Origin of the sequence: Mesorhizobium xinjiangense (genome assembly GCF_009749525.1) — a bacterium.
Classification (GTDB): domain Bacteria; phylum Pseudomonadota; class Alphaproteobacteria; order Rhizobiales; family Rhizobiaceae; genus Mangrovimarina; species Mangrovimarina xinjiangensis.
Genome location: NZ_WOAC01000032.1, coordinates 1 through 44,053 on the forward strand (window position 1 = coordinate 1; position 44,053 = coordinate 44,053).

A 44,053-nucleotide genomic window follows, 5' to 3' on the forward strand; every position below is an offset into this window, starting at 1 on the left:
CATCGCAAGGATCACGTAAAGACACGCCAGAAAACGCCCATCAAAGAAATGCCGGCAAAATTGGCGGCTTCTTCAGCAACCTGCTAAAGCAGGGAGTATGACGCTCAATCTGGTAAAGCTCTGTGTCGGCGCCGATAGCATCGAGGATCTCGAGGCCTGGATCGATTTCCGCCGCGCGGAGATGCGCCGCGCCGGCGTGACGCCGGAGCATTTCCACACGACGCGCATGATCCCCAAGCGGCGCGATGCACTGCTTGACGGCGGCTCGCTCTACTGGGTGATCAAAGGAAACGTCCAGTGCCGGCAGCGGCTCATCGACATTCGCCCGTTCACCGACGAGGAGGGGATTTCGCGCTGCCGCCTGGTCTTCGAGCCCGAAGTGGTTCCCACGCAATGGCAGCCGCGCCGCGCCTTCCAGGGCTGGCGCTATCTCAAGGCCAGCGAAGCGCCGGCCGATATTGCGTCCGCAGATGCCGGCCTGCAGGCCCTTCCGCCGGAGTTGCGTCAGGAACTGGCCGACCTGGGGCTTCTTTGAGCCCCGCCGGGACTTGCGCATCTGCGAATTGCGCCACATCTTTTCCAGGATGAAACAGAGCAAGACACCGGCCACACGGACCGACGCCAAGCCGGCCCAAAAACCGCGTTCGAGCACCGGCGACGTCGAGGCGTTTCTGGAGAAGGCCAGATCGATCGGAACCGTGGCCGGTGGCGGACACGGCCGTCTCGTGCTTGCCCTCGATGCCACGATGAGCCGCCAGCCGACCTGGGACCTTGCCTGCCGGCTGCAGTCGGAAATGTTCGATGCAGTCGGCCGGGCAGGGGGGCTGCAGGTGCAGCTCGTCTATTTTCGCGGCTTCGGTGAATGCAGGGCTTCGAAATTCGTCACCGATACCGGCGCGCTGACTCGGCTCATGACCGGCATCGAATGCCGTGGCGGACGCACGCAGATCGGCAAGGTTCTCTCCCATGCGATCAAGGAGAACGCGGGTGAGAAGATCAGCGCGCTGGTCTACATCGGCGATGCGATGGAGGAAGAGATCGACGATCTGGCCGACAAGGCCGGCACGCTCGGCCTGCATGGCGTTCCGGTGTTCCTCTTCCAGGAAGGCCATGACGGTGTTGCCGAGCAGGCCTATCGCGAGATCGCGCGGCTTTCGCGCGGAGCCTGGTTCCGCTTCGACCGGCAATCCGCTGCCACGCTGGCACGGCTCCTGTCTTCCATCGCGGTCTATGCGACCGGCGGCTTCAAGGCGCTGGAAACACGCAACCGGCCCGAGGACCGGCTGATGCTGGAGCACATGCGCGGCGGAAAGCAGGATCGCGGTAGATGACATTCGCCTTTTATGCCGTCGCGGTCCTGCTCATTCTGTTCTTTGCCACACTGGCATTCGTGCGCAGCAGTCCCGCCCGGATCGTCGACGTCGTGCAGACCGCCGGGCCGATCGCCCTCATTGTGGTTGCGGCCGTCATGCTTCTCATTGGTCGGGTCGGGCTGGCCGGCGTTGCGTTTTCGGCCGGCCTGGGCTGGTGGATGTCGACACGGGCGCGCCGTGCCGCCCGCCCGACGCCCGGCAAGGTCTCAACGGTGCGTACCGCGGCCCTGGAAATGGAACTCGACCACGAGAGTGGGCGGTTGGAGGGCATCGTCCTGGCCGGCCGCTTCGAGGGGCGCACGCTCGACGATCTCAGTGTCGCGGAGCTGAGTGAACTGCGCGAGGCGCTCGAAGGCGACCTGGAGAGCCTGCAGCTATTGGAGACTTATCTTGACGGCCGCGCGCCCGGTTGGCGAGACGACGCGAAGGCTGACACGGGCGAGCGGCATAGAAGCGCGCCAAGCTCGGGCGCCATGACCGAGCAGGAGGCCTACCAGATCCTTGGTCTTGAAGCGGGAGCCAGCCCGGCCGAAATCCGCAATGCGCATCGCCGCCTGATGCAGCGACTGCACCCCGACCTCGGGGGAACCTCCTTTTTGGCTGCCCGCATCAACGAGGCCAAGGACGTCCTGCTGTCTGGTCATGGTTGAGGTCTCCGTCGACACGATACTGATCCCGGGAGGCTAGAACATGTCCCGCTCAAACGGAATCGTTTGAGCGAAAGGTACATGTTCCAACATATTGATCTGGCGCGCATATCTTTGCTTCAAATGTTTCCGTTTGAAGCGAACGCGCGCTAGCCTTCGCCGCTATTGCTCGACCGCGTAGCATGCGATCTTCTTCTTCTTCAGGGCCGAACAGGCATCCCATGCCGCCGTCTTCGTTTCGAAGCCACTGTAGCGGGCGCGATGAAAGGTCGTTCCGTCCTTTTCGAACACCACCGTAAAAGGCGAAGCGTTGGCCAGAATGGGCCCGGCGGTCTCGCTGGTCCGCTCAAGCACGGACAGCGCATCCTGCTTTGTGGGTGTCGAGGCGACCTGCACGACCCAGCCCTTCATGTCGGTCGATGCCGTTTGAACCGGGTCGACGGAGCCTTGCGCGTCCTCGGTCCCCGCGGCGATGGCCTGGAGCGCCGGCCGGGCATCGGGCTGCGGGGCGTAGGCGGTCTGTATGCTCGCTGCCGCGTCGTCCGCGATCTGTGGCCGCGTGGCCGGTGTCGGGATGTCGCGGCGCGGCAGATTGGCCGCGGCAACAGCAACCGCATTGCTCGGCGAGATGACGCGTTTGGCCACCAGCGGACCGCTGTCACGTCTCGACGCCTTGGGCAGGGTGCGCTGAATGAGGTCGGCCATGTGCGCGTCTCGGCTGCGGCCGGTCTTGCCGCCCATGACCACAGCCACGATGCTGCGCCCGTCGCGCTTGACGGAGGCGACGAGATTGAAGCCGGCGGCACGGATATAACCTGTCTTGATGCCGTCGACGCCCTTTACGCGCCCCAGCAGCTTGTTGTGGTTGCCCATGCGTCGCTTGCCGAAGGTGTAGGAGCGGGTGGAGAAATAGGAGTAATACTGCGGAAAGTGCTCACGCAGCGCCAGGCCGAGCGTCGCCATGTCGCGCGCGGTGGTCTTCTGCGCGGAGTTGGGAAGGCCCGAGGCGTTGCGGAAGGTCGTGTGCTTCATGCCGAGGCTGTGGGCCTTGCGCGTCATCATGCGGGCAAAGCCGCTTTCGGTCCCACCCAGATGCTCGGCCACGGCGGCCGCGGCGTCGTTGGCCGATTTGGTCACCAGCGAATAGATCGCCGTTTCGACCGTGATCGATCCGCCGGCGCGCACGCCCAGCTTCGTCGGCGGCTGCGCTGCGGCATGAGGCGAAAAGGTGATGCGCGTATCTTTCTTGATGCGGCCGGCCTGCAGCGCCTCGAAGATCATGTAGAGCGTCATCATCTTGGTCAGCGAGGCCGGATAGCGGTACTCGTCGGCCTGATCGGAGTAGAGCGTCTCGCCGGTATTGGCATCGATCACGAAGCCTGCATATTTCGCGGCCTGGGCGGGTACGGCGGCCAGCATCGCGACCGCGCATAGGAAAGCGATGAAAGACCTGGCGACCGCCTGCCGAACCTTGAAGCTCAAAATGTTCGCCTTACGCACTGTCACACCTGCTCAAAATTGGATCCGCTGCGGACCGGCTCTCTCATTCCAGCCCATACAAGGCCGGAACGTTAGATGCAGCAGCGTTACCAATCCGTTTATGGTTGTCGGTCTGTTCAGCATTTCTGCCGGGTTTGATGCAAGTTTTATCCGACCGGCCGATTCGACGCTGTTGCAATTTTGTGCACTGCACACTAGTGTTATGCATCGCACAACGCGTTGCTTTCCCCTCAACCAGATGCAAGGTCGCACATCATGATGCAGTCATTCGAAGAAGCCTCGAAAGCCGGCAAGGAATTCGTCGACACGAGCCTCAAGAGCGCCGCCGCCCTGTCCAAGGGTGCGCAGGCCATCGCCGTCGAGACGACGGAGTATACCAAGAACAGCTTCGAGGCCGGAACCAGCGCGCTTGAGAAGATGTTCGCCTCCAAGTCGCTCGAGAAAGCCCTTGAGGTTCAGACCGATTACGCCAAGCAATCCTACGAAGGCTTTGTCGCGGAGGCCACCAAGATAGGTGAACTCTACGCGGACATGGCGAAGGACGCTTGCAAGCCGTTTGAATCGGTGATGGCAAAGTCCGAATAGACGACCATATAAACGAAATGTGACCGGGCGGGGACCGGTTACAGCGTTTCGTTAGCGGGCAGGCGCCTGCGCACGAACCCGGCTGCGCCCTTTGCATGGCCGGGTTTTTGTTTGCCTGCGTCGAAGTGATGAAATTTGACGCGGATGTCGTCCAACGGAACGACGTGCAAGTGGAGCTTTGGAATTTGACATTCGATCGCGGAGACGACATCGGGTGAGGTGTCGAATGTCAAATTCGTTCCACTAGCCATATTGTCAGGAAGCCAGAAGGCCTTAAAATCTCCATGTAAGTGCCTACATTCGGCACTCTGGTTTCGGGAAGCAAGGACGGTGGATTTGTACACGGGTGGGGTTGCCATGCAGGACTACGCAAGGCGCATGCAGGGCGATTTCGAAGGCGGCAAGGAGAACGGTCGCGGTACGGCCGTCATCACGCGCACCAAGCCCAAGACGAAGAAACCGAGCTTGTATCGTGTCCTGATCCTCAATGACGACTACACGCCGATGGAATTCGTGGTGCATGTTCTGGAGCGCTTTTTCCAGAAGGACCACGAGGCGGCGACCCGCATCATGCTGCATGTTCACAATCACGGCGTCGGCGAATGCGGGGTCTATACATTCGAGGTGGCCGAGACCAAAGTGTCGCAAGTGATGGACTTTGCCCGTCAGCATCAGCACCCCTTGCAGTGCGTGATGGAAAAGAAGTGAGGTACTGAATGCCGGCTTTCTCCCAAGGCCTAGAGCGGGCGCTGCACCAGGCGCTGACATTTGCCAATGAGCGTCACCATGAATATGCGACGCTCGAGCATCTCTTGCTCGCCCTGATCGAGGATCAGGATGCGGCCGCGGTCATGCGCGCCTGCAATGTCGACCTCGATGAGTTGAAGCAGACGGTGCTGACCTATATCGACACCGAGCTCGACAATCTGGTCACCGGATACGACGAGGACTCCAAGCCGACGGCCGGCTTCCAAAGGGTTATCCAGCGCGCCGTGATTCATGTTCAATCCTCGGGTCGCGAGGAGGTCTCGGGGGCCAACGTGCTTGTCGCGATCTTCGCCGAGCGCGAGAGCCATGCCGCCTATTTCCTGCAGGAACAGCAGATGACGCGCTACGACGCGGTCAACTACATCAGCCACGGCATTGCCAAGCGTCCCGGCGCGACGGAAGCGCGGCAGCCGCGCGGTGCCGAAGAGGAACCCGGCCAGGCGGGCGGCGGCGATGCCGAGGAGAGCGGCAAGCGCAAGCAGCAGCAGGATGCCCTGACGGCCTATTGCATCAATCTCAACACCAAGGCCAAGGCCGGCAAGATCGATCCGTTGATCGGCCGCGAGAGCGAGATCAGCCGCACCATCCAGGTGCTGTGCCGGCGCTCCAAGAACAATCCGCTTTATGTCGGCGACCCCGGCGTCGGCAAGACGGCGATCGCCGAGGGGCTGGCCAAGCGCATCGTGGAAGGCGAAGTGCCGGAGGTCCTGGCCGAATCGACCATTTTCGCGCTCGACATGGGCACGCTTCTCGCGGGCACGCGCTATCGCGGCGATTTCGAGGAACGGTTGAAGCAGGTGGTCAAGGAACTCGAAGACTATCCGGGCGCCATTCTGTTCATCGACGAGATCCACACCGTCATCGGCGCAGGGGCCACCTCAGGCGGTGCGATGGATGCCTCGAACCTGTTGAAGCCGGCGCTTTCGTCGGGGGCCATCCGCTGCATCGGGTCGACGACCTACAAGGAGTTCCGCCAGTTCTTCGAGAAGGACAGGGCGCTTGTCCGCCGCTTCCAGAAGATCGACGTCAACGAGCCTTCGGTCGACGACGCGATCGATATCATGCGCGGCCTGAAGCCCTATTACGAAAAGTTCCACAAGGTGAAATACACCAACGACGCCATCAAGGCGGCGGTGGAACTGTCGGCGCGCTACATCAACGACCGCAAGCTGCCCGACAAGGCGATCGACGTGATCGACGAGACGGGCGCCTCGCAGCTTCTCCTGCCGCAGGCGCGGCGCAAGAAGACGATCAGCGTCAAGGAGATCGAAGCGACGATCGCCACCATGGCGCGCATCCCGCCGAAGACGGTATCGGCCGACGACGAGAAGGTGCTGGCCAATCTGGAGGCCGAACTGAAGAGCGTCGTCTACGGCCAGGACAAGGCGATCGAGGCGCTGGCCTCTTCGATCAAGCTGGCGCGTGCCGGCTTGCGCGAGCCCGAAAAGCCGATCGGCTGCTACCTCTTCTCCGGCCCGACCGGCGTCGGCAAGACGGAAGTGGCGCGCCAGCTTGCCTCTTCGCTCGGCGTGGAACTCCTGCGCTTCGACATGTCGGAATATATGGAGCGCCACACGGTGAGCCGCCTGATCGGCGCGCCGCCCGGTTATGTCGGATTTGACCAGGGCGGTCTTCTGACCGACGGCGTCGATCAGCATCCGCATTGCGTGCTCCTGCTCGATGAGGTCGAGAAGGCGCATCCGGACCTGTTCAACATCCTGTTGCAGGTGATGGACCACGGCAAGCTCACGGACCACAACGGCAAGCAGATCGATTTCCGCAACGTCGTTCTCATCATGACGACCAATGCGGGTGCGTCCGACATGCAGAAGGCCGCCATCGGCTTCGGCTCGTCGAAACGCGAGGGCGACGACGTGGAGGCGATCAACCGCATATTCACGCCCGAGTTCCGCAACCGTCTCGATTCGGTCATCCCGTTCGGTTCGCTGCCGGTGCCGGTGATCCACAAGGTGGTCCACAAGTTCGTCATGCAGCTCGAGGCCCAGCTTTCCGAGCGCGGCGTTACCTTCGACCTGTCGGAGGAGGCCGTCGCCTGGCTGGCCGACAGGGGCTATGACGAGCGCATGGGCGCCCGTCCGCTCGGCCGAGTCATTCAGGAGCACATCAAGAAGCCGCTGGCCGAAGAGGTGCTGTTCGGCAAGCTGAAGAAGGGCGGCACCGTCAAGGTTACCGTCGAGACGAAGGACGACGGCACGACCGGCCTGAAGCTTGAGGTCCTGGCCGACGAAGTTCCGGTGAAGCCGAAGAAGGAAACGCCGGCCCGCAAGGCCGCCAGGAAACCCGCTGCCGGAAAGTCCAAGGCGACGAAGACCGGCGCGGCCAAGGCGAAACCGGCACCGAAGGGCACGAGCGGACCCAAGCGCAGCCTTGTTCCGCAATTGCCACGCAAGGGCTGATGGGCCGCGCCTTGCCGTCCCTGATCCGGGAGGGCAAGGCGCCCCCTCATTTCATTCCTTGGTGCAACGATTGGTCGAACAATGGCCGTCGCCAAGCGGCGTCCGGCATGTTACGGCCAACGCATGTCTGACCCGCTGAGTCCAAAGGCGTCCGGCACGCGCTCAGGCGCCTGGCGTTGGTTCGGGCGCGGCGCCGGTGCGGCGTTCTCCATTCCCGGTTTGATCCTTGCCAGTGCTTTTGTCGGCTTTGCCGGCCTGGCCAAGGAGGCCGGTCTGACCGTCGTGCAGACCGTCTTTATGGTCGGCGTGGTGTGGGCGCTGCCGGCAAAGGTCGTTCTGGTCGGCGCGATCCTGTCGCACGCCTCGCTGCCCGCCGCCGCCTTCGCGGTATCGCTTTCTTCCGTCCGCCTGATGCCGATGGTCGTCGCGATCGTGCCCGAGATGCGGACGCCGAAGACCCGCAAATGGGTGCTTTACGCGCTCTCCCATTTCGTGGCGGTGACATCATGGGTGCTTGCGCTCGACCGCTTCAGGCATGTGCCGCGCGACATGCGCACCGCATTCTATGCCGGACTGGGCGGCACGCTGGTGCTGGCCAACATGGCGGTGGTGACGATCGTCTACATCGCTGCCGGGCGACTGCCGCCGGCGGCTTCGGCCGCGTTGTTGCTTCTCACGCCGATGTATTTCCTGACCTCGCTGTGGGGCTCGGCGCGCGAGCGCGCGTCTCATGTCGCGATGGTCCTCGGATTGGCCCTCGGCCCCGTGTTTCATCTTCTCGTGCCGGAAATCGACCTGCTGGCTGCCGGGGTGGTCGGAGGCGTCGCCGCCTATGCGTGGCACGTCATCGCCGCGCGGAGGCGGCGGACATGAGCTTCGATGCATTCGACGCCTGGTGGTGGCCCTATCTGTTCATTCTCGCCGCAGGATGGCTGGCGACCGATCTGTGGCGCTTTCTCGGCGTCATGCTGGGCGGACGCATTTCGGAAGAATCCGACGCCCTGGTGCTGATCCGCTCGATCGCCACCGCACTTGTCGCGGCGGTCATCGCCAAACTGATCGTCTTTCCGGGCGGAGCGCTGGCCGCCACGCCGCTGGCCCTGCGCCTTGCCGCGGCCGGGATCGGATTCGTCGCCTATCTCCTGGCCAGAAAGCGCGTCATCGTCGGTATCCTGGTGGCTGAAGCCGTGTTGCTTGTCGGAATGCTGCAGTTCTATTAGCACTATCTTAGAAATATGGCTGTTAAACCTTTACCGGGGTGGGAGGTCAGCCATGCAACTTCATCCGGGCGAGCGTATTGCCGCGATCATCATCGTACTGCTGCTGGTTCTTGATCTGACCATGATCCTGCATGCCGGTCAGGCGGTCGACTGGATCGGATATGCCAGCGCAGGCGCAATGGGACTCGCAGTCTTCGGCATTGGCCAGGTCTATCGCTTCGTTGGGCGTGACGAACGCATCGCCATGACCGCGACGGCGGCGGGGCTGTTCATCCTCTTCACTCTCGTTGCTTCGTTGTTCAACTACCTGCTTCTGCCCGTCGGCGGAGAGCGCATTGATACGCTACTCATCGCAATCGACACCCGTCTCGGCTATTCGTGGCCGGATCTCGTCGCCGCGGTAACGCAGGTCCCGCCTCTGGGATCCGTTCTGCGGTTCGTCTATCTGAGTTCGCTGCCGCAACTCGTCGTCGTCATCCTGGTACTCGGCTTTGCCGGCAGACGAGACCAACTGCACCGATTCTTGCTGACAGGACTCCTTGGGGCGATCCTGACGATCGGCATCTGGACGATCGCTCCGAGTTCAGGACCGTCGGCCTATTACGACCTGCCGGAACACGTCGAAAGCGCACTTGGTATCGTGGTTGGCTCGGACTACGGCGCGGAGCTAAACAGGTTGATGGCAAACGGCTCGAGCCGAATCTCACCGAAAGACGCACTTGGTCTCATTGCCTTTCCATCCTTCCATACGGTGATGGCGCTGATGTCAGTTTGGTTCATGGCGTCCGTAAGACCGCTGTTCCCCTTGTTCCTGTCGGTGAACCTCTTGATGGTTCCGGCGATACTCGTCCATGGCGGGCATCACCTCGTCGATCTTGCCGGTGGCGCCGTGGTCTTCGTGCTCGGCCTCTACGCATCGCGCAAGATTCTGGCGGTGCCGTATTTCGCTACGGGCTCGCGCGCCATGGGAATTCAGGACGCCTGAACCAGACCGCGACGGCGGTCTAATCCAGCGCCGCCCGGATCGCCTCGGCATTGGCGGCGAGCACTTCCGGCTTTTCCATCGGACCGCCCGGCGGATCGAGCTTTACGCCCTCGAAGCGCGGCAGGACGTGGACATGCAGGTGGAAGACGATCTGCCCGCCGGCCGGCTCGTTGAATTGCTGGATCGTCACGCCGTCGGCATCGAATGCTTTCATCACTGCCCGGGCCAGCTTCTGCGTCGTGCGCATGACTGCGGCAAGGCTGTTGTCCTCGACGTCGAGCAAATTGCGGGCAGGGCGCTTCGGGACGACCAGGCAATGGCCCTTGCCGCGCGGCATGATGTCCATGAAGACGAAGGTATCGTCATCCTCATAGACCTTGTGCGCCGGCATCTCGCCGCGCAGGATCTTGGCAAAGACGTTTTCGGGATCGTAGGCCGTGGTCATGGCATCCTCTCTGTCGAGCAAATAGCGAGTAGTGAACAGCGGGCAGGGTCGTCAAGACTGCATCGCTGCAGTCTTCATTTCATACCCTACTCGCTACTTACTCGCCTTTCCTGAACGGTCCGCGCTCCTGCAGGATTTCCGAAACCTGCTCCACCTCGTCGCGCTCGTGCTCGAGATAATCGGCGATGGCGTGGCGCAGGCCGGGATGGGCGACATAGTGGGCCGAGTGGGTCGTCACCGGCATGTAGCCGCGCGCCAGCTTGTGCTGGCCCTGTGCTCCCGCCTCGACCGTCTTCAGTCGGCGTTCGATCGCGAAGTCGATCGCCTGATGATAGCAGATCTCGAAGTGCAGGTAGGGATGGTCTTCGATGCAGCCCCAGTGCCGCCCGTAGAGGGTCTCGGAACCGATGAAGTTGATGGCGCCGGCGATGTAGCGACCATTGTGCCGCGCCATGACCAGCAGGATGTCGTCGGCCATGCGCTCCCCGATCAGCGAATAAAAGCGCCGGTTGAGATAGGGCCGGCCCCATTTGCGGCTGCCCGTGTCCATGTAGAAACGGTAGAAATCGTCCCAGACGGCCTCGGTGAGGTCGCTGCCCGTCAGCCACTCGATCGTCACACCTGAGGCCATGGCCTCGCGGCGCTCCTTCTTCAGCGCCTTGCGCTTGCGCGATGCGAGAGTGGTGAGAAAATCATCATACGAGCGGTAGCCCTCGTTGAAGAAATGGAACTGCTGGTCGGTACGGCGCAGAAAGCCTGCTTCCTGCAGGCTTTCTGCCTCGGCCTGCGGCGCAAAGGTGACATGCGCGGAGGAAACGCCGAGCCGTTCGGTGAGCGTTTTGAGCCCGCCGGCGAGCGCCGCGCGGACGGTTGCGGCATCTGCGCCGCGCGCGACGAGCATCCGCGGTCCCGTCGCCGGGGTGAAGGGAACCGAGGCCTGCAGCTTCGGATAATAGCGCCCGCCGGCGCGCTCGAAGGCGTCGGCCCAGCCATGGTCGAAGACATATTCGCCCTGGCTGTGCGACTTCACATAGCAGGGAACGGCGCCCAGGAGCGACCCGTCAGGGGCTTCCAGACGCAGATGCTGTCCCAGCCAGCCGGTCTGGCGCACGGCGCAGCCCGACTCTTCGAGAGATTTCAGGAAATCGTATGAAATGAATGGGTTGTATGGAGAATCGGATTCAGCAAGCGAAGTCCCTGAATCAAATTCTGAGCGCGTTGCACAGTGGCGCGAGGCACCCGACAGGCCGGCCCATTCCCTGGCCGTAAACGCCTCCAGTGAAGGCGCGACCCGCATCAGGAACCCGTCGCCTTCGCTTTGTCCGCGGCCGCCGCCTTCACTCACATTCATGCCCCGAAAGATAAGCCATGCTGCAATGCAAACAAGTCTTCTTCTGACATCACCTTGTCAGGCCGTGGCAGGCGCCGGCTCGAAGCCTTCAAATGTCATCTGATCAACATGGGCGAATGTCCGCTCCACGTCGCCCTGTTCGCGGACGGTCCACGAGATCACGGGCATGGAGAGTTTTTCGCGCACGAACCGGACGAAGGGATTGGGGAGATCGAAGACGCCATAGGAAACGAAGTCGATGTCGTGGGCGAGCATCGAGAAATGGGCCTCGATCTCCTCGGTATTGCTGCCGCAGGCGGTCAGACCCGCCGGAATGCCGGGCGCCTGTGCGGCAAACTGCCGGATCAGCCAGTGATCGAACGACATGATTGCGGCCTTGCCGTCATAGTCAGACAGGTGGCGGGCCACGATCGCGACCAGTCCCTCGTCGAAGCCCCGGCACCCCTTCAGTTCGACGACCAGCGGAACGCGGCCGGCCACGAGGTCCAGCATTTGCTGCAGGGTGGGCACGTGGTCGACCGTGCTGCCGATGGTCAGCGCACAAAGGTCCTCGCACGCCATGTCGCGGACAAGCCCGTCGCGTCCAGTCAGGCGCTTGAGATCGGGATCGTGGAAGACGACCGGGACGCCGTCCTTCGTCAGCCGCACGTCGCATTCGATCGCATAGCCGCGCTGCGCCGCCGCCTCGAATGCCGGCAACGTGTTCTCCCATCGTGCCTTGTTCATGTCGTGAAGGCCGCGATGGGCGATCGGGCGGGCGGTCAGCCAGGAAAGATCGCTCACCATGGCCTCACGCGATCTCGAAAACGGCTTCGATCTCGACCGGCGCATTGAGCGGCAACGACGCCGTCCCGACGGCCGAGCGGGCGTGCTTGCCGGCTTCGCCGAGCGCCGCCGCAAACAGGTCCGATGCGCCATTGGCGACGAGATGCTGCTCGGTGAATTCGGGCACGGAGGCGACGAAGACGCTGATCTTGACCAGTTTCCCGATCCGCTCGAGATCGCCCAGCGCCGCCTTTGCCTGGGCCAGCACGTTGATGGCGCAACGGCGCGCCGCCTTCTGCGCCGTCTGGGTGTCGAGATCCCGCCCGACAAGGCCCGTGGCGACAAGCTTTCCGCTCTCCAGCGGCAACTGGCCGGCGGTGAACAGCAGCTTGCCCGATACCTGGTAGGGAAGATAGTTGGCGGCGGGTGCGGCCGCGGCGGGCAGGGTGATGTCCATGGCGCTCAAACGCGCCTCGACTGTGTCGCTCATGACGGCTCCTTTCTGCTTCGCGCGGCAATCTGCTATTTTCGCCTCGCTTCCGCCACGACTTTTTTAATAGTGTGGCGCAGAATCGAAGCCGGCGCACGGACGTCCGCCAGAGTGAACGAATGGGAGAACTATATGCGCGCTGCGCGCCTATTTTGCATCGCCTCCGCGGCAACCCCGCTGCTCGCCGCCATTCCCGCCTTGGCCCAGCCGCTGCTCGTGCCGCACAGGGCGGTCTACGACATCGTGCTCGCCGACGCGACGGAGCGCTCCGGCATTACGGGCATCAACGGCCGCATGGTCTATGAGTTCAATGGTTCGCCCTGCGAAGGCTACACCGTGAGCTTCCGCTTCGTCACCCGGATCGAGACCGCCGAGGTCTCGCGCGTCACCGACCAGCAGACCACGACATATGAGGACGCCGAGGGCAAGACGTTCAATTTCGTCACAAAATCCTATGTCGACCAGACGCTCGACCGCGAAATACGGGGCAAGGCGACGCGTCAGAAGAACAAGACGATGGTGGAACTCGACGAACCCGAGGAAACCGATGTCCAGCTTGCTGCGACACAGTTTCCCACGCAGCACCTGTACGAGCTCATTTCCAAGGCCGAGGCCGGCGAGACATTCTATGAGACGACGCTGTATGACGGGTCCGACGAGGCCGATGAGGTGATGACGACGAGCGTGGTCATCGGCAAGGAACGTGAACCCATGCCCGGGGACGCGGAATTTCCCACTGCAAGAACGATCAAGCCGGAAACCTTCTGGCCCGTTTCCATCGCCTATTTCGATCAGGTTGAAGAATCAGGCGAGGTTGTTCCCGACTACCGGATCAATTTCAAGCTGCACGAGAACGGCATCACGCGCGATCTCACCATGGATTACGGCGACTTTTCGATGAAGGGAAAGCTGGTTGACCTTGCGATCTTCCAGGATGCCGAAGCCTGCAAGAAGTAGGCCGCGCATTGGCGGTCTATGTCGATAATGCGATCTGGCGCTTCGCCGGCCGGCGCTGGTGCCACCTGATGGCCGATGATACCGCCGAGTTGCACCGCTTTGCCGCCAAGCTCGGCATCACGCGGCTGTCCTATCAGGGGCCGCCAAAGACATCGGCGCCGCATTACGATCTCACCGGTTTCGAGCGCAGCCGCGCCATCGCGCGCGGCGCGATACCCTGCGGGCGCGAGGAGATCGTGGCCATCTTCCGCCGCGTCAAGGTGCCCAACGGCAAACGTGTTGCCGGTGAGCGCAAGGGCCAGCAGGCCGGGAAGGGAAGGGACCTCGGCGCAGCCGGCTGAAGCCGCGAGATGCCGACGATGCGGGCGCGCTGCCGACCTTGCGCTTGCATTGCCGTGCGAAATCCACTATGTGCGCGCTCATTCCACACACGGGCTTTGGTGGCCGACCGGGAGAAATCCGGCGGAAACCTCCGGTGGCGGGATCGGATGGTCCGATTGCGCCGTGGCCCGTGGAGGCTTGAACCGGAAAGGAAATGACGATGGCTCTGCCCGATTTCAGCATGCGCCAGCTTCTCGAGGCTGGTGTTCACTTCGGCCACCAGACGCACCGCTGGAACCCGAAGATGGCGCCCTATATCTTCGGCGTCCGCAATCACGTTCACATCATTGATCTGTCGCAGACCGTGCCGCTGCTGCACCAGGCGCTGAAGGTCGTGTCCGACACCGTGGCTGGCGGCGGCCGTGTGCTGTTTGTCGGCACCAAGCGCCAGGCGTCCGATCTCATTGCAGATTCGGCGCAGCGCAGCGCGCAGTACTACGTCAATTCGCGTTGGCTGGGCGGAATGCTCACCAACTGGAAGACGATCTCGCACTCGATCCAGCGCCTGCGCAAACTCGACGAGCTTCTCGCCGCCGATGCTCAGGGCTTCACGAAGAAGGAGGGTCTCAATCTCGAGCGCGAGCGCGACAAGCTCGAAAAGGCGCTTGGCGGTATCCGGGACATGGGCTCCACGCCCGACCTGATGTTCGTCATCGACACCAACAAGGAAGCGATCGCCATCCAGGAGGCCAAGCGTCTCGGCATTCCGGTCGTTGCGATCGTCGATTCCAATTGCGATCCCGACAAGGTCGACTATCCGATCCCCGGCAATGACGACGCGGCGCGGGCCATTTCGTTCTACTGCGACCTGATCGCCAAGGCGGCGATCGACGGCATCGCCCGTCAGCAGGGCGCCCTCGGCGTCGACGTCGGAGCTTCCGAGCAGGCTCCGGTCGAGGCGGCCATCGAGGAGCCGGCGGTCGCCGAAGCGCCCGCACCTGAGGCGCCCGCACCTGAAGCGCCCGCACCTGAGGCGCCTGCATCTGAGACGCCTGCATCAGAGGCGCCTGCGTCCGATACGCAGGCCTGAAACGCGTCTTAATATCGGCGTCGCACGAATCTGCGACGCCCGCGACGTGTAGGAAAGACAACGGAATCGGACGGCCGGCGGCGCTCGGGGCGCAAGGTCCGGCCGCTTCCGCAAGAAAGATGAGGCAAGCATGAGCATATCTGCAGCACAGGTCAAAGAACTCCGCGACATGACCGGCGCGGGCATGATGGACTGCAAGGCGGCGCTCAAGGAGACCGATGGCGATCTCGAGGCGGCGGTCGACTGGCTGCGCAAGAAGGGCATCGCCAAGGCCGACAAGAAGGCGGGTCGCACGGCGGCCGAGGGCCTGATCGGCACGGCGTCGCAGGGCGCAAGCGCAGTCGTGGTCGAGGTCAATTCCGAGACCGACTTCGTCGCCCGCAACGAGGCCTTCCAGGAGATCGTGCGCAACATTGCGGCCGTGGCACTGACGACGGACGGCTCAACCGAGGCCGTGGCAGCCGCCACCTATCCGGGCTCCGAAAAGAACGTCGCCGACACCATCAAGGACGCCATCGGCACCATCGGCGAGAACATGAGCTTTCGCCGCTCGGCCAAGCTGACTGTCGCCTCCGGAGCGGTCGCAACCTATGTGCACAACGCGGTTTCCGACAATCTCGGCAAGCTCGGGGTGCTGGTCGGCATCGAGACCACCGGCGACGCCGAGGCCGCGCGCGCCTTTGCCCGCCAGGTCGCCATGCATGTCGCCGCGACCAATCCGCTGGCGTTGACGCCGGAAGAGGTCGATCCGGTCGCCGTCGAGCGCGAGAAGGCGATCTTCTCCGATCAGGCGCGCGCCTCGGGCAAGCCCGAAAACATCATCGAGAAGATGGTCGAGGGACGCCTGCGCAAGTTTTATGAGGAAGTGGTGCTGCTCAAGCAGTCCTTCGTCATCAATCCCGACCTGACGGTCGAGCAGGCGCTCAAGGAGGCCGAGAAGGAGATCGGCGCCCCGGCCAAGCTGACCGGTTTCGTGCGCATGGCACTCGGCGAGGGCATCGAGAAGGAAGATACCGATTTCGCTGCCGAAGTCGCTGCAGCAGTCAAGTCCTGATTGTGTCGGGCGCGCATATCTTTGCTTCAAACGGTTCCGCTTGAAGCGAATGCGCGCTAGTGGAACGAATTTGACATTCGATACCCACTCGACGTCGACCCCGAGATCGAATGTCAAATTCAAAAGTTCCACTAGAATCATAAAGTTGCTAGTGGTTCTTTTGTTTCCAACATTTGCCCTCGGGGCCGATACAAAAGGGATGCAAATGTTGGAAACGAACCACTAGCCTGAACGGGGCGCCGCGTGACATCGCGGTGCCCTTCGTGTATCGCAAATCTGCTTTCATTTCTCAGACCCTGTGAGGTTCACCATGTGCGCCAAGCCGCTCTTTCGCCGTGTCGTGCTGAAGGCCTCCGGCGAGGCGTTGATGGGCGAGCAGGGGTTTGGAATCGACGTTTCTGTGGCCGACCGCATCGCTTCCGACATTGCCGAAGCCCGCGAAATGGGGGTCGAGGTCGGTGTCGTGATCGGCGGCGGTAACATCTTTCGCGGTGTCGCCGTCGCCTCGAAGGGCGGCGATCGTGTCACAGGCGACCACATGGGCATGCTCGCCACCGTCATCAATTCGCTCGCGCTCAGGACCTCGCTCGTCAAGATCGGCGTCGATGCCGTGGTGCTGTCGGCGATTGCCATGCCCGAGCTGTGCGAAAGCTTCTCCCAGCGCCAGGCCATGGCCTACATGAATGCCGGCAAGGTCGTCATATTCGCCGGCGGTACCGGAAATCCCTTCTTCACCACGGATTCGGCGGCAGCGCTGCGGGCGGCCGAAATCGGCGCCGATGCACTTTTCAAGGGCACCCAGGTCGATGGCGTCTATTCCGCCGATCCCAAGAAGGATCCCGATGCCCGCCGCTACGACCGCATCAGCCACAATGACGTGCTGCAAGACGGGCTGGCGATCATGGACGCCGCCGCAATTGCCCTTGCGCGGGAAAACAACATACCGATAATCGTCTATTCCATTCACGAGAAGGGCGGTTTCGGAGCAATTCTCAAGGGAGAAGGCCACTGCACGATTGTCGCCGACGGTTAGGCGCTGTTATGTGGCCCGAGAAGGAGTAGCAGAGATGAGTGGTGTATTCGACATCAAGGACCTTCAGCGGCGAATGGATGGCGCGATCAACGCCTTCAAGCACGATCTGGCGTCACTGCGCACGGGGCGCGCCTCGGCCAATCTGCTCGACCCGATCCATGTCGATGCCTATGGCTCGAGCGTTCCCGTCAACCAGGTGGGCACGGTGAGCGTACCGGAGCCGCGCATGATCCAGGTTTCGGTCTGGGACAAGCAGTTGGTCGGTGCGGTCGACCGCGCGATTCGCGAATCCAATCTCGGTTTCAACCCGATCGTCGACGGAACGACGCTGCGCATCCCGCTGCCCGAGCTCAACGAGCAGCGGCGCAAGGAACTCGTCAAGATTGCGCATCAATATGCCGAAAGCGCCCGCGTCGCCGCCCGTCACGTTCGCCGTGACGGCATGGAAAGTCTCAAGAAGTCCGAAAAGGACGGCGAGTTCAGCCAGGACGACGCGCGCGCCAAATCCGACCGGGTGCAAAAGCTCACCGATGATACGATCGCTTCCATCGACAGCATTCTGGCGGAGAAGGAAGCGGAGATCATGCACGTCTGACCGAACGGCGACGGTTCCTGAAAGGGTTCAATGACCAAGCCTTCGCATATCGCGATCATCATGGACGGCAATGGTCGATGGGCCAAGGCGCGCGGCCTGCCGCGTGCGGCCGGGCATCGGGCCGGAGTGGAGGCGTTGCGTCGCACGGTGCGGGCCGTAGGAGAGCAGGGCGTCGCCTGGCTGACCTGTTACGCCTTTTCCTCGGAAAACTGGTCGCGGCCGCAATCCGAAGTCAGCGACCTGTTGGGGTTGCTCAAGATCTTCATTCGCCGTGACCTGGCCGAATTGCACCAGAACGGCGTGCGGGTGCGCGTCATCGGCGACCGCAAGGGACTGAAATCCGATATCCGTACGCTTCTGGAAGAGGCGGAGGCGCTGACGGCCGACAATGACGCGATGATCCTCATCATCGCCTTCAATTACGGCTCGCGCGACGAGATCGCGCGAGCCGCGGCCAAGATCGCCCGCATGGCGGCCAACCAGGAAATCTCGGCCAGCCAGATAACGCCGGAGACGTTTGCCGCCTTTCTCGACACCGCCGGCGTGCCCGATCCCGATCTCATCATCCGCACCGGCGGCGATCAGAGGCTGTCCAACTTTCTCCTTTGGCAGGCTGCCTATGCCGAACTGGTCTTCGCCCCCTGCTTCTGGCCGGATTTCACCGAATCGGATCTGGTGGCGGCGATCGAGGAGTTTGGGGGCAGGGATCGCCGCTTCGGCAAGGTCGCCGCGGACGCCGTGTCGTGACAGCCGTGCACGAGTGTGTCGCGCAGGCGAGGGCGCGGCATGAGTAACCTGCAACTGCGAATCGTTTCGGCGCTTATCCTCATTGCCGTCGTGCTGGCACTGACAATCGTCGGCGGCGTGGCATTTCGGGCGTTTGTCGGCGCAATGGCGCTGGCAATCTTTTACGAATGGGCGACGATGACCGGGCTTGCGCGTGAACGTGCGGCGCTCGCCATCAACGTTGTGCTGCTTTTGATTCCGTTGGCGCTACTCCTGGGCGGACTCGGTGCCATGACCGTGTTTGGCGCGGCGCTGTTTGCCATAGTCGCGTCCCTGGTCCTCGCGCTCCTCTTGCGCCAGGTGCGCACCGGCCCGCTCGGGATCGCCTATGCGGCGTTGCCGGCGATTGCGCTGGCATTCATTCGCGGCAACGACACGCCTGGCCTCGTGGCGACCCTATTCCTGTTCGCCGTCGTCTGGGCGACCGATATCTTTGCCTATTTCGTCGGCCGCGCGGTTGGTGGACCGAAGCTCGCGCCTGCGATTTCGCCGGGCAAGACTTGGAGCGGCGCCGTCGGCGGGATGCTGTGTGCCCTGGCGGCCGGATGGGCCGTGGCGGCCCTGGCCGGGGCGCCGACGGGCTTGGTGCTGATTGCCACTGTTGCTCTCCTGTCGATTGTTTCGCAGGTGGGGGATCTGTTCGAATCGGCGGTCAAGCGGCGCTGCGGCGTGAAGGACTCCTCCAACCTCATTCCCGGACATGGCGGAGTGATGGATCGCGTCGACGGGCTTGTCGCCGCCGCTTTAGGTCTATACGTGATCGGGTGGCTGATGTCCGGCCCGGATGCTCCGTCTTCCGGCTTGTTCGGCATGTGACATCGGCGGTGGCATGCGGCGCTTTGCGCCATGCCCCTGCGGGCAATCGTGCTGCACAGTTCGGCAGCGGCGGGCAATGACGGTCTCAGAGGACGAGTCTTGGGCGATATTCTGACTTCCATCTTCAGCACCGAAGGGATTCTGATCGGCACGATCGTTCCGTTCGTTTTCGTGCTGACAATCGTCGTTTTCGTTCACGAGATGGGTCACTATCTCGTTGGCCGCTGGTGCGGCATTGGGGTGCAAGCCTTCTCGATCGGCTTCGGGCCGGAACTCCTTGCCTTCAACGACCGGCGCGGGACGCGCTGGAAAGTCTGCGCGATTCCGCTCGGCGGCTACGTCAAGTTCCTCGGCGACATGAACGTCACCAGCACGCCGGATGCCGACAGCGTGGAAAAGTTGAGCGAGGCCGAGCGCAAGCACGCTTTCCATCTGCAGCCTGTCTGGAAGCGGGCGGCGACCGTGGCCGCTGGTCCGATCTTCAATTTCCTTCTGACGATTGCCGTCTTTGCGGTCATGTTTTCTCTGCACGGCCGCTATGTCATGGAACCGATGGTGGCCGAGGTACGCGCCGACAGCCCGGCCGAGGCGGCCGGTTTCCTGCCTGGAGACCGATTCGTCTCCGTGGACGGAGCGCGGGTCGATACGTTCGGCGACGTACAGCGTTATGTCTCCGGGCGCGCCGGCGACCGGATCGAATTCGTCATGTCGCGCGACGGCAAGGAAGTCGCGTTGACGGCGACGCCGGAACTGATCGAGCAGAAGGACGCGCTCGGCAACGACATCAAGATCGGCGTCATCGGCGTGGTCAACAACCAGGATATGGGCCAGCCGCGGCTGATCGAATACGGACCCGTGCAGGCGCTGGGCGAGGCTACCGCCGAGACGGGCCACATCATCGTTCGCACCGGACAATTTTTGCGCCGCTTTGTCGTTGGACGTGAGGATCGCTGTCAGCTCGGCGGGCCGGTGAAGATCGCCGACATGGCCGGAAAGGCGGCCAGCAAAGGGTTTGACTGGCTCGTGCAACTGATCGCCTTGTTGTCGGTCGGGATCGGCGTGCTCAACCTGTTGCCGATTCCGCCGCTCGATGGTGGTCATTTGGCGTTTTATGGGGTTGAAGCCCTCACGGGAAAACCTGTATCAGAGCGCGTGATGGATCTGATTTACAGGGCCGGTCTGCTCATGGTCTTGGCATTCATGGGCTTTGTGTTCTGGAATGATATTTTCGGATGCTGACAGAGGGGTGGGGGATTCGGCAGGTCGTTGAATTGACGTCTTATTTACCATGCGCCGGGAATTGCGTGGCCATATGGTCACGCGCCAAGGATTAGTAAACGCAAATTAACCAGAAGCCTTGCGTGTATGGAATTTCCGGGTAATAGGGTATCGGTCATGTACGACACATCCGGTTTCTCGCCGTGGGGACTACGAGAACAAGGTAATTTAGCCCGATGAAGGCACGCAGTAATTTTCTGAGCGCGGTGTCCGCCGCCGCCCTGATGGCAGCCATGGCGACGACCGGATCGGTTGCCGTTCAATTGGCCGCCACGGCAGTGGCGCAGGCCGCGGTCGTCAACAGCATCGATGTGCGCGGCAATCGCCGGGTCGAAAGCGAAACCATCCGCAACTACGTCAACATCAAGCCGGGGCAGAGTTTCTCTCCCGCTGATGTCGACGAGGCGGTCAAGAGCCTGTTCGGAACCGGGTTGTTCTCCGACGTGCGGATCAACCAGGCCGGCTCGACGCTTGTCGTGCAGGTCGAGGAATATTCGATCGTCAATCAGGTGATCTTTCAGGGCAACAAGAAGATCAAGGATGCCACCCTCGCACAGGGCGTTCAGCTGAAACCGCGCGGGACCTTCTCCAACACCACGCTCGATACCGACGTCGCCGCCATCCGCGAATCCTACAGCCGCATCGGGCGCGACGATGCCGTGGTCAACGCGCAGGTCGTCGACCTGGGCGAGAATCGGGTGAATGTCGTCTTCGAGATTCAGGAAGGCGGGCGCACGAAAATCTCGTCGATCAATTTCGTTGGCAACAATGCCTTTGGCGATCGCCGCCTGACCGATGTGATTTCGACCAAGCGTTCGACGATATTTTCCTTCCTGTTCCGCGACGACGTCTACGACGAGGACAGGCTGCGCGCCGACGAGGAGGCGCTGCGGCGCTTCTATTACAATCGTGGCTTTGCCGATTTTCGCATCGTCTCGTCCTCGGCCGAGCTCGATGAGGCGAACAATTCCTACGCCATCACCGTCACGCTCGACGAGGGTGAGCGCTATACCTTTGGCGATGTGTCGGTCGAGAGCACGATCGAGGGCGTCGATGCGCAATCGCTCAATTCGCTGCTCGAGACGCGCACCGGCAAGGTTTACAGCGCCGAAGACGTCGAGGATTCGATCGTCGCGCTGACCGAGCAGGTGGTCGGCCTGGGCTATGCCTTTGCCGAGGTGACGCCGCGCGGCGACCGCAATTTCGAGAACCGTACGATCTCTGTCGTCTACCAGATCGATCAGGGCGCGCGGACCTATATCGAGCGGATCGAGATTCGCGGCAACAGCCGCACCCGCGACTTCGTCATTCGCCGCGAATTCGACATCAGCGAGGGCGACGCCTTCAATCAGGTGCTGGTCCAGCGGGCCAAGCGCCGCCTGGAAAGGCTTGATTACTTCACCACGGTCAATGTTTCGACCGTACCGGGCTCGCAGCCCGACCAGGTCTATCTTGTGATCGACGTGGTGGAGAAGGCGACCGGCGAGTTGTCGATCGGCGCCGGTTACTCGACGGGCGAGACGGCCAGCAGTTCCGGCGGCGTGTCGGTCGAGGGCTCGATCGGCGAACGCAATTTCCTGGGCCGCGGCCAGTACATCAAGGTGTCGGTCGGTGGCGGCGAGGATTCGCGCGACTACTCCTTCTCCTTCACCGAGCCCTACTTCCTTGGGCGCAGGATCTCGGCCGGCTTCGACATCTACCGCCGCACGCGCGAATATGACTACTATGAAGCGGCGTCGACCGGTGCCACCGTGCGCTTCGGCTTGCCCATCACCGAGGCTCTGACGACGCAGTTGGCCTACAACTACGTCCAGGAAGAGTATGAATACGACGACAGCATCGACGGTGATGAATGTCCCGGCATTCCAGGGTCGATCTCGAGCGGTTTCTGCCCCGTCTCGTCAGCCATCCAAAACGCGATCGAGGAAAGCCCGTGGGTCAAGTCCTCGGTCAGCGGCAGCCTGATCTACAACACGCTCGACGACTTCAAGATGCCGCGCGAGGGCATCTACGCCAACTTCACCACAGAGGTGGCAGGCATTGGCGGCGATGCGCAATGGGTGAAGCTCACCGGCCGCGCGAACTACTATCATCTCCTTTCGGAGCAGTATGATATCGTCGGCCTGCTGTCGGGCGGTGCGGGGCATGTCATCGACACCGGCTCGGGCCTGCGCGTCTTCGACCAGTTCATGAACAACGATCGCATGATTCGCGGCTTCGAGGTCGGTGGCATCGGACCAACCTCCAGCCAGATCGCCACCGACCATCTCGGCGGCGAAACCTATTTCAACGCCACGGCCGAGGCGCAGTTCCCGATCCCGGTCGTGCCGCCGTCGCTCGGCCTGCGCGGCGCGGTGTTCGCCGACGCGGCGACACTCTACGGCAATGAAGTGGAGGGTGTTGATCCCAACACGACCGATATGGAATGGCGCGCATCCGTGGGTGTGAGCCTGTTGTGGGCGTCGCCCTTCGGGCCGCTGCGCATCGACTATGCCGTGCCTGTGAAGAAGGAACCCACGGACGAGGTGGAAAACTTCAACTTTGGCATTTCGACCCGCTTCTGATCGGGTTGGCCCCGATGGCCCGGGTCTGTGACCCGGGTGCATCCTGGAAAGCATGATGTCTGCTTACAGCCGGACGCCGCGTCCATGACCGAGCCGCAATTCTTCGTGCCAGCAAGACGGCTCACGGTCGGTGAGATCGCTGCGCTGACGGGTGCCGAATTGCTGCGCCCCGAGCAGGCGGCGATGGTCGTCGACGGCGTGGCCGCTGCAACCGATGGCGGAGCGGGCAAGCTCGTCTTCGTCGATGGGCCGAAACACGCCGCGCCGCTTGCCGAACTCGACGCCGCCGCGATCCTGTGTCCTGCGGGGCTGGCCGATCGCGTGCCCGAGCGCGTTGCCGTCATCGTGACAGGGACGCCGGCGCAGGCTTTTTCGGAAGTGGCCAGGCTTCTCTATCCCTCGGCGGTCAGGCCGGCTGCGCTGACCGGTGAAACGAGCGTTTCGGCTGCCGCCCATATCGCACCGGATGCGCATATCGAGGACGGGGCCATTGTCGAAGCGGGAGCCGTCGTCGGTCCGCGTGCCTCGGTCGGTGCGGGGGCGGTGATCGCGCCCAATGCGGTGATCGGATCGGACTGTCAGGTCGGCCGCGACAGCTATGTCGGGCCCGGAGCTTCGATCCAGGCAGGATTTCTGGGCAGCCGCGTCATCATTCATGCCGGCGTGCGGATCGGCCAGGACGGGTTCGGATTTCTGCCCGGTCCGAGCGGTTTGGCGAAGGTGCCGCAGATCGGCCGCGTGATCGTCCAGGACGACGTGGAGATCGGGGCCAATACGACGATCGATCGCGGAGCGCTCGGCGATACGGTGATTGGCGAGGGAACGAAGATCGATAATCTGGTCCAGATCGCCCACAATGTACGCATCGGCCGCCATTGCGCCATTGCCGGCCATGTCGGCATTTCGGGCTCGGTGACGCTTGGCGACGGCGTTCTGCTCGGCGGCCGGGTGGGGATTGCGGATCATCTCACAATCGGTGACGGGGCGCAGCTTGCGGCGTCGAGCGGTGTCATGCATGACGTGCCCGCAGGGGCGCGGTGGGCAGGGGCCCCGGCCCGGCCGATGAAGGATTTTTTTCGGGAAGTCGCGGCAATCCGGCGGATGGTCGGTGCCAGGAAGTCGGCAGGAGAGGAATGATGTCGGAGACCGGGACGGCGCAGCTTGGCGCTGTCGATATTCAAGGCATGATGGCGCTGCTGCCGCATCGCTATCCGTTTTTGCTCGTCGACAAGATCATCGAGATCGACGGCGACAGTTCTGCCATCGGCATCAAGAACGTGACTATGAACGAGCCGCATTTCATGGGCCATTTTCCCGGTCAGCCTGTGATGCCCGGCGTGCTCATCATCGAGGCGATGGCGCAGACGGCTGGCGCCATCTGCATCCGCAACACCGGGATGGACAAGCCCAATCTCGTCTACTTCATGACAATCGACGGCGCGAAGTTCCGCCGTCCGGTGGTGCCGGGCGACCAGCTTCAAATTCATGTCAGGAAAGTCAAGCAAAGGGGCAATATCTGGCGCTTTGCCTGTGAGGCGACGGTGGAGGGTGCGAAGGCCGCCGAAGCCGAGATATCGGCCATGATGTCGCCCAAGCCGGATGTCTGATGTGCCTCCAATGACTGGGAATGAAACCACGATCCACCCGTCCGCCGTTGTCGAGCCCGGCGCGCAATTGGGTACGGGTGTGCGGATCGGGCCGTTCTGCCATGTTGGTCCAGACGTCGTCGTGGGTGACAATTGCGAGCTTGTCGGCCATGTCTCGGTGACGGGCAAGACGACGATCGGCAAGGGTGCGGTCATCCATCCGCAGGCCGCTCTCGGCCGACCGGCTCAGGATGCCAAGCACAAGGGCGCAAAGACCGCGCTGGAGATCGGTGAGAACTGCATCATCCGCGAATGCGTGACCATGCATTGCGGATCCGATGCCAGCACCGGCCGCACCGTGATCGGCGACGACGGCTTTTTCCTCGCCTATTCCCACGTGGCGCATGATTGCGTGGTCGGGCGCAACGCCGTGTTTGCCAACGGGGCCACATTGGGCGGGCACTGCCAGATCGGCGATTTCGTCTATATTGGCGGTCTGACCGCCGTGCACCAGAACGTGCGCGTCGGCGACCGCGCCTTTCTCGGCGGATGCTCCGCCGTCGTTGGCGATGTGATTCCGTACGGCATGGCTGCCGGCAACAGGGCCAAGCTGCGCGGCTTCAACGTCGTCGGCATGCGCCGCCAGGGCATGGCGCGAGCCGACATTATGCGCATGCGGGAGGCCTACCGCGTCATTTTCGATCCCCAACGTCCGCTCAAGGAGAACCTGGAAATTGCCGCGCGCGACTTTGCCGACACGCCGCTGGTCGGCGAGATCGTTGGCTTCATGAAGCAGGGCGGCAAGCGCTACTTTATCGTTCCGCCGTTGAAGGGCGATGCCGATGAAGGCGACGAAGCCGTCTAGTGACGAGATCACGCGCATTGCGGCGCCCGGCAGCCGCATAGCGATCATTGCCGGAAGCGGTTTTCTTCCGGTCGAGGTCGCGTCGAGCCTGGTCGCCGCCGGACAACGGCCCGCCGTCGTCGTCGTCGAAGGCGAGGGGGTTGATCCAGACGATTTCCCGGGCTGCGACATGGGCTCGATCAGGATCGAGCAATTTGCCGATCTGGTGAAGGTGCTGCGCGGATTTGGCGCCACCCATGTGGTGCTGGCCGGCGGTATTGCGCGACGTCCGTCGCTCGGCGCCGTGCCCTGGAGCCTGGGGCTCCTGCGTCTCCTGCCACGGGTCGTTGCGGGCCTGCGCAAGGGTGATGACGGCCTTTTGCGCGCACTGGTCGGACTGATCGAGGAAAGAGGCATCAAAGTGGTCGGCGCACACGAAATCGCGCCCGACCTTTTGGCGACCGAAGGTGCTATGGGCAAGGTCCGTCCGACAGCGGCGGACGAACGCAACATCGAAGCCGGCATCAAGGCCGCGCGCGCCATCGGTGCTCTCGATATCGGCCAGGCGGCGGTCGCGATCGGCGGCAGGGTGGTGGCGCTCGAGGGGGTGGAAGGCACCGACGGCTTGCTTGAACGGGTACGCGAACTGCGCTCCAATGGGCGCATCAAGGCGCATCGCCGCGGCGTCCTGGTCAAATGCGCCAAGCCCGGCCAGGAATTGCGGGCCGACCTCCCGGCGATCGGTCCGCAAAGCGCCGACGCGGTGCATGCCGCCGGGCTGGCGGGGATCGCTGTCGAGGCAGGGCGCTCGCTCGTTCTGCAGCACAAGGCGCTGATCGAGCGGGCGGATGCGCTGGGCCTGTTCGTGGTCGGTTTCTCTCAGGAGCGCATGTGATGGCCGGCGGCACTCCATTGCGCGTCGCCATCGTGGCCGGGGAGGAATCGGGCGACCTGCTCGGCGCCGACCTCGTCGATGGCCTCATCGAGGCGACCGGCCGACCGGTGGAACTGATCGGTGTCGGCGGTGCACATCTGGCGGCTCATGGCCTTGACAGCCTGTTCGATCCCGGCGAGATCGCGCTGATGGGCGTGACACAGATCGTCGCGCGGCTGCCGCAGCTCATGCGCCGCATATCGTCCACCGCCGCCGCGATTGCGCGCGCCAGGCCCGATTGCCTGATCACCATCGACAGCCCCGATTTCAGCCTGCGTGTGGCGCGCAAGGTGAAGGCGGCCTGTCCGGACTTGCCGGTGATCCATTATGTCTGTCCCAGCGTCTGGGCCTGGCGGCCGGAACGCGCGCGCAAGATGGCGGCCTATGTCGACCGGGTGCTGTGCATCCTGCCTTTCGAGGCCGAGGCGTTGAAACGGCTCGATGGGCCGCCGGGAACCTATGTCGGCCACAGGTTGGCCGGCCGGGCGGAACTGACCGCGGCATCACAACGCCAGCGCAACAGGCTGCCGCGCACAGCGGGTGATCCTTTGACGCTTCTCCTCCTGCCGGGATCGCGGCGCAGCGAGGTGCGCGCGCTGATCGATCCGTTCCGCCAGAGCGTGGCGGCGCTCGAACGGCGCGGGTATACGGTGCGGCTTGTCCTGCCGACGGTCGAGCATGTGCGTGGACTGGTCGAAGAGGCGACGGCCGATTGGAGCATCCGGCCCGAAATCGTCACGGGCGTGGCGGAGAAATATGCCGCCTTCGGCGCGGCCGATGTCGCCCTGGCGGCCTCGGGTACGGTCTCGCTCGAATTGGCCCTGGCGCGGGTGCCGACGGTGCTGTGCTACAAGGCCGATTTCCTCGGGCGGCTGCTCTACCGGATGATCACCGTCTGGTCGGCCGCATTGCCGAATCTTATCGCCGACCGCCCGGTTGTGCCGGAATTCTTCGACCAGTTCGTGCGGCCGGAGATGATCGCCCGTCATATCGAGCAGCTTGCCCGGGACAGCCACATGCGTGCGGCGCAACTGGAAGGTTTCGATGTCGTGCGTTCGACGATGGAGACCGACCGTCCATCCGGCGTGATTGCCGCTGAAGCCGTCCTGTCGCATCTCGACGCTTGAGCCACGCGCGCCCTGCTGTCGGATAGGCCATATCCGAGACGTCCGGACAAAAAGAAAGCGGCGCCCCGAAAGACGCCGCGAAATGCTTGCCGGATGCCGGTTCAGCGCTTGGCGATCGGCACATAGTCGCGCGTGGTCGCGCCGGTGTAGAGCTGACGCGGACGGCCGATCTTCTGATGCGGGTCTTCGACCATCTCCTTCCACTGGGCGATCCAGCCGACCGTGCGGGCGAGTGCGAACAGGACGGTGAACATCGTGGTCGGGAAACCGAGCGCCTTCAGCGTGATTCCCGAATAGAAGTCGATATTGGGGTAGAGTTTCTTCTCGATGAAATATTCGTCGGTAAGAGCGATCTTCTCGAGTTCCATTGCCACGTCGAGCAGCGGATCGTCCTTGATGCCGAGCTCGCCCAGCACCTCATGCGTCGTCTTCTGCATGATCTTGGCGCGCGGATCGTAGTTCTTGTAGACCCGGTGACCGAAGCCCATGAGACGGAATGGATCATTCTTGTCCTTGGCGCGGTCGATGAATTCGGGGATCCGGTCGACTGAGCCGATTTCGGCCAGCATGTTGAGGGCTGCTTCGTTGGCGCCGCCATGGGCAGGGCCCCACAGGCAGGCGATGCCGGCGGCGATGCATGCAAAGGGGTTGGCGCCCGACGAGCCGGCAAGCCGCACGGTCGAAGTGGATGCGTTCTGCTCGTGATCGGCGTGCAGGATGAAGATGCGTTCCATGGCGCGCGCCAGCACCGGATTGACGTTGTATTCCTCGCACGGAACCGAAAAACACATGTTCAGGAAGTCGGCCGCATAGCCCAGATCGTTGCGCGGATAAACGAAGGGCTGTCCGATATGGTACTTGTAGGCCATGGCCGCGATCGTCGGCATCTTGGCGATCATGCGGATCGAGGCGACCATGCGCTGGTGCGGATCGGAAATGTCGGTTGAATCGTGATAGAAGGCCGACAGTGCACCGACGACGCCGCACATCACCGCCATGGGATGGGCGTCGCGGCGGAAGCCGGTGAAGAAGCGCGACATCTGCTCGTGCAGCATCGTGTGATGCGTCACGCGATGGTCGAAATCGTCCTTCTGCGTCTTGGTCGGAAGGTCACCGTACAGCAGCAGATAGCAAACCTCGAGGAAATCGCCATGCTCGGCGAGCTGCTCGATCGGATAGCCGCGATGCAGAAGAACACCCTTGTCGCCGTCGATATAGGTGATCTTGGATTCGCAGCTCGCCGTGGAGGTGAAGCCCGGATCATAGGTGAAGGCGCCGGTCTTGCCATAAAGCGACGCGATATCGATCACCTGCGGGCCCACCGAGCCTTCGCGCACGCTCAATTCCAGCTCCTGCCCGCCATACACCAGCTTTGCAGTTGAATCGGTCATCGGTATCTCCTTCTTCGATCTCTCCGGACGGGCAGGGGGGCAAGTCCGGAGGCGGCGCCTGCGGACAAGAGAAATGTGCGCCTTAGCTAGCCGATTTCGTACCCCGTGCCAAGTTGGTCCAATGGTTATGTTGCATCGCAAAACCCTGATCCCGCCATCGACGTCTATGTGCCTGAACCCGGCAGACCGCCCACTGGACTGCTGAAACGATTGAATGGCAGCGAGGAGGCAACGCCACTGGCCGAGGCCTGCCGTTTATCGTGCCTGGTCGCGGATCCGGCCCAATGATTCGTCGCGTCCGAGAACGCCCAGCACGTCGAAGACGCCGGGCGAGGTCGCGCGCCCGGTCAATGCCGCGCGCAAGGGTTGCGCAACCGCGCCGAGCTTGAGGTCCGTTTCGCCGACATAGGCACGAACGGCCGCTTCGGTGCTCTCTGCGGTCCACGGTTCACTGATCGCTTCGAGGGCGCCCAACGCCCCGCCGAGAACGGTACGTGCGTCGTCGCTGAGAATCTTCTGCGCCTTTTCATCGAGCGCAAGCGGACGTTCGGCAAACAGATAACCCGCACTGCCAATCAGTTCGACGAGAGTCTTCGCGCGTTCCTTCAAGCCAGGCATGGCCGCGAGAAGCATCGCCTTCTTGTCCTCGTCCAGGCGTTCGGCCAGTTCCGCTCCGCCTTCCAGGTAGGGAAGCGACGCGAGAAGGATGTCGACCAGGTCCTTGTCGGCCGTCTGGCGCATGTGAACGCCGTTGACCGCCTCCAGCTTCTGGAAGTCGAAGCGGGCCGCACCCTTGTTGATGTCTTCGATCTCGAACCAGCCGATCATGTCGGCGGTCGACATGATCTCGTCGTCGCCATGGCTCCAGCCGAGCCTGGCCAGATAGTTGCGCAGCGCTTCGGGCAGGTAGCCCATGGCGCGGTAGGCCTCCACGCCCAGCGCGCCGTGCCGCTTGGACAGCTTGGCGCCGTCCGGGCCGTGAATGAGCGGGATATGGGCCATGACCGGCACCTCCCAGCCCATCGCCTGATAGATGATTGTCTGGCGCGCGGCATTGGTCAGATGATCGTCGCCGCGGATGATGTGGGTGACGCCCATGTCGTGGTCGTCGACGACGACGGCATGCATGTAGGTCGGGCCGCCGTCGGAACGCAGGATGATGAAATCGTCGAGATCCTTGTTGGGAAAGCGCACCTCGCCCTGGACCTTGTCATGCACCACCGTCTCGCCCTCGCGCGGCGCCTTGACGCGCACGACCGGCTTGATGCCGGCAGGGGCTTCCGAGGGGGCACGGTCGCGCCAGCGTCCGTCATAGCGCGGGGGACGGCCTTCGGCGCGCGCCTTTTCGCGCATCTCCTCCAGTTCCGCCTGCGAAGCGTAGCAATAGTAGGCCTGGCCCTTGGCCACGAGCTCCTCCGCCACGGCACGGTGGCGCTCGGCGCGCGCAAATTGCGACACGGGCTCGCCGTCCCAGTCGAGGCCCAGCCAGGACAGGCCGTCGAGGATGGCTGCCGTCGCGGCCTCGGTGGAGCGCTCGCGGTCCGTGTCCTCGATCCTGAGCAGCATCTTGCCGCCCGTATGGCGGGCATAGAGCCAGTTGAACAGCGCCGTGCGCGCGCCGCCGATATGCAGATAGCCGGTCGGTGAGGGCGCAAAACGGGTTACGACGGGTTTGCTCATGGTCAATCCAGGAATTTTGGCGGCGCCCGGACGTGGGCCGGCGTTCGCCGAGGTGCATTTGTGTTGCGCTCATGTATCATAGGATCGTTGCGGCGCAAGCATTTCGGGGACGACGATCGGGGCGGGGACACATTGCCCATGGACAATGCCGGGCGCGAAAACCCCGATGAGCGGGGGATGATGCGCTTCAGCGAGCGCAACGGCGGCGAGGCCGACGTTGACTTCGAGACAACGCCGGGCGCGCGATCTCCGTCGGGGTTGCAGGCCTCGATTGCGGTGTCGGCGTCACCGTCGTGGCTGGCGCGTATTCGACCGGTTCTCGCGGCCGCCATGCGCGAGGAGGGCGAGCGCGGTACCCTCTTTCTCTTTATTCCCGTCCTGTTGGCGCTGGGGGCGGGCATCTACCTGGCGCTGCCGATCGAGCCGGCATGGATTGTCCTGTTGCCGGTCGCCTTCGCATCGGCCCTGGTCCTTCTCGCCGGCCGTCGCCGGACCGTCCCGCGGCTATTGAGCGCCGGCTGTCTCGTCGTCTTTCTCGGCGCAACGGCCGCCAAGCTCGAGGCCTGGCGGGCCGACACGCCCATGCTCGGGGCAACGGTCTCGAGCGTCGTCACGGGTCGGATCATCGCAACCGAACGACGTCCAGACGGGCGCATCCGGCTCACACTCGACATTCTGGCCACCGAGCGACCCCATCTGCGCTACGCGCCGGACCGCATCAGGGTGACGACGCGCACCGTGCCCGAGGCGGCAGCGCCGGGCGCGGTGGTCAGTGCCGTGGTTCGGCTGTTTCCGCCTTCGGGACCGGCACGGCCCGACGGTTATGACTTCTCATTTGAAAGCTACATGGACGGGCGCGGGGCGACCGGCTTCGTCATGGGGGATGTGCGTCTTGTCGACATGGAGGATGCAACGACAGGACGCATGGAACGCCTGGCGGCGCGGATCGCGACCATGCGACAGACGTTGGCCGACCGCGTCAGCGGGCGGATCGGAGGGGCGGAAGGCGAGATCGCCGCGGCACTGGTCGCCGGTACGCGCGGCGGCATTCCCGAAGAGGTCAATGAAGCGCTGCGCAAGACGGGGCTTGCCCATGTCTTGTCGATCTCCGGTCTTCATATGGCGCTCGTCGCCGGCACGGTGATCTTCGGCCTGCGTGCCGCGTTCGCATTTGCGCCGGGATTCGCCTCGCGCCATCCCGTGCGCAAATATGCCGCGATCGCCGGTCTCGCGGCCGCTGCGTGTTATCTTCTCATTTCGGGCGCGGCGGTGGCGGCGCAGCGCAGCTTCATCATGATCGCGGTCATGCTGGTCGCGCTCCTCTTCGACCGTGCCGCGCTGACCATGCGCAATCTGGCAATCGCCGCCATCATCGTCATCGCCATTGCGCCCCATGAGGTGGTCGGGCCGAGCTTCCAGATGTCGTTTGCCGCGACCGCGGCTCTGATCGCCTTTTATGGCTGGTGGTCGGAGCGTTCGGCGCGGCGCTGGGCTCAAGGCGCCCCCACCGAACGATCGCTGCCCTCGCGGCTGGCGCGCGGCATCGTCTTCTATGGCGCCGGCATTGCGGCGACGTCGCTCGTCGCCGGTGCCGCCACCGCACTTTATGGCGTGTGGCATTTTCACCGTCTGGCCCCGCTCGGCCTGTTGGCCAATCTCGCCGCGATGCCGATCGTGTCGGCCGTCGTCATGCCGTCAGCCGTGGTGGCGGGCCTCCTGATTCCGTTCGGGCTGGAGGGGCCGGCGCTCGATGTCATGGGACGGGGGATCGCGATCGTCATCGGCATCGCCCAATGGCTGGCGGCGCGCTCGCCGCTCGATGCCGTCGGCGCCATTTCCGGAGCGTCGGTTCTCACGCTCACCGCGGCGCTGGTGCTGCTCACCTTGCCCGCGACACGGCTGCGCCTGTCGGCGCTGCCGGTCGCCGCGGCCGGCATGGTGCTGCTTTTGACCGGCGAGCGGCCCGCCGTCCTGATTTCGGAGGATGCCCGCCTGGTGGCTGTCCGGCTCGAAGACGGACGGCTCGCCGTCAACCGGACACGGCCGAACGGGTTCGTCACCGGCATCTGGATGGACGCCGCGATGGCAACCAGCCTGAAGAAGCCGGAACATGCCGACATGGTCGCCCCGGCCGGCCTCGGCGGACCGCAAGGCTTTGTCTGCGACGACACGCTCTGCCTGTTGCGCCACGAGAGCGGCGCGGTGGTCGCCTGGGCCGAAGACGGCGCGGCAGGGCGGCGTGCCTGCGCCATGGCGAGCGTGCTCGTCATCGACGATGCGACGGTTGCGAATCCGTGCGGAGGCGGGGTCCTCATCCTGACCAAGCGCGACCTGGCGCGCCGCGGCAGCGCCGAAATCCGGTTGGGAGAAGGGGACAAACCGCGGGTCCGCTTCTCCATTGCCGAGCCCTATCGCCCCTGGCATGGGCATCGGCAATATTCACGCGAGGCGCGGGGGTTGGCGCCCTGGCGGCGTGATAAGCAATGATTGTCGTGACACGGGCCAAGCGGATTGCATCGCCTCGGAGCCTTTTGCGGCGCCCGGCATTTTGAAATCCACGCGCCGCGAAAATCGATTCCTGTTCTCGGACCGATGCAGTAGGAGTTGCCGAATGATTGAGTTTCGTCCTTCCACCGCCCAAGATGTCGTCCGCGTCATGGAAATTTGGCGCAAGGCCGTCGATGCAACCCACCATTTTCTCGCCCCGGGAGATCGCGTGGCGATCGAAAAGGAGCTTTCCGTTTTCATTCCGAAGATCGAAATGATGCTGGCAGTCGATCCGTCAGATCGGCCTGTCGGATTCATGTACTTGCATGGCGGGCATTTGGAGGCCTTGTTTGTCGACCCCAATCAGCACGGACAGGGCGTCGGCAAAGCCCTTGTCCATTCCGCGCTTTCCTTGCATCCGAGATTGACGACTGACGTGAACGAACAGAACACGCAGGCTCTCGGATTCTATGAACGCATCGGTTTTGAGCGCACCGGACGATCTGCTGTTGACGACCAGGGGCGACCGTATCCGCTCATCCACCTGCGATTCCGAAACGTGAGCTAGCTAAACCGCAGGCAGACGGCCGCTACCGTCTTGCAAGAGAGTCCGCCGGACGCCGCGGAACAGCCGTCAATACCGCCGGATCAACCCGACGAGCCGGCCCTGCACCTTTACCCGGTCAGGCCCGAATATGCGCGTCTCGTAGGCCGGATTAGCCGCTTCCAGCGCAATAGAGGCGCCCTTGCGGCGGAAGCGCTTCAACGTCGCTTCCTCCTCGTCGACCAGCGCCACGACGATGTCGCCTGGATTGGCCGTCTGGGCGTCTCGTATGATGACCGTGTCGCCATCGAAGATGCCGGCCTCGATCATCGAATCGCCTTTGACCTCGAGCGCATAGTGCTCACCACCCGAGATCATGTCGGGCGGCACCGAGACGGAGTGCGTCTGATGCTGGATGGCGTCGATCGGCACACCGGCGGCGATGCGGCCCATCACTGGAATGGACAGGGCAGCAGCCGCTTCGTCATTGCTGGCGGTCCGGCCAGGCGGCGAAGCCGGTTTGCGTCCGAGACTGCCTTCAATGACGCTGGGCTCGAACTTGCGTGGCCCGCCCAGTCCAGGCCCGCCCAGTCCAGGCCTGCCCAGTCTAGGCGCGCCCAGTCCAGGCGCGATCGAGTCGGGAAGACGCAGAACCTCCAGCGCCCGTGCCCGGTTGGGCAATCGTCGAATGAAGCCGCGTTCCTCCAACGCCGTGATCAAACGGTGGATGCCGGATTTCGATGCGAGGTCCAGTGCCTCCTTCATCTCGTCGAACGAAGGTGGAATGCCGGTTTCCTTCATCCGTTCGTGGATGAAGAGAAGCAGATCATGTTGCTTGCGTGTCAGCATCGCCATCCCTCAAGAATCATCAGCAAACAAAACCAGAACAAACACTATATGTTCCATTCTTGTTCCGCAACCGATAAATTCCGGTAAAGCGCTATGGGGCCGAAAATTATTTGGCACTGGGCAGGAGTGCGATCCATAATTGTTCCCCGTTCCCCCGTCGGTTGAACGTCACTGTTTTTATTGATGTTTCCGATCTGTGGCAGGGTTCCCAATTTGCCGTGGCTTGTTCCTAATTCGTGCCCAACGACAATTAATTATAGGTCGTTGAAATTACGCCGGATAATAGGGAACCGGGAACCAAAGCGCTCCAAACCGTGCCGGAATAGGGAACAGAATTAGGAATAGGTCTAAGGGTTATCCGACTCAGCCAAGAACACGTCTAACGCATGCGCGACTGAGGGGAGACCGCCCCTTTCGATGAGTGTGCGGATCATCTCCGCCATCGTAAAGCTATCCTGGGAGACAAAGCCAATCTTGCGGATGGCATCAGTGATTTCGCCCTCACAGTGCAGAAATGCTTGCGACCATTTCAGGTATCGATCCCGATTCTCGACTGGATCGCAGCGCCCCTTGTTTGCATCGTAGAGGCTCAAGAACACTGCCAAAATAGCCTGTCGCTCTCGACTGGTATGGGCATATCGGAATTCGTTGCTAAACGATGCCTCCGGTCCGAGTTCGTCGGCCAGCCGTAGTTCTACGGATAGCGGGACGTTTCCCCTTCTGCGCCATGTCGAAATTGTCTGCTTTGCGACCCCAATTCTCTCGGCGAGCTGCACGTCACTGTTGACGCCTGTCAGCTGTTTCAGCGTGTCTAGATATTCGTTGACGTGCATATCGGCGGTTTGGCCAGTTGACGTTGTCTTCAAAGTGCGTACTCGTATGCAGAATGAATACTATTGACCTCAGCCTATCACAATTCGACGCCGGACCAAGCCTGCTAATTGCGGTGCGCGCTGGCTTCGTGGCCTCCGGCAGTTCGCTCAACCGTTGGTGCATGGAGCACGAAGTCTGCCGGATGTCGGCTGTCTTCGCGCTGACAGGCAAACGTAATGGACCGAAGGCTATTGCCCTTCGGGCGCAGCTGATCCGCGAAAGCGGAATTGCCACATGAAGGCATGGTTGACTACAACCGAGTTTGCTTCTCTGGCGGGCATGTCAAAGCGCAGGGCGCGGAAGATATGCCAGCAGATCGGGGACGGGCATCGGTTCCATTGGGACGGCGCAGCTCTAGAAGTCGGTGTAATTCACGGCCGGCCGGGACGAAGTGGCAAGAATTACATCGTCAAGGCATGCAGCCTTCCCGACTATCTCCAGGAGCGTTTGAAGGCCTCTCAAGCGGCGCTTGAAGGCCGCTCATTGACCATTTCCGGCAGCCCCGCAGCGCGTGAGCGGACATGGTGGCTGCATATTCTTGGTCCTGCGCTGGAGCATCCGAAGGGATCGGCTGAGCGTAAGGCTGCGCTCGACGCCATCGCGGCCGTCAGGCATCTGGACTGGCATGGCCGGCGCATCCCGATCAGCCTGCGTACCTTACAGCGCCGGCTTGCACGCATGGAAGGCGAGGGGAGTATCGGCCCACTTGCCCGAGCCGGCCGGGCCGACAAAGGCAAGAAGCGCGTTGTCGTCTCCCGCGCCTGGGACAAGGCAGTCCCCTTCGACGACGCCACCAAAGCCAAACTGGCGGAGAATCTTCGCCAGCACATACGCGGCCTGATCAAGGCCGGCATGAAGGGCAAGAACCTGTGCTTCTTCGCGAGCAAGTATCTCCGCGAAATGACGGAAGCCCACGGTTTCCGACCGAACGATGAAGCCGTGTTGACGCGCGCCTGCAAGGTTCCGACGCATCTTTGCGATGCGGAGGCTATCTACAAGAAGGTTCACCGCCACCGCACCGACCGCAAGGCGAGCGTCGACGCTGGTCCACACATCACGCGCACGACTAAGGGTTTGCGGCCGATGGAATGGGTGGTTGCGGACGTTCACCATTGCAATGTGCTGGTCGAGAAGGAAAGCGGCCGTCTCGGTACCGCAAAGGCGATTTCTTTCCTGGACGTGGCGACCCGCCGCGTGTGGACCGATCTCGTGTTCTTCGATGGCAGGGGCGGCGTCCGCAATATCGACGTCATCGAGACGTTCAAAGGCATGGCGGCCGATCCAGCATTCGGCCTCCCGGAGTTGATCTATTTCGACAACGGCAAGGAGTACAACTTTGCTGATTTCCTTGACGACGCGCTTCAACTCGCCATACCGCTTGCCGGCGGCGACGGCCGCCAGTCCCGTATCGTCCGCGCACAGCCATACAACGCCAAGGCCAAGCCGATCGAGGCATGGTTCGGCCATTTCGAGCAGCAATACTTGTCTCTGTGCCAGGGCTATCGCGGCGACGATATCGTCAACCCGAAGCGGCCGGCTCTCGGCAAGCTTCCCGCGCCCTATCTTGGTGGTTTCGATGCCTTCCGTACCCGGTTCTTTGGGCTTCTGAAGGGATATGAGCACATTCCGCAGAGGGGTGATCTCGCCGGCCGAAGCCCTGCGGAAGCATTTGCCGAGCATGTGAACACCGGTTGGTCGGCGGCGGTCGCCGAGCCTGCACACCTCAATTCGGTGTTCGCCCGGCCTGTCACGCGCAGGCTGGTCGGCGGCCGTTTCGAACTGGATGGGCGCAAGGGCGGCTGGAACTGCCCTGCGTTGGACCGCTACCTCGGCGATACGATCGTCGTCCGCGTGCCGATCTACCACGCCTACAACGAGGTGAACGTTTATACGCCGGAAGGTGCCTTCATCGGGATTGCGAGCCCGGAGGAAGTTTATTCCTTTGGCGATCCACGCGGCGCTCGGCATTCAGCCCGCCGCAAAAAGGAGCACGCCGCCGCCCTTCGCCGGCTTGAGAAATCGGCCCCTACCATCGACGCAGCCGCGCTGATCGTGGCCCACGGCGAAGAACAGATGCCGATGCTTCCTAATGCGCCCCGCGCGGTCGTTTCCGTGACGACGGGCGAACGCACCGCCAACGTCATCGTGCCGGAAGGCAAGCCACAGTCACCGGAACAGGCACTGCGTGAGGAACGCCGGGAAATCCAGAAGCTTCGGGAACAGGTTGCAGCCAACCTCAAGAGGGCGGCATCATGAACACCAATTTCGTTGAAATCTCCGCCGTCAGGATCATCCACACTGCGATCGACCGCGCGATGGCATGGCAATATCCTTCGCGCGTGATCAGTTGTCCCGGCATGGGAAAGACTACGGCGTTAAGGCATTTCGAGCGCGAGTTGGGTGCTGTCTATTGCCTGGTCAAAGCCCAGCACAAGGACACGGCCGGCATGTATCTCATGCTGCTAGAAGCCTACGGGCTACGCCGCCATGGGAAGACCGCCCGCGACGACGCCAATCAGGTTTATCGCGAACTCGCCCGCACGGAATTCGTCCAGGACACATTTCAGCTTGTCCAGCATGAGCGGCCGCTTCTGGTGGACGAGTACCAGACCCTTGAAGCGACCGCATTGCGCGAACTGCTCAACATCGTTGAGGAATGCCGCATTCCACTTGTCCTGTGTGGTAACGGAGAACGGCTCGCAAAAGAGCGAAAGGCTGATCGTGCGGCGCTGGAGCAAGTGTGGAACCGCGTTCGACCCACTTATCGCGTCGATCCTCCCGACGCCGATGACTGCCGCTCCATTGCCATTGAATTCGACGTCGAATTTGACCGCGCCACCTATGCGGCCCTCGCAGCCTACGGCAGTCGGTCCAGCTTGCGCGATCTCGTTTGCCTGCTGGGCGAGGCGAGGGCCGTCGCCGGCGCGGGTGTCCTCAAGCTTCACCATATCGAGACAGCCGTGCTGACTATTCATGACAGCCGAGACGCACTCAAGCGCCTTGCCCCGGCTCATGCCTGAATTTGCTTACCGAGACCCCAATCTGCGCATTTGTATCGTGTTGCGCTGGCTCAACCCTTGAGACTAGGAGACCGAAACATGCCAGACACCAACGCCGTAGAATTCAACGTTGTCGAGACGTTCGACGCCTTGGGGAACACAGCCGACATGCTTCGGGCGTTGGGCGTCATGATGACGTATACGGTGCGTTCTGGCGACGATGTGAGCGAAATCAGCGACGGCATGATGCGGCTGATCGACCAGCAATGCGATGACCTGAAGAACATCGACCGGGCATTGCGCCGGCAATACCGCGACATAAAGGAGAACAAGCTCGCAATCAGGGATTTGCGACTGGTTGCAGAATGGAGCGGGACGTCTCCGAAACTCGCGGCAAAGGTCATCAACATCGCGACGGGCATCGATCTTGATCCCGCCTCAGCAATGGCAGAAATGCTCAAGTCTGCCCGGCGGGAAGAAGCGGAGGGGCGCGAGTTCAACGAGACGTTCGGCTTCGATATCGCGCACCCAAGCGCAACCGCCAACGGATAGGGCCATGACGAGACAATCTCGCCGGAGCGGGCACCTGCCCGCCAAGAGGATTGCCGTTATCCATGTCGCAAGAAAGCAACTGGGGCTGGACGATGAGTCCTATCGAGACATTTTGCATCAGTACGGCGGCGCTCGCAGCGCTGCCGAGCTCGATATTCTAGGCTTTGAGAATGTGATGAGCCGGTTCGAGCGGCTTGGATTTCGTTCAACCTGGACCAAGCGGACATTCGGCAATCGAGCGGGCATGGCCAGCCCGGCACAGATTGAATACATGCGCCACCTCTGGTGTCGTTATGACCCCGACGATGTAAACGATGCGCATCTGAATGCTTGGTTGTTCAAATACCATCACGTTTCGGCGCTGCGCTTCATCAGTGCCGAGAAGGCGGAAAAGGTCATTCCCGCGTTAAAGGCAATGGCGGGCCGCAAACAGGATCAAATTTGAGGGGGTTTCAAAGCCCGCTGACGCGCGTTTCGCCCGCTCCGCGTATGGCTGACTATACGTCGCCATCGCGCGCCCTGTGGCGCTTCTGGACGTTGATCTAGGACGCTGCCTGAACTAGATATTAGCGGCGGGTGAATCATAGCCTCCGGGCTCCGCTCGGCCACCTTGTGCTGGCGAGGGATGTAGCGGCCCTCCACCCGTAGCTTCAAATCTCTCGTGAAACGTGCAATACCGCGCTTGGGTGCGAGCCATTTCCGTTTCCCCGGGACGGTTTCACCGGCCGGATCCGCGAGGGAGTGACGACCCTCCGCACCCGCTTATCTCCTCCATCCCGTTACCCTGACCACGTCAGGATCATGACATCGTCACTACATGCCTAATCTCGCCCGAGACCAAAACGGCTCTCCGGTGATGATGAATAGCAGCTCCGACTTCAGCAGGGACATACTTGGCGAGATCGAAGAAGTGGCGGGCCTCAACGCCGCGCTGAAACTGGCGCGCCTGCACGGCGGGACTTCGGTCAGCATTCCGCACAAATGCCCCGACGATCATTGGCTGGTGGATGCGGTCGGCCGCGAAGCTGCCGACGCCATCTGCGACCATTTTGCCGTCGGCAACACCGGCGCTCGCATCATCATGCCGATGGGCGTGGAATTCTCCAGGCACGCCAAGCGCATGGAGATCATCAAGCTGATCCAGCAGGGCCATTCCGCAGACCAAATCGCGAAGGCCGCAGGAGTCCACGTCAGGACGGTTTATCGCCACAGGGCCAACTTCAAACGACGGCTGAAGAGGCTCGGGATCAAGGCGGCCTGATATGGAAACTTCTCTTCTCATTCGGCATGTCGATCGCGCGCCGGCACATGCCAGTGCCCAAACTGGTCATTGCCGCGAAGGGGGCGACCAGTGAGCACCTCCGAGAAGCCGAACCTGTCTATTCCGATGTGGGGCCATCTTCTCCCTGCGGGGCCGCAGATCGAGGCACGCGATGGACGAAAATGGACCTTTGACGCTGCTGAGATTGTTGCGGCCTTCCGAGCAAACGGAGCGTCATTGCCGGTTGATTACGAGCATGGCCAGGACCTGGCCGCGCCAAAGGGGCTGCTCGCGCCCGCTGCCGGCTGGATCGAGGACGTGGACGTCAGGGACGGAGCGATCTGGGCGCAGATTGAATGGACCGAGCGCGCCGCAAAGCTGATCACAGACCGAGCATATCGCTTCCTGTCGGCCAGCATGCGAACGACCTCTGACAATCGCGTCCTTTCGCTGCGCGGTGCCGCGCTGGTCAACCGTCCAGCGCTCAGGGTGGAGCCGCTTCAGACAGAGCCGGACGAGGCCGAGACGGCCCGCGAAGCCTCACAGTTGATCTGTCTCGCACGTGAGCATCTGGCGGATCAAACCGCCCTGGGCCGCAAGCTCACTTTGACGGACGCAATCCTTAGCGTGCGCGATGGCGCGCATGGCCTTCCCCACCTTCCACAAGACCGAAAGGAAACCCAGTGACCGATGCCAATCGTCCTTTTCCAACCGATGCGACCCTGACGGCGATCGCCATCGGCTACAAGAACCGCAGCCACGAGATGATCCATAAACAGGTGCTCCCCGAAGTACCGGTGCTGTCGGAGCGCTTCAGCTGGTTGAGCTACCCCATTGCCGAGGCCTTCACCGTGCCTGAAATGGAAGTCGGCCGGCGCGGCCGGGTGAACGAAGTGGAGTTCACCGCAGTGGAGCACGAAGGCAAGGTCCGGGACTACGGCCTCGATGACGTGATCCCGATCACGGATATCGATGAAGCGGCGCGCGCTCGCAAAGAAAAGCGCGCCTCCTACGATCCCGAAGCGGCGGCTGTCGAAGGACTGACCAACCTGGTCGAGCTCGGACGGGAAATCCGCGCCGCTCGATTGGTCCAAGATGCCGACAATTACGATGCAGGAAGACGGCTCGTCATCGCAACGGCAACCGACAAGTTCTCGGATTTCGCGAACTCCGATCCATTCGAAGTCCTCAATGCCGGCATTCGCAAGCCGCTCGTCCACCGAGCAAACACCGTCTCCATGGGCGAGGAAGTATGGGAGACGCTGAAGCGCCATCCGAAGCTGATCAAGGCCGTGAAAGGCGGACAGACCGAAGATGGTGCGATCAGCCGCGCCCAGTTTGCCGAACTCATGGAGATTGACCCGGAACGTCTGCTGATCGGCGTTTCTATGGTCAACACGGCGCCGAAGGGCAAGCCGGTCAGCCTGACCAAGGTTTGGGGCAACTCAATCCAGATGCACTACGTCGATGAGGTCAAGCGGTCGCCCGAAGACAACGTGCTGACGTGGGGCTTTACGGCGAAGCTCGGTCAGCGTCTTGCCGGCAAGATCGATGCGCCCGAGGTCGGCCTGAAGGGTGGCAGACGCGTGCGCGTCGGTGAGAGCGTCACCGAGGTCGTTTGCGCCAGCTCGCTCGGCTACATCATCGAAAATCCGATCTAGCGATTTGACGCTGCCAGTCCGAAATCTATCTGGGGCGGAGCTTTCGCGTTGATCTCACTGAGGCGGGCGGGCACGAACGATACAGAGCCGACGTTCAATGTGTTTTCTCCATAGCGGCACTTCGATGAGGGCTTCTCAACTCTTGCCCATGCTGATGATTGCTTAATAATGTAGGCAAACGATGCGTTGGGCCGCGAGTCAAGGAACATTGGAGGACGGGGGAAATGTCTTTACCAGAGGCGTCACAAATTGAAGCAGGCACGGCAATCCTCTTTCTTGGAGCTGGCTTCTCTGCAGAAGCAACGAACATAAACGATGATAAGATAAAGGACGTCCAAGGTCTTGTTAAATTTCTACTGGAGGAAATCGGAGAAACGTCCATTGAATGTTACGATCTTGAGACGGCTGCCGAAGAATATCAACAATTCCATGGCAAGAGCGGAGTTGAGAAGTTAACTGCTGCCCTGCACGCGAATTTCCGCTCAAAAACACCAACAGAAGATCAAAGGGTTATTGTCTGTCAGCCATGGTATAGAATATACACCTCGAATTACGACGATGTAGTCGAGAATATCTGCTTTGAGGAAAAGAAACCGATCACAACTAGAGAGGTTACGGATCCCGTCTTCCCGCCAATGCCTGACACGACCCAGCTCATTCACATCTATGGAAACATCACCCGAGCAGCGGCCGATGAGTTTAGGAAGCACTTTCTGCTAACGGAAAGTCAGAGGGACAATTCCCCGTTTATCAAGTCGCCATGGATGCGACGGTTTCACGACGATGTCCTAACTGCAAGTAGCGTCGTCTTCGTTGGTTTCTCGTTGAATGATATTGATATTCGACGACTCCTTGGCTCACTGCCAAGAGAAGTTCTCAGCAAGGTACATTTCGTTACCAGCCCGTCCACAAGAAAGCCTGTCATCACTCGCATGAGCAAGTACGGTTCTGCGCATCCTATCGGTATGGCAGCATTCGCAACGTGCTTGGGATCGAAGAGAACCGGGGCTCCGGCTCGGGAGTACACTGCATTGCCGATGTCCCTTCAGGAACTGGAGTTTTCTCCGGCGCTTAAGGCATCTGTGGCATCCCGGGACATCGAGAATCTCATGATCTCGGGCGATATCGACCTTGACAAATTGTCCAATGCCGACATTTCAGGCGAGCCTGGCGGATACACGATCACTCGTAGTCTAAACTCATATACTAGGGCGATTCAAAACTCCTCTGGAGAGCGACCGATTCTTGTCCACGGTGATATAGGCAACGGTAAGACTGTCTTCGCATACCAGCTCGCATATCATTTTTCCCAGAAGAATCATCGGATATTCAAGGTTCGGCGTGAGCCAGAGAACACAGGAGATGTTCTGAGTTATCTTCAGGCGCTGGATAGTCCCGCATTGGTGGTATTTGACGACGTAATGCGCTTTCCGAAGCTTCCCTCCGCAATTGTCGCCATGCAGCGCAAAGATATCACTGTACTCGCCACTGTACGGTCAATAGTCGTAGATACTGCGCACGACAGGGTTCGCGCACGTCTGGGAAACGCTACGCCGATCGAGATCGATCTGAACATGCCCCTAAAGGACGAAAACCACAGGATAGTGCGCTATTTGAATGAGAATGGCCTCTGGGGTACCCAGTCCGACTTGACAGAGTCTGAGAAACTAAACCTCGTAGAGAAAAAGTGCGGCGGTCAGCTTCGCGATGTAGTCCTAACTCTTTATCAGACCGGTTCGCTTCACAAGCGAGTGGAAGAACTCCTTCTAAATCTTCAGGGTATAGACAATTCATCGCGAGAAGTAATTGCCTTCAGCGCTCTTCTAAGTTATGCTGATTTCGAACACTTATGTAGATTCTTAGATATTGCAGATCTCGTAAATTACTCTGGTATACTTGAAGAGCTTAGAGAAACATTGGTAGAGAATGAACTTGGAACGTTGGTCCGACTTGAGACAGGGGACCTAGTCGTCCGCTCTCCAGCTCTGGCCCAGTTCATCCTTGTTCGCGTTTTTGGGCTCGAAGCTGTACTACACGTTGTCAAACGGGCACTGGGTACTCTCGATCGATACTATACCGACGAAGCGGATTTCGTGAGGCTCGGAAAGGCCTTGCTGAAATTTTCCCTATATGGCCCCCTAAGGCCTGTTGAGATTCAGGATTCCACCCGCGGCTTGAACATGATTCAAGCTTCGGATGGAACGATTCGTACTGACGGACGCCCA

At 61.9% G+C, this 44,053-nt stretch carries 45 protein-coding genes; 35 read left to right on the forward strand and 10 right to left on the reverse strand.

Features of this window, described 5'->3' with window-relative positions:
- The first annotated feature begins 97 nt into the window (after window positions 1-97).
- Genes GM909_RS23490 through GM909_RS23500 form a run of 3 tightly spaced genes read left to right on the forward strand, consistent with a single transcriptional unit; the run spans window position 98 to window position 2,023 of the window.
- Complete coding sequence (locus GM909_RS23490; RefSeq protein WP_157019736.1) at window positions 98-535, forward strand: DUF1489 family protein; 438 nt, start codon at window positions 98-100, stop codon at window positions 533-535.
- Window positions 536-584: 49 nt separating this feature from the next.
- On the forward strand, window positions 585-1,331 hold the full coding sequence (locus tag GM909_RS23495) for a VWA domain-containing protein (protein WP_157019738.1): 747 nt from the start codon (window positions 585-587) through the stop codon (window positions 1,329-1,331).
- Window positions 1,328-2,023 carry a DnaJ domain-containing protein gene (locus GM909_RS23500; RefSeq protein WP_157019741.1) on the forward strand — a complete coding sequence of 232 codons (696 nt, stop codon included), beginning with the start codon at window positions 1,328-1,330 and terminating at the stop codon, window positions 2,021-2,023. Before GM909_RS23495 ends, GM909_RS23500 begins: the two co-directional genes overlap by 4 nt.
- 159 nt (window positions 2,024-2,182) lie before the next feature.
- Here GM909_RS23500 and GM909_RS23505 read toward each other — a convergent pair whose 3' ends face one another.
- A complete protein-coding gene (locus GM909_RS23505; RefSeq protein WP_235912044.1) occupies window positions 2,183-3,502 on the reverse strand; it encodes a D-alanyl-D-alanine carboxypeptidase in 1,320 nt (439 codons plus the stop codon).
- A 273-nt stretch (window positions 3,503-3,775) separates the two neighbouring features.
- Here GM909_RS23505 and GM909_RS23510 point away from each other — a divergent pair, with 273 nt between their 5' ends.
- Window positions 3,776-4,105, forward strand: a complete 330-nt coding sequence (locus GM909_RS23510; RefSeq protein WP_157019744.1) for a phasin family protein — start codon at window positions 3,776-3,778, stop codon at window positions 4,103-4,105.
- A gap of 38 nt (window positions 4,106-4,143) precedes the next feature.
- On the opposite strand, the gene GM909_RS23515 is transcribed toward GM909_RS23510, so the two are convergent.
- Window positions 4,144-4,338 carry a hypothetical protein gene (locus tag GM909_RS23515; RefSeq protein ID WP_157019747.1) on the reverse strand — a complete coding sequence of 65 codons (195 nt, stop codon included), beginning with the start codon at window positions 4,336-4,338 and terminating at the stop codon, window positions 4,144-4,146.
- Window positions 4,339-4,462: 124 nt separating this feature from the next.
- Here GM909_RS23515 and clpS point away from each other — a divergent pair, with 124 nt between their 5' ends.
- The 5 genes from clpS to GM909_RS23540 all read left to right on the forward strand — a co-directional run bounded on the left by clpS (window position 4,463) and on the right by GM909_RS23540 (window position 9,495).
- Window positions 4,463-4,813 (forward strand): ATP-dependent Clp protease adapter ClpS, encoded by a 351-nt coding sequence (gene clpS, locus GM909_RS23520; protein ID WP_198174381.1) that lies wholly within the window; start codon window positions 4,463-4,465, stop codon window positions 4,811-4,813.
- An 8-nt stretch (window positions 4,814-4,821) separates the two neighbouring features.
- Complete coding sequence (gene clpA / locus GM909_RS23525) at window positions 4,822-7,290, forward strand: ATP-dependent Clp protease ATP-binding subunit ClpA (protein ID WP_157019750.1); 2,469 nt, start codon at window positions 4,822-4,824, stop codon at window positions 7,288-7,290.
- Between the two features lie 123 nt (window positions 7,291-7,413).
- On the forward strand, window positions 7,414-8,163 hold the full coding sequence (locus GM909_RS23530; RefSeq protein ID WP_157019753.1) for an AzlC family ABC transporter permease: 750 nt from the start codon (window positions 7,414-7,416) through the stop codon (window positions 8,161-8,163).
- Window positions 8,160-8,510, forward strand: a complete 351-nt coding sequence (locus GM909_RS23535) for an AzlD domain-containing protein (protein ID WP_157019756.1) — start codon at window positions 8,160-8,162, stop codon at window positions 8,508-8,510. Before GM909_RS23530 ends, GM909_RS23535 begins: the two co-directional genes overlap by 4 nt.
- 52 nt (window positions 8,511-8,562) lie before the next feature.
- On the forward strand, window positions 8,563-9,495 hold the full coding sequence (locus tag GM909_RS23540) for a phosphatase PAP2 family protein (protein ID WP_157019759.1): 933 nt from the start codon (window positions 8,563-8,565) through the stop codon (window positions 9,493-9,495).
- Between the two features lie 19 nt (window positions 9,496-9,514).
- Here GM909_RS23540 and GM909_RS23545 read toward each other — a convergent pair whose 3' ends face one another.
- From GM909_RS23545 to GM909_RS23560, 4 genes are all read right to left on the reverse strand, one after another.
- On the reverse strand, window positions 9,515-9,940 hold the full coding sequence (locus tag GM909_RS23545) for an HIT family protein (RefSeq protein ID WP_157019762.1): 426 nt from the start codon (window positions 9,938-9,940) through the stop codon (window positions 9,515-9,517).
- Between the two features lie 97 nt (window positions 9,941-10,037).
- Entirely contained in the window at window positions 10,038-11,291 is a 1,254-nt protein-coding gene (locus tag GM909_RS23550; protein ID WP_157019765.1) for a GNAT family N-acetyltransferase, read from the reverse strand.
- A gap of 57 nt (window positions 11,292-11,348) precedes the next feature.
- Window positions 11,349-12,074 (reverse strand): glycerophosphodiester phosphodiesterase, encoded by a 726-nt coding sequence (locus GM909_RS23555; RefSeq protein WP_157019768.1) that lies wholly within the window; start codon window positions 12,072-12,074, stop codon window positions 11,349-11,351.
- A gap of 7 nt (window positions 12,075-12,081) precedes the next feature.
- On the reverse strand, window positions 12,082-12,546 hold the full coding sequence (locus tag GM909_RS23560) for a RidA family protein (RefSeq protein ID WP_157019771.1): 465 nt from the start codon (window positions 12,544-12,546) through the stop codon (window positions 12,082-12,084).
- 132 nt (window positions 12,547-12,678) lie between these two features.
- Here GM909_RS23560 and GM909_RS23565 point away from each other — a divergent pair, with 132 nt between their 5' ends.
- The 15 genes from GM909_RS23565 to lpxB all read left to right on the forward strand — a co-directional run bounded on the left by GM909_RS23565 (window position 12,679) and on the right by lpxB (window position 27,531).
- Entirely contained in the window at window positions 12,679-13,503 is an 825-nt protein-coding gene (locus GM909_RS23565; protein WP_157019774.1) for a cell envelope integrity EipB family protein, read from the forward strand.
- 8 nt (window positions 13,504-13,511) lie between these two features.
- Window positions 13,512-13,844 (forward strand): DUF4031 domain-containing protein, encoded by a 333-nt coding sequence (locus GM909_RS23570; RefSeq protein ID WP_157019777.1) that lies wholly within the window; start codon window positions 13,512-13,514, stop codon window positions 13,842-13,844.
- A gap of 200 nt (window positions 13,845-14,044) precedes the next feature.
- Window positions 14,045-14,914 carry a 30S ribosomal protein S2 gene (gene rpsB, locus GM909_RS23575; RefSeq protein ID WP_157019858.1) on the forward strand — a complete coding sequence of 290 codons (870 nt, stop codon included), beginning with the start codon at window positions 14,045-14,047 and terminating at the stop codon, window positions 14,912-14,914.
- A 130-nt stretch (window positions 14,915-15,044) separates the two neighbouring features.
- On the forward strand, window positions 15,045-15,968 hold the full coding sequence (gene tsf, locus GM909_RS23580) for a translation elongation factor Ts (protein WP_157019780.1): 924 nt from the start codon (window positions 15,045-15,047) through the stop codon (window positions 15,966-15,968).
- Window positions 15,969-16,278: 310 nt separating this feature from the next.
- Window positions 16,279-17,001 (forward strand): UMP kinase, encoded by a 723-nt coding sequence (pyrH, locus tag GM909_RS23585; protein WP_157019783.1) that lies wholly within the window; start codon window positions 16,279-16,281, stop codon window positions 16,999-17,001.
- Window positions 17,002-17,035: 34 nt separating this feature from the next.
- Window positions 17,036-17,596 (forward strand): ribosome recycling factor, encoded by a 561-nt coding sequence (frr, locus tag GM909_RS23590; RefSeq protein WP_157019786.1) that lies wholly within the window; start codon window positions 17,036-17,038, stop codon window positions 17,594-17,596.
- Window positions 17,597-17,626: 30 nt separating this feature from the next.
- Window positions 17,627-18,343 carry an isoprenyl transferase gene (locus GM909_RS23595; protein ID WP_157019789.1) on the forward strand — a complete coding sequence of 239 codons (717 nt, stop codon included), beginning with the start codon at window positions 17,627-17,629 and terminating at the stop codon, window positions 18,341-18,343.
- Window positions 18,344-18,382: 39 nt separating this feature from the next.
- Window positions 18,383-19,198 (forward strand): phosphatidate cytidylyltransferase, encoded by an 816-nt coding sequence (locus GM909_RS23600; RefSeq protein WP_157019792.1) that lies wholly within the window; start codon window positions 18,383-18,385, stop codon window positions 19,196-19,198.
- Between the two features lie 99 nt (window positions 19,199-19,297).
- Window positions 19,298-20,437: an RIP metalloprotease RseP gene (gene rseP, locus GM909_RS23605; protein WP_157019795.1), complete on the forward strand. Its 1,140-nt coding sequence runs from the start codon at window positions 19,298-19,300 to the stop codon at window positions 20,435-20,437.
- A gap of 215 nt (window positions 20,438-20,652) precedes the next feature.
- Complete coding sequence (gene bamA / locus GM909_RS23610) at window positions 20,653-23,040, forward strand: outer membrane protein assembly factor BamA (protein ID WP_157019798.1); 2,388 nt, start codon at window positions 20,653-20,655, stop codon at window positions 23,038-23,040.
- 84 nt (window positions 23,041-23,124) lie between these two features.
- Window positions 23,125-24,177, forward strand: coding sequence for a UDP-3-O-(3-hydroxymyristoyl)glucosamine N-acyltransferase (gene lpxD, locus GM909_RS23615; RefSeq protein ID WP_157019801.1), 1,053 nt, complete (start codon window positions 23,125-23,127; stop codon window positions 24,175-24,177).
- Entirely contained in the window at window positions 24,177-24,647 is a 471-nt protein-coding gene (gene fabZ, locus GM909_RS23620) for a 3-hydroxyacyl-ACP dehydratase FabZ (RefSeq protein WP_157019804.1), read from the forward strand. The genes lpxD and fabZ overlap by 1 nt, the downstream gene beginning before the upstream one ends.
- A 10-nt stretch (window positions 24,648-24,657) precedes the next feature.
- A complete protein-coding gene (gene lpxA, locus GM909_RS23625; protein ID WP_157019807.1) occupies window positions 24,658-25,491 on the forward strand; it encodes an acyl-ACP--UDP-N-acetylglucosamine O-acyltransferase in 834 nt (277 codons plus the stop codon).
- Window positions 25,469-26,365: an LpxI family protein gene (locus GM909_RS23630; RefSeq protein WP_235912045.1), complete on the forward strand. Its 897-nt coding sequence runs from the start codon at window positions 25,469-25,471 to the stop codon at window positions 26,363-26,365. Before lpxA ends, GM909_RS23630 begins: the two co-directional genes overlap by 23 nt.
- Complete coding sequence (gene lpxB / locus GM909_RS23635) at window positions 26,365-27,531, forward strand: lipid-A-disaccharide synthase (protein WP_157019813.1); 1,167 nt, start codon at window positions 26,365-26,367, stop codon at window positions 27,529-27,531. Before GM909_RS23630 ends, lpxB begins: the two co-directional genes overlap by 1 nt.
- 101 nt (window positions 27,532-27,632) lie before the next feature.
- Here the strand turns inward: lpxB and gltA are convergent, their stop codons facing one another.
- Window positions 27,633-28,922: a citrate synthase gene (gltA, locus tag GM909_RS23640; RefSeq protein WP_157019816.1), complete on the reverse strand. Its 1,290-nt coding sequence runs from the start codon at window positions 28,920-28,922 to the stop codon at window positions 27,633-27,635.
- Window positions 28,923-29,177: 255 nt separating this feature from the next.
- Window positions 29,178-30,602 (reverse strand): glutamate--tRNA ligase, encoded by a 1,425-nt coding sequence (gene gltX / locus GM909_RS23645; RefSeq protein ID WP_157019819.1) that lies wholly within the window; start codon window positions 30,600-30,602, stop codon window positions 29,178-29,180.
- A 138-nt stretch (window positions 30,603-30,740) separates the two neighbouring features.
- Between gltX and GM909_RS23650 the strand changes: the two genes are divergently transcribed.
- Window positions 30,741-33,089: a ComEC/Rec2 family competence protein gene (locus tag GM909_RS23650; protein WP_157019822.1), complete on the forward strand. Its 2,349-nt coding sequence runs from the start codon at window positions 30,741-30,743 to the stop codon at window positions 33,087-33,089.
- A gap of 124 nt (window positions 33,090-33,213) precedes the next feature.
- Window positions 33,214-33,657, forward strand: a complete 444-nt coding sequence (locus GM909_RS23655; protein ID WP_157019825.1) for an acetyltransferase — start codon at window positions 33,214-33,216, stop codon at window positions 33,655-33,657.
- A gap of 66 nt (window positions 33,658-33,723) precedes the next feature.
- Here the strand turns inward: GM909_RS23655 and lexA are convergent, their stop codons facing one another.
- The gene (gene lexA, locus GM909_RS23660; protein ID WP_157019828.1) at window positions 33,724-34,482 is read right to left on the reverse strand and encodes a transcriptional repressor LexA; all 759 of its coding nucleotides are present in this window, start codon (window positions 34,480-34,482) and stop codon (window positions 33,724-33,726) included.
- Window positions 34,483-34,829: 347 nt separating this feature from the next.
- The gene (locus tag GM909_RS23665; protein ID WP_157019831.1) at window positions 34,830-35,348 is read right to left on the reverse strand and encodes a helix-turn-helix domain-containing protein; all 519 of its coding nucleotides are present in this window, start codon (window positions 35,346-35,348) and stop codon (window positions 34,830-34,832) included.
- Between the two features lie 20 nt (window positions 35,349-35,368).
- Here GM909_RS23665 and GM909_RS23670 point away from each other — a divergent pair, with 20 nt between their 5' ends.
- The 9 genes from GM909_RS23670 to GM909_RS23710 all read left to right on the forward strand — a co-directional run.
- Entirely contained in the window at window positions 35,369-35,593 is a 225-nt protein-coding gene (locus tag GM909_RS23670; protein WP_157019834.1) for a hypothetical protein, read from the forward strand.
- Window positions 35,590-37,611 (forward strand): hypothetical protein, encoded by a 2,022-nt coding sequence (locus GM909_RS23675; protein ID WP_157019837.1) that lies wholly within the window; start codon window positions 35,590-35,592, stop codon window positions 37,609-37,611. The genes GM909_RS23670 and GM909_RS23675 overlap by 4 nt, the downstream gene beginning before the upstream one ends.
- A complete protein-coding gene (locus GM909_RS23680) occupies window positions 37,608-38,375 on the forward strand; it encodes an ATP-binding protein (RefSeq protein WP_157019840.1) in 768 nt (255 codons plus the stop codon). The genes GM909_RS23675 and GM909_RS23680 overlap by 4 nt, the downstream gene beginning before the upstream one ends.
- Window positions 38,376-38,405: 30 nt before the next feature.
- Window positions 38,406-38,906 (forward strand): hypothetical protein, encoded by a 501-nt coding sequence (locus GM909_RS23685; RefSeq protein ID WP_198174379.1) that lies wholly within the window; start codon window positions 38,406-38,408, stop codon window positions 38,904-38,906.
- A gap of 4 nt (window positions 38,907-38,910) precedes the next feature.
- Window positions 38,911-39,351, forward strand: a complete 441-nt coding sequence (locus GM909_RS23690; protein ID WP_157019846.1) for a regulatory protein GemA — start codon at window positions 38,911-38,913, stop codon at window positions 39,349-39,351.
- Window positions 39,352-39,762: 411 nt separating this feature from the next.
- Window positions 39,763-40,167, forward strand: a complete 405-nt coding sequence (locus tag GM909_RS23695; protein WP_198174380.1) for a helix-turn-helix domain-containing protein — start codon at window positions 39,763-39,765, stop codon at window positions 40,165-40,167.
- A 90-nt stretch (window positions 40,168-40,257) separates the two neighbouring features.
- Window positions 40,258-40,854: a phage protease gene (locus GM909_RS23700; protein WP_157019848.1), complete on the forward strand. Its 597-nt coding sequence runs from the start codon at window positions 40,258-40,260 to the stop codon at window positions 40,852-40,854.
- Entirely contained in the window at window positions 40,851-41,828 is a 978-nt protein-coding gene (locus GM909_RS23705; RefSeq protein ID WP_157019850.1) for a capsid protein, read from the forward strand. The genes GM909_RS23700 and GM909_RS23705 overlap by 4 nt, the downstream gene beginning before the upstream one ends.
- Window positions 41,829-42,052: 224 nt before the next feature.
- Window positions 42,053-44,053, forward strand: a 2,001-nt coding sequence (locus GM909_RS23710; RefSeq protein WP_157019852.1) for an SIR2 family protein, incomplete at its 3' end; no start/stop codon positions are given.

Coding starts and splice junctions, on each gene's coding strand:
- clpS (WP_198174381.1), top strand. CDS start 4,463: ATGCAGGACTACGCAAGGCGCATGCAGGGCGATTTCGAAGGCGGCAAG.
- gltA (WP_157019816.1), bottom strand. CDS start 28,922: ATGACCGATTCAACTGCAAAGCTGGTGTATGGCGGGCAGGAGCTGGAA.
- GM909_RS23490 (WP_157019736.1), top strand. CDS start 98: ATGACGCTCAATCTGGTAAAGCTCTGTGTCGGCGCCGATAGCATCGAG.
- GM909_RS23540 (WP_157019759.1), top strand. CDS start 8,563: ATGCAACTTCATCCGGGCGAGCGTATTGCCGCGATCATCATCGTACTG.
- clpA (WP_157019750.1), top strand. CDS start 4,822: ATGCCGGCTTTCTCCCAAGGCCTAGAGCGGGCGCTGCACCAGGCGCTG.
- GM909_RS23695 (WP_198174380.1), top strand. CDS start 39,763: ATGATGAATAGCAGCTCCGACTTCAGCAGGGACATACTTGGCGAGATC.
- GM909_RS23680 (WP_157019840.1), top strand. CDS start 37,608: ATGAACACCAATTTCGTTGAAATCTCCGCCGTCAGGATCATCCACACT.
- GM909_RS23650 (WP_157019822.1), top strand. CDS start 30,741: ATGGACAATGCCGGGCGCGAAAACCCCGATGAGCGGGGGATGATGCGC.
- pyrH (WP_157019783.1), top strand. CDS start 16,279: ATGTGCGCCAAGCCGCTCTTTCGCCGTGTCGTGCTGAAGGCCTCCGGC.
- tsf (WP_157019780.1), top strand. CDS start 15,045: ATGAGCATATCTGCAGCACAGGTCAAAGAACTCCGCGACATGACCGGC.
- rpsB (WP_157019858.1), top strand. CDS start 14,045: ATGGCTCTGCCCGATTTCAGCATGCGCCAGCTTCTCGAGGCTGGTGTT.
- gltX (WP_157019819.1), bottom strand. CDS start 30,602: ATGAGCAAACCCGTCGTAACCCGTTTTGCGCCCTCACCGACCGGCTAT.
- GM909_RS23535 (WP_157019756.1), top strand. CDS start 8,160: ATGAGCTTCGATGCATTCGACGCCTGGTGGTGGCCCTATCTGTTCATT.
- GM909_RS23670 (WP_157019834.1), top strand. CDS start 35,369: ATGAATACTATTGACCTCAGCCTATCACAATTCGACGCCGGACCAAGC.
- GM909_RS23530 (WP_157019753.1), top strand. CDS start 7,414: ATGTCTGACCCGCTGAGTCCAAAGGCGTCCGGCACGCGCTCAGGCGCC.
- frr (WP_157019786.1), top strand. CDS start 17,036: ATGAGTGGTGTATTCGACATCAAGGACCTTCAGCGGCGAATGGATGGC.
- GM909_RS23690 (WP_157019846.1), top strand. CDS start 38,911: ATGACGAGACAATCTCGCCGGAGCGGGCACCTGCCCGCCAAGAGGATT.
- GM909_RS23630 (WP_235912045.1), top strand. CDS start 25,469: ATGAAGGCGACGAAGCCGTCTAGTGACGAGATCACGCGCATTGCGGCG.
- GM909_RS23495 (WP_157019738.1), top strand. CDS start 585: ATGAAACAGAGCAAGACACCGGCCACACGGACCGACGCCAAGCCGGCC.
- GM909_RS23550 (WP_157019765.1), bottom strand. CDS start 11,291: ATGAATGTGAGTGAAGGCGGCGGCCGCGGACAAAGCGAAGGCGACGGG.
- GM909_RS23560 (WP_157019771.1), bottom strand. CDS start 12,546: ATGAGCGACACAGTCGAGGCGCGTTTGAGCGCCATGGACATCACCCTG.
- fabZ (WP_157019804.1), top strand. CDS start 24,177: ATGTCGGAGACCGGGACGGCGCAGCTTGGCGCTGTCGATATTCAAGGC.
- GM909_RS23565 (WP_157019774.1), top strand. CDS start 12,679: ATGCGCGCTGCGCGCCTATTTTGCATCGCCTCCGCGGCAACCCCGCTG.
- lpxA (WP_157019807.1), top strand. CDS start 24,658: ATGACTGGGAATGAAACCACGATCCACCCGTCCGCCGTTGTCGAGCCC.
- GM909_RS23500 (WP_157019741.1), top strand. CDS start 1,328: ATGACATTCGCCTTTTATGCCGTCGCGGTCCTGCTCATTCTGTTCTTT.
- bamA (WP_157019798.1), top strand. CDS start 20,653: ATGAAGGCACGCAGTAATTTTCTGAGCGCGGTGTCCGCCGCCGCCCTG.
- GM909_RS23545 (WP_157019762.1), bottom strand. CDS start 9,940: ATGACCACGGCCTACGATCCCGAAAACGTCTTTGCCAAGATCCTGCGC.
- GM909_RS23510 (WP_157019744.1), top strand. CDS start 3,776: ATGATGCAGTCATTCGAAGAAGCCTCGAAAGCCGGCAAGGAATTCGTC.
- lpxD (WP_157019801.1), top strand. CDS start 23,125: ATGACCGAGCCGCAATTCTTCGTGCCAGCAAGACGGCTCACGGTCGGT.
- GM909_RS23655 (WP_157019825.1), top strand. CDS start 33,214: ATGATTGAGTTTCGTCCTTCCACCGCCCAAGATGTCGTCCGCGTCATG.
- GM909_RS23595 (WP_157019789.1), top strand. CDS start 17,627: ATGACCAAGCCTTCGCATATCGCGATCATCATGGACGGCAATGGTCGA.
- GM909_RS23675 (WP_157019837.1), top strand. CDS start 35,590: ATGAAGGCATGGTTGACTACAACCGAGTTTGCTTCTCTGGCGGGCATG.
- GM909_RS23600 (WP_157019792.1), top strand. CDS start 18,383: ATGAGTAACCTGCAACTGCGAATCGTTTCGGCGCTTATCCTCATTGCC.
- lexA (WP_157019828.1), bottom strand. CDS start 34,482: ATGCTGACACGCAAGCAACATGATCTGCTTCTCTTCATCCACGAACGG.
- lpxB (WP_157019813.1), top strand. CDS start 26,365: ATGGCCGGCGGCACTCCATTGCGCGTCGCCATCGTGGCCGGGGAGGAA.